Origin of the sequence: Arthrobacter sp. LjRoot78 (genome assembly GCF_964254335.1) — a bacterium.
Taxonomy (GTDB): Bacteria; Actinomycetota; Actinomycetes; order Actinomycetales; family Micrococcaceae; genus Arthrobacter.
On the sequence record NZ_CAXUTG020000001.1, the window covers coordinates 900,348 to 956,632 of the forward strand.

Consider the following 56,285-nt stretch of genomic DNA (forward strand, 5'->3'; position numbering starts at 1 on the left):
CGGCCGGCTGTCCGACCGGTTCGGCCGCCGCAAGACCATCATGGCGCTGGCGATCATCTTCGCGCTCTCCACCATCGCCTGTTCCCTGGCGCCCACCACCGAGCTGCTGGTGGCAGCGCGCACGGTTCTCGGCCTGGCGGTGGGCGGGGCCTCGGTGATCGTCCCCGTGTACCTGGCGGAAATGTCGCCCGCCGCCCAGCGCGGGCGGATCGTCACACAGAACGAACTCATGATCGTCACGGGCCAGTTCCTGGCGTTCACCTTCAATGCCGTCCTGGGCAACGCCTTCCCGGAAGCCTCCCATGTGTGGCGCTGGATGCTGGTCATCGCAACGCTGCCCGCCGTCGTCCTCTGGTTCGGCATGCTGCTCCTCCCGGAGAGCCCCCGTTGGCTGGCGTCCGCCGGCCGCTTCGGCGAGGTCCTTGACGTGCTGCGCAAGACCCGCGCCTCGGCCGACGTCTCCACGGAGTTTGATGAGGTGCGGCAGGCGGCCCGCGAGGACTACCAATCCAAGCTCGGAACGTTCAGGGACCTCACCGTGCCATGGATCCGCAGGATCTTCGTGGTGGGCCTGGGCATGGCGGTCATCAACCAGATCAGCGGCGTCAACGCCATCATGTACTACGGCACGTCGATCCTCTCCAGCTCCGGCTTCGGGGACCAGGGTGCGCTCCTTGCCAACGTGGTCAACGGCGTCACGTCCGTGGTCGCCGTCGTCATCGGCATGTCCCTGATGACAAAGGTGCGCCGGAAGTCCATGCTGGTCGTCGGCCTGGCGGGCACCGCATCCTCGCTGCTGGCCATCGGCCTGATCTCAATGCTGATCCCGGAAAGCACCCTGCGCGGCTACCTGGTGCTGCTGTTTATGGTGACATTCCTGGCGTCCATGCAGTCCTGCATCGGCACGGTGACGTGGCTGACGATGTCCGAAATCTTCCCGCTGCATGTCCGCGGCATCGGCATGGGCATCTGCGTGTTCGTGCTGTGGATGATCAACTTCCTGATCGGGTTCTTCTTCCCGCAGATGGTGGCTTCGATCAGCGTTTCGACGACCTTCTTCATCTTTGTTGCCATCCAGCTGGCGGCCATCGTCTGGGTGAAACGGGTGGTGCCGGAAACCAAGGACAAGAGCCTCGAGGACCTGGAGCACTACTTCAAGAACACCGCTGCCGAGAAAACGGCGGTCAGGGACGTGGCCGGAGTGAAGTGAGGCCACACAGCAAGAAAGCCCCGCGGGCGCGCTTCGGCGCGGCGCGGGGCTTTTGCGTTGTATGCCTACGCGTGCGCGTGGAGCCTGGGCAGGGCGTCCACCAGCGGGGCTAGCTCCGGGATCTCCTGGGCCTCGGCGAGGGCCCGTTCCAGTGTGGCGTCGTGGGCGGGGCGGGCCTCGTCCAGCAGCTTGATGCCGCTCTCGGTCAGTTCGGTGTAGATGCCGCGGCGGTCGTCCGCGCACAGGATGCGCGTGAGCAGGCCGCGGTCCTCGAGCCGGTTGACCAGCCGCGTGGTGGCGCTGGCGCTGAGGGCGGTGGCGCGGGCCAGCTGCTGCATGCGCATGTGCCAGCCGTCCTGCCGGCTCAGGGCGTCAAGCACCGTGTATTCGACGACGGACAGCTGGGCTTCGGCCTGCAGTGAGCGTTCCAGTTCCGACTCGATCAGTCCGTGCAGGGCCGCGAGGGTCCGCCACCCCTGCGCGCGGACTTCAACGGCGTCGTCCTTGATGCCCATGGTGTACTTCCCTTCGGTTCGTGTTCCCGCGGATGTGTGAAGCGGGGCACAACAAATAGTAGTTGCTTGCGCGCTGTATCTGCTTGTGCAACAATAAATAACGCGTCTGCAACTACTAGCTTACGCGCCCTACCCCATTCCGTACAGTTTTGAAGGAGCTTCGCCATGCCTATTGGCCTGTTAGCCCTCGCCCTCGGCGGGTTCGGGATCGGACTCACCGAGTTCGTGATCATGGGCCTGCTGCCCGAGGTTGCTGCCGACTTCGGCGTCAGCGAGGCCACGGCCGGCTGGCTGATCTCCGGCTACGCCCTCGCCGTCGTCGTTGGCGCACTGCTGCTCACGGCGGCAGTGACACGCTTCGAGCGCAAGCCCGTGCTGGCCGTCCTGATGGTTTTGTTCATCGCCGGTAACCTGGTCTCCGCCATCGCCCCCGGCTACTCCATGATGATGGTGGGCCGGATTGTTGCCGCGCTGGCCCACGGTGCGTTCTTCGGCATCGGGGCCGTGGTGGCCGCGGACATGGTGGCCCCCACCAAAAAAGCCGGTGCCATCGCCTTTATGTTCACCGGACTCACGGCTGCCAACGTCCTGGGCGTGCCGTTCGGCACCATGCTGGGGCAGGCGGCAGGCTGGCGCTCCACGTTCTGGGCCATCACGGGCATCGGCGTCCTTGCCCTGATCGGCATCCTGACCCTGGTGCCCAGGACCGGCCACGGCGACGCGGCTGCCCAGGCCTCCTCCGGCGGGCTCCGTAGTGAGCTGCGCGCCTTCCGCTCCGGCCAGGTCTGGCTGTCCATCCTCGTGACGATCCTTGGCTACGGCGGCATGTTCGGCGCCTTCACCTACATCGCCTTCACCCTCACCGAAGTCTCCGGATTCGCAGCCTCCACCGTGCCCTGGCTCCTCATTCTCTTCGGCGTCGGACTTTTCATCGGCAACACCGTGGGCGGCAAGGCCGCGGACCGCAACGTGGACCGCACCCTGCTCGTGGTCCTGGCAGTGCTCGTCGTGGTCCTCGTGGCCTTCGCCCTGACTGCCGGGAACCAGCCCCTCACCATTGCCTCCATCGTGCTGATGGGCGGCTTCGGCTTCGCCACCGTCCCCGGACTGCAGATGCGCGTCATGAAGTACGCCAGCAGCGCTCCCACCCTGGCGTCCGGCGCCAACATCGGCGCCTTCAACGTCGGTAACGCCCTCGGTGCCTGGCTCGGCGGCGTGACGATCACCGCGGGGCTCGGCTACACCTCGCCGATCTGGGCCGGTGCAGCGATCACCGTCCTCGGGCTCGGCGTGATGGCTTTCGCCGCCGCCAAGGCCGGCAGGGGCACCGACAGCAGTACGACGGCGGCGGTCTCCGCTCCCGCTGTTGGCGGCTCACCCGCCGTCGTGGACGCACCCGCGGGTGCCCGCTGACATGACGACCAAGGCGATCGAAGCCCCGGGGTGGGACGGCCGCACCGGTCCGCATCCAGCCAGCTTCAACGGCTAAGGAGCACGTCCCGGGCCCGATCAAGGGCTCACATCGCAACGCCGGGGATGGCGGCATCGCCGTCATCGCCGGCGTTTTTTGGTGCCCCAAACCACTGATTCACGTAAAAACATCCTAATGTCAGGACAAACTATTGACATTAGTGAGCTGAATCACCATGATCTAGGTAGACAGTGCTCCGGCGGCTGCAGAGTGGCAGCCCGGAACCTGAGATCAAAGGAGATTAACGTGGCAAAATTTTCTTGGCGCAAGGCGGCTCTCGTTGCGGCGGTGGTGCCGATGATGGCGCTGAGCGCTTGCTCAAGCAGCGGCGGAAAGCCTGCCGAAAGCGGTGGCGGCGCAGGCGGCGGCCAGGTGGCCACGACTGAGCGGATCAAGATCGCCCTCATCACCCACGCCGCAGCCGGAGACACCTTCTGGGACATCGTCCGCAAGGGCGCGGAGGAAGCCGCAGCGAAGGACAACGTGGAACTGCTGTACACCTCCGATCCGGAAGGCGGCCGCCAGGCCCAGCTGATCGAACAGGCCGTGGACCAGAAGGTGGACGGCATCGCGGTCACCCTGGCCAAGCCGGACGCCCTGAAGGATGCCCTGAAGAAGGCGACTGACGCCGGCATCCCCGTGGTCAGCCTCAACGCCGGTGAAGATGCCTCGAAGCAGCTCGGAGCCTTCACCCACTTCGGCTCAAACGAAAAGCTCGCCGGACAGGCAGTCGGAGAGAAGCTGGCTTCCCTGAACTTCAAGCACCCCATCTGCATCATCCAGGAGCAAGGCCACGTTGGCCTCGAAGCGCGCTGCGCCGGCGTGAAGGCGAAAGTAGCCGGCACCGAAATCCTGTATGTCAACGGCCGCGACATGACCGAAGTTTCATCCACCATCACGGCCAAGCTGCAGGCCACCAAGGACGCCGACGCGATCATCGGCCTCGGCGCCCCCATCACCCTGACGGCACTGAAGTCCATCACCGACGCCGGCAGCTCCGCTAAGGCGGCGTCGTTCGACATGAACGCCGACCTGGCGCAGAAGATCGTCGACGGCACCATCCTGTTCACGGTGGACCAGCAGCCATGGCTGCAGGGGTACGGCTCCATTGATGCGCTGTGGCAGTTCAATCGCGGTGGCTTCGAAGTGGGTGGCGGAATGCCTGTCCTGACCGGCCCCACAGTCGTGGACAAGGAATCCGCCGCCGACGTCCTCAAATTCGCCCAGCAGGGCGTCCGCTAACCAGCAGGCATCCCTGGCTGCGGGAGGGCCGGGTACCGGTCCTCCCGCAGCCAGATCAACAAGGAGTTTCCATGACACAGACGTTAGCCAAGCCGGCCCCGCTGGCACCGGATGAGCGGATCGGCCGCCGCAGCCCGTTCCAGAAGCTGCTCGGGCGCCCCGAAGTCGGCGCCCTGGTAGGCGCAATAGTCCTGTTCGTATTCTTCTCAGTGGTTTCGTCCACCTTCATCCAGCCGAGCTCGTTCGCGACTGTGCTGTACGGATCCTCCACCATCGGCATCATGGCCGTGGGCGTCTCACTGCTCATGATCGGCGGTGAGTTCGACCTCTCCACCGGTGTTGCAGTCATCAGCTCCGCCCTGACCGCCTCCATGTTCGCATGGTACTTCTCGCTCAACGTCTGGGTCGGTGTTGCCCTGGCCCTGGTGGTTTCACTCGGGATCGGTTTCATCAACGGCTGGATACTGGTGAAGACCAAGCTGCCCAGCTTCATCGTCACGCTGGCGACGTTCCTGATGCTGACCGGCCTGAACCTTGCCCTCACCCGCATGATCTCCAACGGTGTATCGTCCCCGTCGATCGCCCAGATGGATGGGTTTGCCTCGGCCCGGGCCGTCTTCGCCTCGTCGGTGAACATCGCAGGTGTCGAAGTGAAAATCACCGTGTTCTTCTGGATTGTCCTGGTGGCCGTTGCGTCCTGGGTGCTGTTGCGGACCAAGGTGGGCAACTGGATCTTCGCCTCCGGTGGCGACGCCAACGCCGCCCGCGCCGTGGGTGTGCCGGTCACCAAGACCAAGATCGGCCTGTTCATGGCTGTGGGCTTCTGCGGCTGGGTGCTGGGCATGCACAACCTGTTCGCCTTCGACTCCGTTCAGTCCGGTGAAGGCGTGGGCAACGAGTTCCTCTACATCATCGCCGCGGTGATCGGCGGCTGCCTGTTGACCGGCGGCTACGGCTCGGCGGTGGGCGGCGCGATCGGCGCGTTCATCTTCGGCATGGCTAACAAGGGCATCGTGTACGCGCAGTGGAACCCGGACTGGTTCAAGTTCTTCCTGGGCCTGATGCTGCTGCTGGCCACCATCGTCAACCTGATCGTCAAGCGCCGCGCGGAACTGAAGTAAAGGGGCCTCCGAGACCATGAATGCCAAAGAGATCGACCAGCAAACCCTGCTGCAGAACGAAACGGACCCGCTGACCCATACCCCGGTGCACTTGCTTGCGCTGGACAAGGTCGGCAAGAACTACGGCAACATCGTCGCGCTGAGCGACGTGACCATGGCCGTGGACAACGGCCGCGTCACCTGCGTCCTGGGCGACAACGGCGCCGGGAAGTCCACGCTCATCAAGATCATCGCCGGCCTGCACCAGCACGATCACGGCGTCCTGAAGGTGATGGGGGAAGAACGGAAGTTTACCTCGCCCCGTGACGCGCTCGACGTCGGCATCGCCACCGTGTACCAGGACCTCGCCGTCGTGCCGCTGATGCCGATTTGGCGGAACTTCTTCCTCGGCTCCGAGCTGACCAGCGGTTTTGGGCCGTTCAAGAGCCTGGACGTGCAGAAGATGAAGGACATCACCAAGCACGAACTCGCCGAGATGGGCATCGACCTCCGCGACGTGGAGCAGCCCATCGGCCAGCTCTCCGGCGGTGAACGCCAGTGTGTCGCGATCGCCCGTGCCGTGTACTTCGGCGCGAAGGTCCTGATCCTTGACGAACCGACCGCGGCCCTGGGCGTGAAGCAGTCCGGCGTGGTGCTCCGCTACATCCTGCAGGCCCGCGACCGCGGCCTGGGCGTCATCTTCATCACCCACAACCCGCACCACGCCTTCCCCGTCGGCGACCGGTTCCTGCTGCTCAAGCGCGGCAAGTCGATCGGCTATTACGACAAGAAGGACATCACGCTCGACGAGCTCACCGCCCAGATGGCCGGCGGCGCGGAACTGGCCGAACTCGCCCACGAACTCGAACAGCTCGGCGGCCACGGCGACGTGGTCAAGGAAGTCAAGAGCGAAGTGGCCGACGTGGCACAGACCACCGGGAAGGCCTACAGCTGACCAGCTGACCCAACGCCACGAGCAGGGCCCGCCCACCCGGGCCGGCCCTGCTCAGCCATGCAATGGCACCCGGAACCTGCCGGGCAGAAGCATCTTCGAACCAAACGAAAGGACAAGCCCCTTGGCCTACATCACTCAAAACTCCGCCGGAATCCCGGCGCCTGTGCGGATCGGACTCATCGGCTCAGGCTGGATGGGGGCATTCCACGCAGAGAGCATCGCCCGCCGCGTTCCGGGCGCAGTCCTGGCGGCAATCGCAGACCCCAATGTTGAATCCGCGGAAGCGCTGGCCCGCTCCCTGGGCACCGCCAAGGTCACTCCCAACGCCGAGGACATCCTGGCTGACCCCGAGATTGACGCAGTGATCATCGCTAGCCCTGCGCGGTTCCATTCCTCCCTCATCGCGCAGGCGGCCGCCGCGGGAAAGCACGTGTTTTGCGAGAAGCCCGCCGGCCAGGGGCTTGATGAGCTGGACGCCGCCCTCGCCGCGGTGGAAGCATCGGGGGTGCACTTCCAGGTCGGTTTCAACCGCCGCTACGCAGAGGATTTCCTGGCTGCCAAGAAGGACCTGGCCGCCGGCGTGGCCGGAACACCGCAGCTCCTGCGTTCGCTGACCCGGGACCCCGGAAAGGGAAGCATCCCGAACGCAGCGAGGGTCCCGGCGTGGACCATCTTCCTGGAAACCCTTATCCATGATTTCGACACCCTCAACTGGTTCAACGAAGGCGCCGAGCCTGTGGAGGTCTACGCAGTTGCCGATGCCCTTGTAGAGCCCGGGCTGCGGGACCAGGGCTTCCTGGACACGGCCGTTGTGACCATCCGCTATAGCAACGGCGCCATCGCGGTGGCTGAGGCAAACTTCAGCGCACTGTACGGGTACGACATCCGCGGCGAGGTCTTCGGTTCCAAGGGGATGGTGCAGGCCGGCCGTGCCACGGAAACGGCGGCCCGCCGCTTCACGGCAGACGGGATGTCCGCCGACACGCCGCGGCTCAATGTTGAACTGTTCCGGCAGGCCTACACGGATGAACTTGCCGACTTCGCTGCCGCGGTGCGTGCCAAGCGCGACAGCCTGCCGCCGTCGTCATCCGCCGTCACCCTCACGCCCGGTGCTGCTGACGCGAGGCGGGCGCTGGCGATGGCGCTGGCCTGCATAGAGTCAGTCAAGCAGGGCGCCCCGGCGCCCGTGCCGGCTCTGGCAGCATCAGCCGTCGAATATGCAGGGGAGAAATCGTGAAGGACGTCATTCTGGGTCTGGTCGGAGTAGGCCGGATCGGCATCATGCACGCCAACAACATCGCAGCCCTGAACGAAGTCCTCAAACCGGACGGCATCAACGTCAGGCTCCGGCTCACCGACGTGGCCGAAGACCACGCGCGGACCGTTGCGGCCGGGCTCGGCGCCGAGTTCCTTCCCTCGGTGGAAGCGCTCCTGTCCTCCGGCCTGGACGGCCTGGTCATTGCCACGGGTACGGCCACCCACCCGGAACTGATCAAGGCAGGCGTGGATGCCGGGATTCCGGTCTTCTGCGAGAAGCCGGTGGCATTGAACGTGGCGGATGCCGTGCCGGTGCTCGACTACATCCGCGACAACAACGGCGTGGTCCAGATCGGCCACCAGCGCCGCTTCGACGCCGGCTACCTGGAAGCGCGCCGCGCCTACCGGGCCGGCGAACTGGGCTGGATCCATTCGCTGCGCGCCGTCACGTGCGACATGGCGCCTCCGCCCGTGGAGTTCCTGGCCAGCTCCGGCGGCCTCTTCCGGGACTGCTCCGTCCACGACTTCGACATCCTCCGCTGGCTGACCGGCCGCGAAATCGTCGAGGTATATGCCAGGGGCTCCAACAACGGCGACCCCGCCATCGGGGAGGTGGGGGACGTGGACACCGCCCTCGCGCTGGTGACGTTCGACGACGGCACGGTGGGGACGGTCTCTGCCACCCGGTACAACGGGGCGGGCCACGACGTCCGCCTCGAAATCCAGGGTTCGCGCCGCTCGCTGATGGTGGGGCTGGACGACAAGACAGCGATGGCATCGGCCGAACCCGGCGTCGGTTTCCCCGCGGGCGAGCCGCACAAGACCTTCGCCGAACGCTTCGACCAGGCCTACCGCTCCGAGATGGAAGCCTTTGTGGAGCTGATCCTGGGCCGCAGGGAGAACCCGTGCACCCCGGAAGACGCCGTCGCGGCTTCCCGTGTGGCCGACGCCGCCCAGGAGTCTCTGGCAACGGGCGTCCCGGTCCGCGTGGCCCAGAAAGTGGCCAGCTGAGCCGGCCTGCCACCGCGGCGGAAAGACCTAGCCAAACAACTGATGCCCCCCACCGCGTGCGGTGAGGGGCATCAGTTGTCTTGCCGGAACCTAGGCGCCGAAGGGAAGCCGCGGGTCCACGTCCTGGCCTTCCCAGGTCTGGCGGATCCAGCCGTGGTGGGGGTCATCGCTGATGAGCCATTCGCGGACGGGGCCGGGGCCGGCCATCACGTTCAGGTAGTACAGGTCGTACCCCGGGGCAGCCATCGCGGGACCGTGCCAGCCGTAGGGGACCAGGACGACGTCGCCCGTGCGGACCTCCGCCGAGACGTCGATGGGCCGCTCGTCGGAGGCGTACACGCGCTGGTAGCCGATGGCGTCGCCCTGCTCGCCGGAGCCCGCGGCCGGGCCGTCCGGAGCCACACGGGTCTCGAAGTAGTAAATTTCCTCGAGGTTGGTTTCGCCGTCCTTTTCCTCGTCGTGCTTGTGCGGGGGATACGAGGACCAGTTCCCGGCCGGAGTGAGGACTTCGCACACGATGAAGCGGTCCGCTTCGAGCGCGGCCGGGGTGCCGAAGTTGTGGACCTGCCGGGAACAGTTGCCGGCACCCCGCAGCTCCACCGGGGTCTCGGCTGCCGTGACGAGGCGGGTGGGGTAGGAGGTCTTCGCCGGGGCCGTCGCTACGGCAACCCTGCCGCCGGCCTCCGAACTGATGGTGACGGCCTTGTCCGTGCCGGTGTACAGGACGTCGCTGGGGCCGTGGAAGACGCTGGCCCTGCCGGCCAGCCGATAGTCCTGGCCGTCGACGGTGGCGGTGAAGGATCCGCTGAGCGGAACCACGATGCGCTCCTCGCCTGCGGCTGGGAGTTCGACGGCGGCACCCGCAGCGAGCGTCGCCACCTTGAGCCCGGTGTGCGCCCAGCCGTCCACTTCCAGGGCGGAGTCGGAGGTTCCAAGGGAGACGTCCCACTTACCGTCGGCAGCGGAACCCAGCGGATATACCCAGTTGGCCATAGATTCTGTTCTTTCGTTTAAGTGCTTGCTGCCGCAGCGGTTAGCGCTGGCGCCTAACGCTGGACAAGGGTCATTTCAAAGCTGTAGGAGTCACCGCGGTAGACGTGGTGGCCGGTTTCCACCATGCGTCCCGTGTCGTCGACTGCGGTGCGTTCCATGGTCACCAAAGCCAAACCCGGCTCGGTGTCCAGCAGCGGCGCCTGGTAGTCGTTCGCCACCATGGCGCCGATGCGCTGTGAGGCCAGGCGGAAGTTGACGCCGCCGTTGCGCAGAATTGCGTACAGGCCCTGGCCGGCGAGCTGGGCTTCGTCGATCGTGGTGATGTCGTCGCGGACCCAGTTTTCCATCAGGGCCAGCGGTTTGCCGCCCACTTTGCGCAACCGGGTGAAGTGGTAGACCTTCGCGCCGGCCGGTAGCTGGAGGGCTTCGCGAGTGGCGGCGTCGGCCTCGATGTGGGAGAAGCTGAGCACCTCGGTGGTGGGCTTGCTCCCGTTATTGGTGAGGTCGTCGTAAAGGCTCGAGAGTTCCAGTGGCCGCCGGACCTGGCTGGAAACGACCTGTGTTCCCACCCCGCGCTTGCGCACCAGGAGCCCGGAACGCACCAGCTCGTCCATGGCCTTGCGCATGGTGGGCCGGGACAGGTTGAGCTGGGCGGCAAGGTCGATCTCGTTGTCCAGCCGGCTGCCCGGCGGCAGGAGTCCGGTGTGGATGGCGGACTCGATGCCCTGGACCACCTGATGGTAGAGGGGCACCGGCGAAGAGCGGTCGATGCTGAGATTAAGTTGATTCGCCACTGAGCGCTCCCTTGTGCTCCGCGGCCTCCGAGGGTGCCCGGGTGCCGCGTATGTCAGCCTATGTTCTCTTGATAGGACATACTGCCGTTTTGACGATAATAGCAGGCCTCCACGAATGCCCGGAAGGGGGCAACGCGCTCCTGGGCCGGGAGTTCCAGGACTTCCGGGTGCCACTGAACGGATGCCACCCAGCGGGCAGGATCCTCCAACGCTTCCACGGTGCCGTCGCCGGCGACCGCTGTCACGATCAGTCCGTCGGCCACCCGCGCCACGGCCTGGTGGTGGCCGGAAGCGATCCTGACCGTCAGGCCTTGCGCCGTGCCCCGCGATGCGTAGAGGCGTCCCACTTTGGACCCGGGAATAATGTCAACGTCGTGCCAGGCCCACGCTCCCGCGGCCCCGCCTTCACCGCCGCCAATCGCCGCACCACCCGCCGCCGGTTCGTGGTGCGTCACGGGGCCGTCCGCCATGTCCTGCACCAGGGTGCCGCCGTAGAGGACGTTGAGGAGCTGGTGTCCGCGGCAGATCCCGAGCAGCGGCAGGCCCGCTTCGATGGTTCCCCGCGCCACCGCCACATCCAGTGCGTCCTGCTCGACGTTGACGTCATAGCACTCGGCGCCCGGCTCTTCCCCGTAAAGCCGGGGGTCCAGGTCTCCGCCGCCGGGGAGTACGACGCCGTCCAGCCCCTTGAGCGTTTCGGCCAGCCCGCCGCCGTCGGAACCGCCGTCGGAATCCGGGGTGAGGAGCACCGGCTCCCCGCCTCCGTCGCGGACCAGGTCCACGATGTAATCGAACAGCTCATTGGCCTCCCCGACCCGCGGGTCGGCGTCCCGGGAGCTGCTGAGGCGGACCGGGATTCCGATCCGGGGGCGTCCGGGCGGGGGCGGGGGAGGAGTGCGCATGACTCATTCTGCAACAGCCTGAAACGGTTAGGCTTGCCGGATGAACAACAGATACCTTGTGTCCCGCCAGCGCTTCATTGCGGCCGGTCCCGAGGCCATTTTCGAAGTGCTGGCAACGCCCGCCCTGCACAGCGTGATCGACGGGTCGGACACGGTCAAGGCGGCGCAGCCTCGTGGTCCGGAGCGGCTGTCCGCCGGCGCCAGGTTCGGCATGGAGATGAACGTGATGGTGGACTACAAGATCCTCAACATCGTCTGTGAGTTCGAGGAAGGCAAACGCATTGCCTGGCGGCATTTCTTCGGGCATGTGTGGCGCTATGTGCTCGAACCCTCCGTCGATGCCGCGGGCACTCGGGGCACGCTGGTCACCGAGCAGTGGGACGCGCGGAGCGTCCGCGGGAAGTCGTTCCTCCGGCTGGCCGGCTACCTGCGCCGCCACCCCGCCAACCTGGAGGCCACCCTGGCGAAGCTGGACCAGTATGTCGCCGGTTCCGGCCACGATGCTGATCAGGACCGCATCCAACAGTAATGTTGAAGGGACCCGCGCTGCGGGGCAAGACCGAAGGCAGGAGCCAGGATGGGCCGCAGGACACTCGTTGACGACCTCGTCGACGGCCTGCTCGATGACATCCTCGACGGCAAGCTGAAGCCGCACGATGCCATCCCCCCGGAAGCCGACATCGCGAAGGCGTACGACGTCAGCAGGCTGACCGTCCGCGAAGCCCTCAAGGCCCTGCGGGCGCAGAACATCCTCTACGTCAAGGCCGGCCGCGGAACATTCGTCAATCCCTCGGACAACTGGACCGGGCTCGATGCGATCTTCAAGGCCGCCTCGCACGGAAACGGCGCGGACCAGGTTTCCGTCGGGCTGATCGAGATGCGGCGCATGGTGGAAACCGGCGCGGCCTCCCTGGCCGCCAAGCGGCATACCCCCGAGCATGCAGAGCAGATGCGCGGGTGCATCGCGGACATGAAGCGCTTCCATGAGGCCGGGGACCTGGACCGCTTTGTCGACGCTGACATCGCGTTCCATGACGTGGTGCTGAAGGCCTCGGGGAATCCCTTTGTCCGGGCGCTGTTTGCACAGCTGGGACAGCTGCTCTACATGACCAGGCGGGAAACGTCCGCTGTGCCCGAGATCCAGCTCCACGCCATCGAGTACCACCAGAAGGTCATGGACAGCATCCTCAGCGGCGACGCCGAACTGTCCCGGCGAACCATGGACGACCACATGGAGCAGACGTACCGCGACTACGAACGCTACGTCCACCACTCCCAGCCCTGACGCTGCAGCTCCCGGCGGGCTTGACGTAACCCAGATCACGCTTCTATGATCTTTTTCATGTTCTTCCGTCAGATGTCAGACATCAGACTTAGTTAGTCACCGGACGGATTCCCCCACATTTCCATCGGACCGCGCCGCCCGTGTTCAGGTGCCGCCTCCGTCAAACAGAAGGTCGATGATGACTTCACTCTCCATGCAGTCCGCAGGGCTCGGCGAGCTCGGTGAGCGCACCCTCCGCAAGGTTCGGCGCCGCGTTATGCCGCTGATCGTCCTGCTCTACTTCGTTGCCTACCTTGACCGCAACAACGTGGGCTTCGCCAAACTCACCATGAGCGAGGACATCGGCCTCAGCGCTGCTGCCTACGGGCTTGGTGCGGGCATCTTCTTCCTCGGCTACGCCTTGCTGGAGGTTCCGAGCAACGCCGGCATGTACCGCTTCGGTGCACGCAAGTGGCTCGCCCGGATCCTCATCACCTGGGGCATCTTCGCCACGGCCATGTGCCTGGTCAACGGTGAAAGCACTTACTACATCATCCGGTTCCTGCTGGGTGCGGCCGAGGCCGGGTTCTTCCCCGCCATCCTGTTCTACCTGACCCTGTGGTTCCCGGCCGCGCAGCGCGTCACGGTCTTGGGCATCTTCATCCTGGCCCAGCCCGTGTCCAACGCACTCGGCGCTCCGGTGTCCGGACTGCTGCTGCAGATGGACGGAATTCTTGGCCTGCACGGCTGGCAGTGGCTCTACATCATCGAAGGCATCCCCGCGATCCTGCTGGGCCTGCTGACACCGATCCTCATGACCGACCGCCCGCGCGACGCCAAGTGGCTCAACACGGACGAGCGCGAATGGCTCGCCACCACCATGGATGCCGAACTGGCCGCAAAATCCAAGGGCGGGAACCACAACTTCCTGGCCGGCCTGAAGGACAAGCGCACACTGGTGTACTCGGCCCTGTACTTCGGCCTGGTCTGTGGCATCTACGGCCTTGGCCTCTGGATGCCCACCATTGTTGCCGCCCTCGGCAAGTTCTCCACCGCCGAAGTGGGATTCATTGTCTTCATTCCCTACGCCATCGCCGCGGTCTTTGTGTATTTCTGGAGCAAGCGGGCGGACCGGACCGGCAAGCGCGCCTGGCACACCGCCGTCAGCATGGTTCTGGCCGGCATGGGCCTGCTGGCAGCCGGGTACCTGCTCCCGGTCAACCCCATCCTTGCCCTGATCGCACTGACCGCCTCGGCCATGGGGATCTACGGTGCCATCGCCCCGTTCCTGTCCATGCCGTCCGCGGCACTCACCGGCGCAGCGGCTGCATCCGGGCTGGCCCTGGTCAACTCGCTCGGCAACCTGGGCGGTTTCGTAGCCCCCTACGCGGTCGGCATGCTCAAGGACGCCACGGGCAACAACCAGAGCGGCCTGCTGTTCCTGTCCTTCTGCCTGTGCGTCACCGCGGTGGCCACCTACCTTTACGCCCGGAAGCGGCCTGAAGGTGATGCCGCCCTGGATCCCGCAGTGGCTGCTGCCGCTGCCGTGAATGCAGCAAAAGCCCGCTCCTGACCGACCGACCATCGACCTGACACCCGACGAAAGACACATCATGACAATCACCCCTTTTCCCGCCGAACGCACCGTCGTACTGACCGGGGCAGCCTCCGCCCGCGGCATCGGCCGGGCGGCAGCGGACCGGATGGCCAGCGAAGGCTGGTCCGTCGCGATCCTGGACATCAACGCGGAAGACGCCAAGGCTGCGGCCGCCGAAATCGGCTCCAACCGTGCCGTCAAGGCCATCGGCGTGGGCGCTGATGTTTCCGACGCCGCCTCAGTGGACCGTGCCATCAGCGAAATCGAAGATTCCCTGCCGCCGATCGTCGCCCTCGCGAACCTTGCGGGCATCAGCTCGCCGACGACGTTCATGGAGACGACCGTGGAGGAGTGGGACAAGGTTTTCGCCATCAACATGCGGGGAACCTTCATCGTCTCCCAGCGCGTGCTCAAGGGCATGATCGAGCGCAAGCTCGGGCGCATCGTGAGCATCTCCTCAATCTCCGCCCAGCGCGGCGGCGGTACGTACTCCAAGGTTGCGTACAGTGCGTCGAAGGCCGGAATCATCGGCTTCACCCGTGCGCTTGCCCGTGAAGTGGGAGAGTTCGGCGTCACCGTCAACGCGATTGCACCGGGTCCCATCGACACTGACATCATGGGTGGCACCCTGTCCGAGGAACGTAAGGCCCAGATGTCCGAGGGCATCATGATGGGGCGGGTGGGTAGCCGTGAAGAAGTCGCGGCTCTGATCTCCTTCCTGCTCGGCCAGGATTCCGGCTACATCACCGCTGCCACGTACGACATCAACGGCGGCCTCCAGGTCTCCTGATCCGCAGCTGAAAATGTCCCGGCAGGAGTGCCCCCGGTGAATTTCACCGGGGGCACTCCTGTGTGTTTGTTGCCGACTAGGCTGACAGCATGAACGCCGCCCGCAGCCTCAGTCCCAGCCCCAGAACGCTTGAGGTTGAAAGCCTGGACAGCTTCGACCGGCTGGTGAAGGCGGGGGTCCGCAGTATGCAGGGCTGGCACGCCCAGTCCCTGGACCTTCGCGGCCGCTCCGCGCCGCTGCAAGCGATGGACGCACAGGGCGCCATCTTCCTCGGCTGCACGTTCGACGACGGTGTGGAGGATACGCTTCGCGGGCGGGGTGCGCTCATCTTTCCCAAGCTGGTCAGCGTGCCCTTCAATCCTTACCGCGGGCAGCTCTACTCACCGCAGGAGCTCTACTCCGGGCCGGCCGGCGGGCGGTACGAATCAACACTGGACGCCCGGATCTACCAGTGGAGCATCCGGCCCGGCCAGCGCCACCGGCTGGATGCCACGCTCGCCGCAGCCCTGCATGACCACTCGATCGGTGACGCCCTGGATGAGCTGACTCGCTCGGAGTTAAGCCGCGGCCGCCCGATGGTGGGCGTGATGGGCGGTCACACCGCGATGCGAGGAACGCCGGCCTTCGAGGAGGCCGCCCTCGCCGGGAGGCTTCTTGCCCGAAGCGGCCGCGTGGTGGCCACCGGCGGCGGGCCGGGCGCCATGGAGGCAGCCAACATGGGTGCCTACCTTAGCGAACTGCCGGATGCGGACTTCCACGCCGCGCTGGCGCAGCTCGAAGCCGTACCGGGGTTCCGGCCCTCGGTGTCCGCATGGGCGCGGACGGCGGCCGCCGTCGTCGAACGCTATCCGGACGGGACGCCGTCGCTCGGGGTCCCCACCTGGTTCTACGGTCACGAGCCGCCCAACTATTTCGCCACCCACATCGCCAAGTATTTCGCCAACGCCATCCGGGAGGCGATCCTGCTGGAGCTGTGCGACGGCGGTGTGATCTTCCTGCCGGGGTCCGCCGGGACCCTGCAGGAAATCTTCCAGGACGCCTGCGAAAACTACTACGGTGCCTCGGAAACCATCACGCCCATGGTCCTCGTGGGAATCGAGCACTGGCAGCGCCGGTATCCCGCCTGGCCGCTGTTGCAAAGCCTGGCCGCGGGCAAGGCGATGGCGGACAGGATCTTCCTGGTGGAGACGGTGGAGGAAGCGCTCGACGTCGTGTCGGGTTAGCGGAGGCCGGCGAGCGGATCCGGGCCTACAGGTCCTTGCGGCAGGTGGTCTTGCCCAGCTGGTACAGGCCGTTGAGGTCGCCCGCGGCAAGGCCGTCCGGGGTGCCGATCTCCGGGTACATCAGCTGCCGGGGGTCATCGACGTGTTCGAGCCCCATGACGTGGGACAGCTCGTGCAGGATCACGGCGGTGGCGTAGGCGGAGCCTTGCGGCCGCTCGAGTTCCCCGGCGATCTGCGGGGCGTCGAGGTCCAGGCTGCCGGTGACGAAGGTCTTCGCGCCGCCGTCGAAACTGTAGTGGGTGCTGCCGCCGATGCCGATCACCTTGCCCTTTAGCTTGGGGGAGGCCTCCGGAGTGGTCCATGCGATGAGGAGCGGCGCCCATCGCTCCCCGTACCTCTCTGGCTGGTAGGGGTCCCGGTCCTCGGAGGGGGTTTCGGTGGAGGGCCCGTCGTTGATGAACCTGATTCCTGTGGCACGGGAAATCGTGCCGACGGCCTCTTCCACCAGGGTTTCCGCGCCACCAGGCGCCAGCCCGGCATTGACGACGTAGTGCAGCGGGCGGCACGGCGAGTAGCCCACGGGCGTGCCGTCGTCGTTCGTGGCCAGGAATTCAAAGGAATCACTTGGCGAGGCAGGCTCTTCAGCGGCGAGAAGCGGCGAGTCCGCTTCTTCCAAACCGGGGGGAGGCGCGTCCGAGCTGACTCCCTCGGCGGCGGTTCCGGGCTGCTGGGCGGCAGCCTGTCCGTTGGGGACGGTGCTGTTCCCGGGCTGGAAGAGCCCCACGAAGCGGGGGTCGCCGTAGAACAGCCCGGCTGCCGTGAAGGCGGCGGCGGCGATCACGGCGGTGAGTGCCGCTGTCCGGAGGATGCGGGCCAAGGTTCCCGGCCCGCCAGCATGCCGTGGCCGGCGTTGTTCCGGCCGCGGACCCTCCACTAGGCGACCACCGCGCCAAAGGCCATCCCGAGGAGGTAGGTGACAGCGGCCGCGCCAATGCCGATGGCGAGTTGCCGGAAGCCGCGGCTGGTCGGCGACGTCCCGGACAGGAGGCCGACGACGCCGCCCGTCACCAGGAGCGCGATGCCCACCATGACGGCGGAAACCACCAGCGCCACGACGCCGGTCATGCCGAGAAGGAAGGGGATGATGGGAATGATGGCGCCGGAGGCGAAGAAGCAGAAACTTGACGCAGCTGCACTCCATGCGGTGCCCACTGCTTCGTGCTGGTCGGGGGCTTCAGGGAGTTCGGGCTGGAGTGACAGGCTGGGATCGCAGTCGCAGCTCAGCAGGCCCATGCGTTCCGCGACGCGGTGTTCGGCGGCTTCCCGGGACATCCCACGGGCCAGGTACACCAGCAGCAGCTCGTTGTGCTCGATGTCCAGCCGCGGAGCCGCGGACAGGGTGATCTGGGTGGGCCGCGTTGCGGCCAGCAGCTCCCGCTGGGAACGGACGGAGATGAATTCGCCCGCACCCATGGACAGGGCGCCGGCAAGGAGACCCGCCACGCCGCTCAGGAGTACCACTTGGCTGCCGACGCCGGACGCGGCCATGCCCATCACCAGGGAAAGGTTGCTGACCAGGCCGTCGTTGGCTCCGAACACGGCGGCCCGGAAGGAACCGGCCAGCCGGTTCCGGCCGCGGGTGGCGAGACCGCGGACGACTTCCTCGTGGATCTGTTCGTCCGCCACCATGGCGGGCGTCGCGGTGGGGTCCGAGGCGTAGGGGGAGCGGCCCTCGGCGCGTTGGGCCAGCGCCAGGACGAACACCGAACCGAAGTGGCGGGCCAGGAATCCCAGCAGCTGGCTGCGCAGGGACGCCTGCCGCGGCTTCCCGGCGTGCTCGCCGAGGAGCCGGAGCCAGTGGGCTTCATGGCGACCCTCGGCCTCGGCGAGGGCTAGCAGGATGTCCCGTTCCTCGCCGCGGCGGTTCTGGGCGAGGTCACGGTAGACGCGGGCCTCGGCGCGTTCATCGGCGAGGTACTGGCGCCATCGTTTGACGTCGGCCGGGCTGGGGGCGGTCCCTGCGGGTCCGGCGACGGTGGTTTCTGCGGGTCCGGCGACGGTGGTTTCTGCGGGTCCGGCGCCTGCGCTGCCGGCTGTGGTTTCGGGGACGCTTGCTGCCGGCTTGTCGGCGCGAGGGGCATGACTGCGGTCAGATTTAGCGTGCTGAGACACGAACACTCCTGGGCTTGATAGGGCATGAATCGGCCCCATTGCAGCTCCAGCCTACCGCGGATTTCCGCGGATTTTCGGCCGGTGTTCCTCACCGGTAAGTTTAGGCGGGCCTCAAATCGGGCTGACGCCGGTGCCTTCGGCTGCGGGCATTGGAGGCGTGGAACAGACCGGCAACGGACCGCCTATTGACCGCGACGAAGGCCGGTGTTGTGATGATTGCCAGGGCAGGTGCTTCCGTAGCCCGGCACCTGGCCGCACAACCAGACACGGAGGTTTGCACCATGGACACCACCGGATCACACCCCACCCAGCCGGAACGGGACACCCTCGAATCCGATCCCGCCTACGACTTTGCCGAGGACGCTCCCGTCGACGACGCCGGGGAGAGCGAGGAAGAGGAGCTGTTCGAGGAGGCCGACCGGCTTGTTCCCCTGGGCGCGGAGGATTTCCTCGGCGACGAGAAGCCCGTGGTGCCGTTGGCGGAGGAAGAATTCCGTGAGCCCGGGGAAGCCGAATAGGTCGTTTCCGCCCTCAATGCACGACGGCGGTGCCTCCCCGCGCTGGGAGGCACCGCCGTCGTGCGTTCTTCCGCAGTACTAATTGACCGGAACCGGAACCTCTTCTTCTTCAGGGACAGTGCCGGCAACGCGGTCCTGCCAGTTCTTCATGACCTTGGGGTCGGTCGGCCTGGTCGCCAGGGACACCACGAGGTACACCAGCGCCGAGGCGATCAGGCCGTAATAGATCGGCTCGTTGGCGTAGATGCCGTCAAGTGGCGCCGCGGCGTTGATCTCAAGGTAGATCATGGTGCCGAGCGTGATGACCGAACCGACGGCCATCGAAGCTGCCGCGGCAACGCCCGTGCCCCGCTTCCAGACCAGGCCGCCGAGGATTGCCACCAGGAGCCCGCCCACCAGGATGTCGTAGGCGATGGTCAGGGCCGCCACGACGTCCTTGGTGACGATGGCGATGAGGATGGCCACGATGCCCAGGCCCAGGACCCACATGCGGTTGGCCTTGACGTCGTGCTCGGGGTTGTCGGTGTCGTCGGTGTTGATGTCCTTGCCGAACCAACTGGCCACGAAGGGCAGGACATCGGCGCGGGCCACTGTTGCTGCTGCGATAAGCGCACCTGAGGCGGTGGACATCATGGCCGCGACGGCCGCCGCGAGCACCAGGCCGCCGATGCCGATGGGCAGCAGGTTCTGGGCCACTTCTGCGTAGACAACGTCTTTGCCCGCAGCGGCCACGTCGATTTCCGGGAGCGCCACGCGTGCGCCCAGGCCGATCAGGGCGCCGGCTGCGCCGTACAGGATGCAATAAACGCCGGCTGTTGCGCCGCCCCAGCGTGCAACCGTGGGGGTCTTGGCGGTGAAAACGCGCTGCCAGATGTCCTGGCCGATCAGGAGACCCAGGGTGTAGACCACGAAGTAGGTGATGATGGTCTGGATCCCGATGCCGTCGATCTGGAAGAAACTGTCCTCCACGCGACTGCGGATCCCGTCCAGGCCGCCAGCGGCGTTGAGCGTGAATGGCAGCATCAGGAAGAAGATTCCCACCGTCTTGATCACGAACTGGACCTGGTCGGCGAGCGTGATGGACCACATGCCGCCGATGGTGGAGTACACCAGGACGATCGCGCCGCCGATGGCGATAGCCAGGGCACGGTCCCACCCGAACAGCACCACAAAAATGGTGGCGTAGGCGCCGGTTGAGGTGGCGCACAGCATAAGCGTGTAGGCCAGCATGACGATGCCGGATGTCTGGGTGGCCCGGCTGCCATACCGGAGCGTCAGCATCTGGGACACCGTATAGATCTTCAGCTTCTGGATGGTGCCTGCAAAGAGCAGGCTCAGCAGCAGCACGCCGGCGCCGATGGCTACCACGAGCCACATGCCGGAGATGCCGAACTTGTAGCCGAGGCCTACGCCGCCCACCGTTGAGGCTCCGCCGAGCACGACGGCCGCCATGGTCCCGGTGTAAAGGAAAGGGCCCAGCCTGCGGCCGGCCACCAGGAAGTCGCTGTTGTTCTTTGTGCGGGATTTGCCCCACCAGCCGAAGGCCAGCATGGCGATCAGGTACACCACCACAATGGCGATGTTGACGAAGTTTGCGTCCATTTAATGGGCTCCTTGGAGCGGGTCGGCAGCAGGGCGGGAATTCGCGGCAAGCACGTGGGTCACGCCGGAATTCCGCTGCTATAGAGCGGGGATGCAGGGGGAGATCCCTGATGATGACAGGCTGACTGTCCCAGTGTTTGCCTACGAATTGCCTAATAGACAACACTTGTTGCCCCAAAGGTTATGCTGTGATCCGCGTAACAGTCAAGGCGGATTGACACCATGGTCCGTTCGGGCGTCACAAGGTAGGTATCCCGCTAGTATGGCTCCAGCAATGGGGCCGTGCGGCCGGCTGCGAAAGGTTCGTAAATGAAGGCTCTACCAGTTGAACCGAGCAACATCCCGGTTGCCATCGGTTCGCGCATCCGCGCTGCCCGCCAGTCTCAGCGGCTCACCATTGAACAGGTCGCGGACGCGACGGGTCTCACCAAGGGATTCCTCAGCAGGGTGGAACGCGACCTGACGTCACCGTCGGTGGCTTCCCTGGTGACCCTGTGCCAGGTCCTGTCGATCTCCATCGGAGACCTGTTTGCCGCACCCGAAACGCACCTCACGAAGAAGGACGAGGGACCCCGGATTTCGCTGGGCGGCGAAGGCATCATCGAGCGCCTGCTGACCGCCCGCTCGGAACGCCGCGTCCAGATCATCCAGGCCGTGATCGAACCGCGCGGCCGCGGCGAATCCGAACTCTACGCCGTGGACTGCGACGTCGACGTCCTCCATGTGATCAAGGGCCGCATCCGGCTGATCCTGACCAACGAGGAATACGAACTCAGCACTGGCGACACCGTGACGTTCCCCGGCCGGGAACCGCACACGTGGATCAATCCCACGGACGACGCCGTCGAGGTGCTCTGGGTGCTGGTCCCCGCCGCCAGCCGCTGACGCAGAGTGTCGCCGGCGGGGCCGGGGCCGGCCTCAGCCCGGGCCTGCCGGGTCTCAACCCACGTGGACCCAGGGCCGGCGCGTGACGTCCGGCTCCGCCTCGCGCAGCACTTCCCGCGTGACGGGGGCGATCTCACCCTCGCCGAAAAGCAGGAACCGCGTCAGGTTGGTAAGCGGATTGCCCTCGGTCCAGCGGAAGTAGATGTGCGGCATCAGGCCCGTGACATCGCGGAGGTGCAGCAGGACGGCTGCCAGCGTGTTGGGCACGTTGTTGCTGTGGACTTCAAGGATGCGGAAGCCGTGCCGGATCTTCCCCGTGACCAGGAGCTCCTGTTCGAAGTCCGAGCTGTCGTCGACCAGGATTTCGATGAAGATGGCATCGCTGTCCACGGGCAGGTGGTTCGCGAGTTCGGCGTGCTCCAGCTTGGCCCGGTATCGGGCGGCGCTGAGGCGTTTGGGCTCATGCGCGATCAGCCGGATAGGCCCCTCTTCGCTGGCGGCCATGAATTCCAGGGCGCGTTCGTCCAGCCGGATGTGGGTGGCGCGCAGCTCGAAGGACCGCCGGACGCGCGACGCGAAGCTGACCATCACAATGCCCAGGATGAACAGGGCCGCGATCTTCAGGCCGTCGGGGCGTTCCACCACGTTCGCCACTGTGGTGTAAAGGAAGACGACGGCGATCGCGCCGAAAGCGACCGTGCGGCCGCGTTGCTGCTTGCGCCGGGCGGACAACGTGACGGCGATGGACGCGGACGTCATCAGCACCAGCACGCCGGTGGCGTAGGCACCGCCCTGGGCCTCGACGTCGGCCTCGAACACCACCGTGATGAGAAAGGCGACGGCGGTGAACACCAGTACCAGCGGCCGCACCGCCCGGGTCCATGCCGGCGCCATGCCAAAGCGCGGAAGGTAGCGCGGCACCAGGTTGAGCAGGCCAGCCATCGCGGAGGCCCCGGCGAACCAGAGGATGGCGATGGTGCTGAGGTCGTATACAGTCCCGAATCCGTCGCCCAGGTACTGGTGCGCCAGGAATGCCAAAGCCCGGCCGTTGGCCTTGCCTCCCGGCTGGAACTCGGCTGCCGGGATGAGGAACGTGGTGATGAAGCTGGACGCGATGAGGAACGCGCTCATGATCAGGGCGGCCGTGGTCAGGAGCTTGTGCGCGCCGCGGATCCGGCCGGTCGGCTTCGCCTCGGTGTCGTCGGGGCTGCCCTGGATCTGCGGCATGACGGCCACGCCCGTTTCGAAGCCGGAAAGTCCCAGTGCCAGTTTGGGGAACACCAGCAGGGCGATGCCGATCATCACGAGCGGGTTGCCGTGTTGCTGGTTGAGTGCGGCCCACCAGTCCGTCACCACGTGGGCTTCGCTGTACACATGCGCGAGGCCCACCAGCACCACCACCGCGTTGAGCAGCAGGAACACTGCCACCAGGACAACGGCCACGTTGATGGCTTCCTTGAAGCCGCGGAGGAACACGATGCCCAGGCCCGCAATCAACGCCAGCGTAATGGCCACTTCCTGGCCGTGCAGGAAGGCCGGGGCAAACGGGTTTTCGATGGCGTGCGCACTGGCATCCGCGGCAGAGAGCGTCATGGTGATCATGAAGTCAGTTGCCGCGAAACCCAGAAGCGCCAGGACAAACAGCTTGCCGCCCCAGCGCGGCAGGAGCCGTTCGAGCATGGCGATGGAGCCCTCACCGCGCGGACTCTCCGAAGCCACCCTGCGGTACACCGGTAGGGCGCCGAGGAGTGTAACTGCCACCAGGACCACGGTGGCCAGCGGCGAGACCATGCCTGCGGCGAGCGCGGCAATGGCCGGCTGGTATCCCAGCGTGGAAAAATAGTCGACGCCCGTCAGGCACATGACCTTCCACCAGGGCTGAGGCGTATGGTTCGCCTGCGGCTGGCCGTGCGGCCCCTGGCGTTTCCCGGATCCCTCGGGCATGCCCTCCAGCAGCCAGCTCCTGAGCTTGTGGGGCTTGCGGTTGTACCTGTCCGAAGGGTCGGCGGGCGGCCTGGTCAGCGTGGTCACGGTATCCTTTCGCGCAGCGTTCCTTCGGCCGTGGGGGCCTGGTGTGCTGCTCCTGTTGGGAGCGTAGGCCCGGGGAAGCATGCGGGATGGCTCCTTTAACGAAACCTTTACGGCGCGTGTGACCGCCGTCACCGCCTGGTGAGATGTACGTCACATTTTGGAAACCTGCCGGAAACCCGGAATTCATCCCCGGCGCCGCTGTTTAACACGCCGGAAAAACATCTCGGCCCTGGCGGAAACACCGCCGTTGTAGCGTCGGATAACGAGCGGTTGTGGAGCCCCAATAAGCTGTCGATGCTCAGTGGCTGTCTCGTTGTTTTGAATGGTCTCGTTTTGAATGGTCTCGCCGTAGTTGGCGCCCAGGAGCGCCACTTCCAGAGGAAGGCTCCCAAAATGAACATCTCTCTACTCAACGTGGGCATGGCAGTGGACCCCACGGCGCTGGACCCCGGCGCCACGGCATGGATGCTGGCGGCGTCCGCACTGGTCCTGCTGATGACTCCCGGCCTGGCGTTCTTCTACGGGGGCCTCGTGCGGATGAAATCCGTCCTGAACATCATGATGATGAGCTTTGGCGCCATGGGTGTTGTTGCCGTGGTCTGGGCGCTGTGGGGCTACGGGCTGGCCTTCGGCCCCGACACGATGGCCGGACTCGTCGGGGATCCGTTTGCCAACCCCGGGCTGAGCGGACTGACCAGCAGCATCGGCGGCAAAGCGCCGGGCCTCCCGGACATGGTGTTCATCGGGTTCCAGGCCACGTTCGCCATCATCACCGTCGCGCTGATCAGCGGCGCTGTGGCCGAGCGTGTCAGGTTCGGACCCTGGCTGCTGTTTGCTGCCTTGTGGGTGACGCTCGTCTACGCCCCGATCGCGCACTGGGTCTGGGGCGGCGGCCTCTTCGGCGCCACCGGCATCGTGGGCAGCAAGATCTCGGCGCTCGACTTCGCCGGCGGAACCGTCGTGCACATGAACGCCGGCATCGCCGGTCTGATGCTCGCTGTCGTGCTCGGAAAACGCCTTGGATTCATGAAAGATCCCAACATCCGTCCGCACAACCTGCCGTTCGTGATGCTCGGCGCCGGTCTCCTGTGGTTTGGCTGGTTTGGCTTCAACGCGGGCTCTGAACTCGCTGCCGATGCCACTGCGGGCCTGGCCTGGACTAACACCCTGCTGGCCACAAGTGCGGCGCTCCTGGGCTGGCTGCTCGTCGAGCGCCTCCGGGACGGCCATGCCACCTCCCTCGGTGCCGCCTCGGGAGCTGTGGCAGGCCTGGTTGCCGTGACTCCGGCGTGCGGCTTCGTCGACCCTGTCGGTGCCATCCTGATCGGGGCGGTGGCCGGAGTGCTCTGTGCCCTCGCGGTGGGCCTCAAGTTCCGGATCGGCCTCGACGACTCCCTTGACGTGGTGGCCGTCCACTTTGTTGGCGGGCTATGGGGGACGCTCTCGCTGGGATTCTTCGCCGTGCCGTCGGCCAAGACCGACGGCGGGCTCTTCTATGGCGGGGGCCTGGCACAGTTCTGGCCCCAGTTCCTCACTGCGGTGATTGTCACGGCCTGGAGCGCCATCATGACCACACTGATCGGATACGCCATCCATAAGACGATGGGCATGCGCGTGACCGAAGCCAGCGAGCGGTCCGGCATCGACGTCACCGAGCACGCCGAAACCGCCTACGAGCTGCTGATGGTGGGGGGAACCTTCCACCCCGGCGAACACCACGCCAAGGCCGCACCTGGCGGTGTGGACCCCGCAACGGAGATTCCGGCCGAAGTCCCGGCGGGTGTCCCGGTGGCCAACCAGGCCGAGCGGGGCCGGGTGCGGACGTGAAACTCATTACGGCCATCGTCAGGCCGGAAAAGGTCGAGACGGTCCGTGCTGCCCTGGAAGGGTTCGGCGTCAGTGGCCTGACCGTCAGCCAGGCCAGCGGCTACGGGCAGCAGCGCGGCCATGTGGAGGTCTACCGCGGAACCGAATACAACTCGGACCTGCTGCCAAAGGTCCGGGTGGAAGTCCTGGTGACCGAGGACGCCATGGACGGTGTCATGGCGGCGATCGAGGCGGGCGCCAGTACCGGCCGGTTCGGTGACGGCAAGATCTGGACAGTCTCCGTTTCCGACGCCGTCCGGGTGCGGACGGGGGAGCGGGGCGCGTCCGCCATCGACTGATGCGCCCGTTGGATTGGTAAACACTTGATGCACAATAGGAAACTGGCGTGTATGATGGGTGTCACACTACCGATCCATCCTCGAAGGAGAGGCGTTCCTTTGGAAGAGCTGCGCATCGAGGCCAACGGCAACCTTGGCCCCATCGATTCATCCCGCATCCCCCGCTATGCAGGGGCCGCAACCTACGCCCGCCTGCCGCGGCTGGACCAGGTGGCCAAGGCGGACATCACGGTGGTGGGAGTGCCCTTCGATTCCGGCGTCTCCTACCGCCCCGGTGCCCGCTTCGGCGCCAACCATGTCCGCGAGGCCAGCCGCCTGCTGCGCCCTTACAACCCCGCTTGGGACGTCAGCCCCTTCGAGAACGTCCAGGTGGCGGACGCGGGCGACATGGCCGTCAACCCGTTCAACATCAACGAGGCGATCGAAACCATCCAGCAGAACGCCCTCGACCTGACGGCCGGCGGCAGCAAGCTTGTGACCCTTGGTGGGGACCACACCATTGCGCTGCCGCTGCTGCGGGCCGCTGCCGAGCGCGCCGGCGAGCCTGTGGCGATGCTGCACTTCGATGCCCACTTGGACACCTGGGACACCTACTTTGGCGCAGAATACACCCACGGCACGCCGTTCCGCCGCGCGGTCGAGGAAGGCATCCTGGACACCGAGGCGATCAGCCACATCGGAACCCGCGGCCCGCTGTACGGCAAGAAGGACCTCGACGATGACCACCGCTTCGGCTTCGGCATCGTGACGTCCGCGGATGTTTACTATCAGGGCGTCCTGGAGACGGTGGCCAAGGTCCGGGACCGGATCGGCAACCGTCCGCTGTACATCTCCGTTGACATCGACGTCCTGGACCCCGCGCACGCACCGGGCACGGGCACACCGGAGGCCGGCGGCATCACCAGCCGGGAACTGCTGGAGATCATCCGCGGCTTCCGCGGCATGAACCTCGTGGGTGCGGACATTGTTGAAGTGGCTCCGGCCTACGACCACGCAGAAATCACCGGGGTGGCTGCCAGCCATGTCGCCTACGAACTGGTCACCCTCATGGCGGATTCCGCCGTCGAAGGCAACAGGTTCGGCGCGGCCAACGGCTATGCCGCCCAGGCCCTCGGGCGGGAAGCCCGTCGCCAGGCTGGCTTCGCCGCGAGTGTTCCCCAGCGCGTCGAAACCGGCGTCTCCCCGTGACCGGCGTCCGCAACGGCGGCGATCTCGTCGTCGAAACCCTTGAAGCGCTGGGCGCGAAGACGGTTTTCGGCATCCCGGGCCAGCACGCGCTGGGCCTTTTTGATGCGATGGGCCGGGGAAACCTGCACTTCGTCTCCTCCCGGGTGGAAAACAATTCCGCGTTCGCGGCCGACGGCTACTCCCGCGCCACGGGTGAGGTGGGCGTGCTGTTCCTGTCCACCGGCCCCGGCGCCTTGACGTCCTTGGCCGGGCTGCAGGAAGCCTACGCCACGGGTGTGCCCATGGTGGTGGTGGCCAGCCAGATTCCGCTGGACGGCCTGGGCGCGCGCCGCAAGGGCATGCTGCACCAGCTCGATGACCAGAAGGCCTCGGCCGCGAATGTCACCAAGAGCCAGCGGCTGATCCAACACGCCTCCGGCATCCCCTCAGCCATCCAGGACGCCTGGACCGAGGCGATTTCCTCCCCGCAGGGACCTGTCTGGCTGGAGATCCCGCAGAACGTCCTGCTGGATCCCATCATGGTCCCGCCGGTTGAAGATGCCCTCGCCGAAGCGGCGGACAACCCGCCGCGTGTGGAGCTGGTTCGTGAGGCGGTGAAATGGCTGTCGACGGCGGAACGTCCGGCGATCATCGCCGGCGGCGGCACGCGCCGTGGCCGGGCCGAGAAGTCGCTGCTGTCCATCGCGGAAAAGCTGCGAGCACCGGTGATCTGCACCCCCGGCGGCAACGGCGCCTTCCCGTGGAACCACGAGCTGTCGCTTCAGTCCTGGATCGAGGACCGGTACATGACGGACCTGCTCGAGGACGCGGACGTGCTGATCGTCATCGGCTCCTCCCTCGGCGAAGTGACGTCCAACTACTTCACCTTCGAGCCGCGCGGCCGGATCATCCAGATCGACGCCGAACCCCGGGTCCTGGAGTCCAACCGGCCCGGCCTGGGCATCCGTGCCGACGCCGGCCAGGCCCTGGCTGCGCTGGATGCCGCGCTCACCGAGCCGCACGGGGAACGGGCCGACTGGCACGGCACCCCACCGGAGGCGCTGGTCAAGGAATCGCTGGCCAAGGTTAAGGCGAGGCTGGAGTCCCAGGACCTCGGCAAGGAACTGAAATTCATGGCGGACATCCGCGAGGCCGTCCCCGCAGACATGCAGACCTTCTGGGACATGACCATCTCCGCGTACTGGGCCTGGAGCTGCTGGGACGCCCGCGAGGGGCAGTTCCACTCCGCCCAGGGCGCCGGCGGGCTGGGCTTCGGCTTCCCTTCGGCCATCGGCGGGGCCGTGGGGCTGGAAACCACGGGAAAGCCCGGACGTGTCCTGGCCGTCTCCGGTGACGGTTCGGCCATGTACTCCATTTCCGAACTGGCCACGGCCAAGCAGCACAACGTCCCGGTCACCTGGCTCATCGTGGACGACGGCGGTTACGGCATCCTGCGCGAATACATGGTGGGCGCCTTCGGCAAGGCCACCGCAACGGAACTGGCCCGGCCCGACTTCGTCAAACTCGCCGAAGCGTTCGGCGTCCCGGCCGTCCGGGTGGCGCCGGAGAACGTGGGGGACGCACTGAAGGCGGGTTTCGCCGCGGACGGCCCCAACGTCGTCGTCGTCGAAACCCTGCTCAAGATGTTCGGCCCCACTCACTTGGGCGTCTAACAGCCGCCCTCAACAACTGAATACCCGCCCCGTCCCGACAACGCGCGAGCGGACAGTTGAGGCCCCCTTTCCACCAGGATCGGGGGCCTCAACTGTCCGCTCGCGCTAGTGGTTTAAGGCGCCCATCACGCCGGGCCGCACGCCGCCTCCGCTGGTTAGTTTCCCAAAGCAACCATTTTCATATATAGTTGCCTAGGGCAAGCAAAGGGGTTATTCGCCATGGCAGTCGCACCAGAAACCGCAGCTGATCTCGTGTACCAGATCTTCGACCTCCAGCGGGCTGTCCGCTGCGTCGCGATCTCAAGCACGCGCGGGCAGGACACCGGGGTGGCGCTCCAGGGCGTCCTGCGGTTCGTGGGGGAGGGGGAGTCCCGGGCCACGAAGCTTGCCGCGAGGCTCGGCGTCAGCGCTCCCGTCCTGAGCAGGCATATCGCCGATCTGGAAGAACAGGGCCTGGTGGTCCGCCGTCCGGATCCGGAGGACGGCCGTGCCCAACTGGTGGCGCTCTCAGAGGCGGGGGAGGGCAAGCTGCACGAGATAGAACAGCAACGCACAGCAACACTTCAGGGCTATCTGCAGGACTGGAGCCAGTTCGACGCCGAGGAGACCGCGAAAATCCTGAAAAAACTTGCTGAATCCCTCAGGGACTCAGCCCGGGCAAAGACGGCCGGACCCACCGAAACCATTCCCACCGTTTAAGGAGCTGCACATGGCCAGCCACGCTACAGCCACCGGTCCGTCCCGGGCCCAGTCAACGACACCACCGCAGCCATCCGCACCTGCGCCCCAGGCGGCGATGACCCACCGCCAGATCATGGAGGCCCTCACCGGGCTGCTGGCCGCATTCTTCACCGCCATCATCAGCAGCACCATCGTGGCCAACGCGCTGCCCACCATCATGTCCGAGCTCAAGGGCACCCAGACGGACTTCGCCTGGGTCATCACGGCGGCACTGCTGGCCAACGCGGCCACCACACCGATCTGGGGAAAGCTCGCCGACCTCTTCGACAAGAAACTGCTCGTCCAGCTGAGCATTGTGATCTTCGTGGCCGGTTCCGTCATGGCGGGCCTGTCGGAAACGATCCCGCTCCTGCTGACCGCCCGAGTCATCCAGGGTGTCGCCATGGGCGGCCTGACTGCCCTGGCGCAGGCCATTATCGGCTCCATCATCCCGCCCCGTGACCGCGGTAAGTACTCCGGTTACATGGGCGGTGTGATGGCAGTGGGTACCGCCGGCGGCCCGCTGCTCGGCGGATTCATCGTGGACAGCCCGCTCGGCTGGCGCTGGACCTTCTTCGTCTGCGTTCCTTTGGCCGTCATCGCCCTGATCCTGCTGCAGATCACGCTGAAACTTCCCCACGTCAAACGCCACGCCAAGATCGACTGGCTTGGTTCCATCCTGCTCACTTCCGGCGTCAGCCTCCTGCTGATCTGGGTGTCCTTCGCCGGCAACCCGGACTACTACGACTGGTGGTCCTGGCAGACAGCGGCCATGGTGGGCGGCGGCGTGCTGCTCCTGGCCCTCCTCGTCGTCGTGGAATCCAGGGTGGAGCAGCCCATCATCCCGCTCAAGATCATCAGCGAACGCACCACGGCCCTGGCCATCCTGGCCTCCGTCGCTGTGGGCGTCGGCATGTTCGGATCCTCCGCCTTCCTGGGCCAGTACTTCCAGGTGGCCCGCGGGGCCACCCCCACCGAAGCCGGGCTGCTGACACTTCCCATGATCGCCGGCAACCTTATCGGCTCGGTCCTGTCGGGCCAGCTGATCAGCCGGACCGGCAAATGGAAGCGCTACCTGATTGCCGGTTCCATCCTGTTGATCGGCGGCCTGGGACTGGCCGGCACCATCGACCACACCACCGAACTCTGGCAGACCGGCCTCTACACCGCTGTCCTGGGCCTCGGCCTCGGCCTGCTGATGCAGAACCTCGTGCTGGCAGTGCAGAACACCGTCCGCGCCACGGACATCGGGACCGCCAGCGCCTCCGTGGCGTTCTTCCGCTCGGTGGGCGGCGCGATCGGCGTGTCCGTGCTGGGCGCCGTCCTGGCCAACCGGGTCAAGGAACTGGCTGCCGAAGGCCTCGCAGCAGCCGGGATTCCGGTTACGGGCGGATCAGCCGGTGCCAGCATGGACCTTCAGGACATGCCCGCCCCGATCCGAGACATCATGCGGGCAGCCTACGGCGACGCGACGGCCGAGATCTTCCTGATCTCCGCAGCCATCGGCATCATTGCCCTGGTAGCCATCCTGTTCATCAAGGAACAACCGCTGCGCCGCACCGTGGACATCGTGCCAGCAACCGCGGACGGCGCCGCGGGGACCAATGCCCCCGCGGCCACCGCCGAGCCGGTCACAGCAGGCAGGTCCGGCATCGTGGACCTGGACCGGGAGTTCATCGAGGTCCTGGGCAGGCAGCGCGCCCACGAATCACGGTTCCCCGAAGCCGCACGAATGGACCAGGACTTTACCGGCGATGAGCGCGGCACCCGCGGCGGCGACATCCCCGCTGCGGGCAGGGAAGGCTCCCGGGCCCGTTCCCGGACCATGGTGGCGGACCGGTGGCCGGAAGCTGCCGACGTCGTCCCGCTCCTCCTGCAGACCCAGCAGTTGCTGGCGGAGCAGCAGCTCCAGCTGGCAGAGGCATTGCGGGCCGTTCACGAACAGTCGGCGGAGCAGCGTGAGATTGCGGCCGAACAGTCACGCATCAGCGAGCAACTCACCACCCTGCGGCGGCAGCTTGCCAAGGAACGGAAGCTGCAACGGGCGGCGGCGGACTACATCGCAACGCACGGGCGGCACCGGACCGAGTAACAGGACCCAATAACGTACGACGGCGACGGCGGCTGAGTGCCGCCGTCGCCGCTGCGATGTAGTCCTCAGGGCTCCGGTACCGGGGAGGCGACCACCACTACGTTCTTTCCCCAGGGGTCTTCGGTGTAGCAGCTGATGAGGACGAGGCGGTTGGGGAAGCCGGTCCAGATGGGGCTGTCCTTCAGGCTCGACTTCACGTAGGTATCCACCGAATCCACCCGGTATCGCATGGTTCCCGTTGCTGTGGTGACTTCCAGGATGTCCCCCGGGGTGCTCGAAGCGCTGAGCCGGTTGAACGGAGCGTCGCGGCCCTCCCAGCTGTGTCCGAGGATGTAGGTGCTGTTGGTGGACCCGGCGCCGGGCATGCCGAAGTTTGTCACCCAGTATCCGTCCACGGTGATCGGCGGCACGATCGCCTGGGATTCCAGTTCCGCCGGCGCCGGCGTGAGCGGATGGATGGTGACGTCCAGCCCGGCAGCGGGATACACGATCCGCGTGGGCGCAGCGGCCGGTGGATAGTTGGGAACGCTCGGCGTGGGCTGCTGTGCTGCGGGCGCAACCGCCGGGGATTTCTTGCCCGCGACGGCCGCCGAGCCCTTGCCGCTCCAGGCGAACGTATCCGGCGGGACGGCATCACTCGGGGTGGCGGACCGTGAATACGGAGCAGCTTCCAGGTGGAGTCCGGTCCCGCTCCCGCCGGAGGAGTTACCGGCGCTTACGATGCCCGGCAGGAACGTCAGGGCGAAGAAGGCCACAACGCCGGCGAGCAGCAGCAGCCGGTCGCCACGGTTGAGTGAAAGGCGCTTCAGGAAAGGCAGCTTGCGGGCCAGGCGGCTGAGCCGCCAGCCTTCGAAGGAACGGCGCTCGCCGGCCTCCGGGGGAGGGGTCCGGCTCTCGCCCGACTCCTGGGCAGCGGTCCGGCTACCCAGGGGCGGGCTGTCTGCGGGCTTGTGGCCGGGGAAGGACATCTGGACTCCTCCAGGGAGAGTGGCGTGGACGGGCATCGCACCGTGATGGCGGATGCCCGTCCTCACCGCAGGATCGGACCTACTTGGATCCGGGCACGTCCTGCAGGCGTCCCCGCTGCCGCAGGGCAATCAGCCCCGTTGCCCCAAGGAGTGCAGCCAGGCCGCCGAACCAGGCCGGCATTCCGGCGTCGGGCTGGCTTCCGGCCGCGGTCTGGGCGTTGAAACCGCGGTTGACTACGGGTACTACTGCCGCTGCCGCCCCGACCGGTGCCGCTGCAGCTCCCGTGGGAGTCTGCGCCGGCGGAGTTACAGCAGGTGGTGTCACTCCCGGCGGTGTCACTTCCGGTGGTGTCACGACCGGCGGGACGACAACGGGCGGGACAACCACCGGCGGAGTCTCTGGCTTTTCTTCCTCTTCCTCTTCCTCTGCGACGCAACCACCGGCCGGGACCGGGTAGATGTCGGCGCGGCCGTTGTGTCCGTCCTTGTGGCCGTTCCACCAGGCCTTTTCCGGAATCGTGATGACGACGTACGGGTTCTTTTCGGATCCCGTGGCGTGGCAAATGGTGACCTTGTCCGGGCCATGGCCCGAGTCGTCGTCATCATCATCCTTGCCTCCGCCCGGGCAACCGTACGCCGGTGCAGGAATCAGGTCGCCTTCATGCGAAGCATGGCCACCATTTCCGTTGAGCGCGTTTTCGCTGACGGTGATGTGAACGTAAGGGTTCGTTTCGGAGCCCGTTGCGTGGCAAATGCTGACTTTTTTGTCGTTGTCATCGCCCTTGTCGCCGGCATTTGCCGGAGCCGTGACGCCTATTAACGCAATGCCTGCAATTCCGGCAGTTGCGAGGATTCTCTTCATGGGATTCTCCATCTGGATCATTTTGGACTGACCAGACTGCGGGAGCGGGAGGCCCATGGAGGAGCCGACCGTTGTTCGTAGATGCCCAGTCCACCTGCGACTCTCCAGCAGAGTTGTCAACTATCTGACCACTTCACGCTAAGCCTCAGGCACTGCGTAGTCGCGAGTGGCCGGTACTTGACTGGGCACTCGTTTTTCACAGCGATTCCCCTTTGAACCGAGGGGTGACACCCGTTTCTCCCGTAACAAGAGGCACGTGCGCACGCTGCAGTGGCACTGCCCACGCCGGCAAGACGGCCCGCCACAACGCCCCCTCGGCCGATACGCCATTCGGATGATATTTCCCCGGCGTTGTTTCGCCGAGGCAACGAATTTCGTAGAGTGGGAAGGCTGAGAGTGTCAGCCCCCGCTGCTATTACTTTCCTCCATACACTTCGCGCACTTTCCAAAGGACTCCCGGGCATGCTTGTCACCCTCATACGGCGCTACTCCAAGCCGTATTTGCCGTATATCGCGGCAGTCATTCTTTTCCAGCTGGCATCCACCATCGCGGCCCTCTACCTACCAAGCCTGAACGCACAGATCATCGACGAGGGAGTCTCCCGCGGCGACACCGACTACATCTGGAGGACGGGCGGGCTGATGCTCGGCGTTGCACTGGTCCAGGTGGCCACCGCCATCACCGGCGTCTACTTCGGTTCCAAGGCGGCCATGGCATTCGGCCGGGACCTCCGGCGCGGCGTCTTCCGCAAAGTGACCAGCTTTTCAGCCAAGGACGTCAACGTTTTCGGCGCGCCCACCCTGATCACGCGCGGCACGAACGATGTCCAGCAGGTGCAAATGCTCGTGCTGATGGGGCTGAACTTCATGGTGGCCACGCCCATCATGTGCATCGGCGGCATTGTCATGGCCTTGCGCGAGGACCTGAGCCTGTCCTGGCTGGTCTGGGTGTCCGTCCCTGTCCTAATTGCCGTCGTGGGCTACCTCGTGGTCCGCCTGATGCCGCTGTTCCGCTCAATGCAGACGAAAATCGACCGCATCAACGGCATCCTCCGCGAGCAGATCATCGGCATCCGTGTGGTCCGGGCCTTCGTCCGCGAACCGCACGAGACGGAGCGTTTCGGCGAAGCCAACCGCGATCTCACCGACGTCTCGCTGAAGATTGGCTCCCTGTTTGTCCTCATGTTCCCGGCCATCGGCATGATCCTGCACGTCTCCACAGCAGCCGTGCTGTGGTTCGGCGGGCAGCGCGTGGATGCGGGGGACATGCAGGTGGGCTCGCTGACGGCCTTCCTGCAGTACCTGCTGCAGATCCTCATGGCCGTCATGATGGGCACGTTCATGGCCATGATGATTCCGCGTGCCTCGGTCTGCGCGGACCGCATTGGTGAAGTGCTCGACGTCGAGCCCTCCATCCATGAACCGGCCGCGCCGGTGGCGCCCGCCCAGCGGACGGGACGCGTGGAGTACCGCAATGTCTCCTTCGCCTACCCCGGCGCCGAAGAGCCTGTCCTGAGCAACATCAGCTTCACGGCCGAGCCCGGCCAGACCGTGGCCATCGTCGGGTCAACCGGTGCGGGCAAGTCCAGCCTGTTGTCGCTGCTGCCGCGGCTCTACGACGTCGAGTCCGGCGAAGTACTGCTCGACGGCGTCCCCATCACCAACCTGGAACGCTCCGAAATCACCGGCCGTGTGGCCATGGTGCCGCAGCGGCCGTACCTCTTTTCCGGGACCATCGAGCACAACCTGCGGTTCGGCAAGACGGAGGCCACGGATCAGGAGCTGTGGGACGCGCTCACCGTGGCCCAGGCTGCTGACTTCGTCCGGGACAAGAAAAACGGGCTGGGGTCCCGGATCGCCCAGGGCGGCACCAACGTCTCTGGCGGCCAGCGCCAGCGCCTGTGCATCGCCAGGGCGTTGGTGACCCAGCCCAAGGTGTACTTGTTCGACGACTCCTTCTCGGCGCTCGACGTCGCCACGGACGCCCGGCTGCGCCGTGCGCTCAAGGCAAAGACGGCGGACGCCACCGTCATCATTGTGGGCCAGCGCGTGTCCACCATTGCCGATGCCGACCAGATCCTGGTGCTGGACAACGGCCGGATCGTGGACCGGGGAACCCACGATGAACTGCTGCTGAGTTCCACCACCTACCAGGAAATCGTCGAGTCCCAGCTGACCGCGGAGGAAGTGGCATGAGCACCAACGAAAAACTGGCGGCAGGCCGGGACACGGTTCCCGCGGAGGACGACGACTTCTACGAAGAGGAATACAAGCCCACGGAGGCCGACGGAGACATGTTCGGCGGGACGCCGGCGAAGAAGGCAGAGCACTTCTGGCCGTCCGCCAAGCGCTTGATGGGGTTGCTTAAGCCAGAGGCCGCCGGCATCGCCGTGGTCCTCGCAATGGTGACAGTCGCCGTCGTCCTGAACGTCGTTGCCCCCAAGATCCTGGGGCAGGCCATGGATGTCATCTTCGGGGGAGTAGTGGGCAAGCAGCTGCCCGCCGGAGTCAGCAAGGACCAGTTCGTCGACGGGCTGCGCGCCCAGGGCGACAACAACTTCGCGGACATGATCGCCAAGATGGAACTCGTTCCGGGTGTGGGAATCGACTTCCAGAAGCTGTCGTTCCTGATCAGCGTGGTTCTGGTGATGTACTTCGTGGCGAACATCTTCACCTGGCTGCAGGGCTATGTCTTGAACGTGCTCGTGATGCGGGTGGTGCGCCAACTGCGTGACGACACCGAGAAAAAGCTCAACCGGCTGCCGTTGAACTACTTCGACACCCGCCAGCGGGGCGACACCCTGTCCCGCGTCACCAACGACGTCGACAACATCCAGCAGGCGCTGCAGCAGGCCTTCGCGCAACTACTCAGTTCCGCGCTGACGGTGCTCGGCATCGTCATCATGATGTTCGTGGTGTCGTGGCAGCTGGCCCTCATCGCACTGGTTGCCCTCCCGCTGTCCGGCGTGGCCGCGGGCATCATCGGCTCGCGCAGCCAGAAGCTGTTCGCAGCGCAATGGAAAAACACCGGCCAGCTCAACGGCCAGATCGAGGAATCGTTCTCCGGTCACGACCTCGTGCGGGTCTTCGGCCGCGACGCGGACATCCTGGCAAGCTTCGATGAACGGAACGAAGCCCTCTACAAGGCCAGCTTCGGAGCCCAGTTCGTCTCCGGCATGATCATGCCGGTCATGCAGTTCGTCTCCTACCTCAGCTACGTTGGCATCGCGGTGGTCGGCGGATTGCGGGTGGCTTCCGGCGGCATGAGCCTGGGCGACGCCACCGCTTTCATCCAGTACTCCCGGGAGTTCACACAGCCGCTGGGCCAGATGGCAGGCATGGCCAACATGCTGCAGTCCGGCGTTGCCTCGGCAGAGCGCGTATTCGAATTCCTGGATGCCGAGGAACAGGATGCCGAGACCGCCACCGAGCACCTGCCCGCCAAGACCGACGGCCACGTCGAGTTCAGGCACGTGACGTTCAGCTACTCCGCGGACAAGCCTTTGATCGAGGACCTTTCGTTCACCGCCGAGCCGGGTCATACCGTTGCAATCGTCGGGCCCACCGGCGCTGGCAAGACCACCCTGGTCAACCTGGTGATGCGGTTCTACGAGCTCAGTTCGGGAAGCATCACGTTGGACGGCGTGGATATCACCCACCTGAGCCGCTCCGAGCTGCGGGCCAAAGTGGGCATGGTGCTGCAGGATGCCTGGCTGTTCGGCGGCAGCATCTACGACAACATCAAATACGGAAACCTCAACGCCACCGAGGACCAAGTCATGGAGGCGGCCCGTGCAACGTTCGTTGACCGGTTCGTCCGGGCACTGCCGGACGGCTACGACACGGTCATCGATGAGGAAGGCAACAACGTCAGCGCAGGTGAGAAGCAGCTCATCACCATCGCACGGGCTTTTGTGGCCAACCCGTCCCTGCTCATCCTGGACGAGGCAACCAGTTCGGTGGACACCCGCACGGAAGTCCTGGTCCAGAAAGCCATGGCGGCCCTGCGGACGGACCGCACCAGCTTTGTGATTGCGCACCGGCTGTCCACCATCCGCGACGCCGACACCATCCTGGTCATGGAAGCCGGGCGGATCGTGGAACAGGGCAACCACCACGACCTGCTGGAACTCAAGGGCGCCTACCACCGGCTTTACATGTCCCAGTTCGCCGGCGAGGACGCGGACGCCGCCTTGGCGGATTCCACGGACAACACGACGGCGGCCCGGAGTTGAGCGCCGCCGCCCGGACCGTGACAAGCGGCCGGCGCATCGAGGTCCAGGTGCCCATGCGCTGGGGAGACATGGATGCTTATGGTCACGTCAACAATGTGCAGATCGTGCGGATCCTGGAGGAAGCCCGCATCGCGGCCTTCGGACCGCCCCGCGGCGCCGGCCTGCCCGGCGTCGAGCCGCAGGTGTCCCTGTTCAACGACGTGGCAGAGGGCACCATGGCTTTGGTGGTGGAGCACAAGATCCGGTATGTCAGGACGCTCGACTACCGGAACGTTCCGGCGGTGGTCCAGCTGTGGATCGGCGCCGTTAAAGGTGCCAGCTTCGACATCCACTACCTGCTGCAGGACCCGGTGACCAGGGAGGACTGCGTCAAGGCCACCACACATCTGGCCTTCGTGGATGAGGCTACAGGCAGGGTGCTGCGGCTGACTCCGGAACAGAAGGAGCGGCTGGCCCCGTTCACGGCCTGAGCCCAAAGCCCCTACCTTGGAGCGGGGCGGCGTCCCTATGATCGTCACACAGGGGCGCCAGAAAACGCACCAACGGAACAAGTCCACAAACGGAACAAGTCCACAAACGAGGGAGCATCGGCCATGGCCATTAAGAAAAAGAAGAAGTCCTGGAAGGAAATGCCGCCGCTCGCACGGTTCGGGACCCTGGTGGCAGCTGCCGTGCAGCTCTCCCTCCTGATCGCGGCCCAGCGGGACATTTCCCGGCGGCCCGCGGAGCAGATCCGCGGCAGCAAGGCGTTGTGGCGTGCTGTCACGCTGATCAACTTCGTCGGTCCGGGAAGCTACTTCGCGTTCGGTCGCAAGAACCTGCCCGCCAGCGCCAAGCGCTGACTCCCCGCATCAGCCTCCAACCCGCATCAGCCTCCAACACATGGCAGCGCCCCCGCGGCATCAGGCCGTCCCGCGTCGCAGCGCGGCTTAGGTCACTGAGCCGTTGCTCAGCCACGACTCGAGGTAGATGCGGTTCGTGGTGCTGTCCGGGAGGAGGATCCAGGCCCAGATGTAGAACGTGACGGCAGGGCCCGGTATCAGGGACAGCACCAGGAAGACGATCCTGGCTGCGTTGGGGTCCACACCCAGCTTGGCTGCGATTCCGCCGCAGACGCCGCCGATCCACCTGTCCGGTCCGCGGCTAAGCCCGGTTGCCCGGATAGCAGCGAATGTTTTTTGGGTCAGGTCGTTCAAAGTCATGGCACGCTCCTCGTTGTGCGGCCAGACTATGGCCGTCCCTGCCACACTTCCTAGGGCCGAAAGCCACGGATGCCGGCGGGCAATTGAAGCGGCACAGGAACCGGCAATTAAATCCGGGGCCATGTAAACATACATAATGACCAAAGCCTTACCGGTCAGTAACTTATGGCGCCCCGTGGTGCTGCCGTTCAGGTTAAGCCTGTAAATTTGAAGGCATGACCCCAACCGCGAAGCCTGCCATGACCCGCGCCCCCGGAATCTCCAAGGAGATCGAGGACGCGGCGTGGTTTGTCCTCGGGGCAGGCCTGCAGGGAAAGCCGTCAGCGCTGGACGGACGGACCCAGACGTGGACCACCGCAGCTGCCGCCGAACTGCTGGAACGGCTGGAGCGGGGCGTCGCGGATTCCAAGGCGCCCATGATGACCAACCTGCGGCAAAACCTCTCGGATGCCTCCCGCGCAGCCAAGCAGCTGGCGGTCGAGCTGCTGTTCCTCCAGTCGCTGCCGCTGGCGCACGAGGTCAAGTCGCTGAAGGTCAAACGTGCCCGCGTGGCCGAGGCGGCCTCCTGGCTGGAGCCGCCTCTGGAACTTCCGGACGAACTCTACGAGGGCATGACGGACCACGGCGTCATCCGCGACCGCACCGCCGAATTTAACTGGACCATCTGGGACCACCTGAAGTGGTTGTGCCGGTTTGTGCAGCATGTTGACCAGCAGTCCACGAATGCCGTGACCAAGGCGTTGAAGGACCCCCTCGCGTTCCATCAGCTCGCGTCGGGAACCCCGGATGACCAGCCGGCCATCCGCCGGAGCATCGAGTACCTGGCCTGGCCAAGCTACTTCGAGCCGGTGGTGGCGGACGTGGAGCGGCAGGAAATCCGGGACGCGTTCGCCTCCCTGGTGGGCGGCGCCAAGGGTGATAGCGAAGCCGAAATTACCGCAGACATCCACCGTATCCGCCTCTACCTCGACAAGCAGGCAGGCCAGCGCATCGACTGGTACGCCCGCCAGCTGGTGAGCCAGTGGCGCAAGGTGGGGGACCCGGGCCGCCGTGCCTGGCTCCTGCGCACGCACCATGACGTGAAGGACCTCCTGGCGGCGTGGCACGGGGAGGAGAAAGTGACGCTCGACGTCGAGCATCTGCGCCTCCTGGATGCCGGGGTCACCGCGGGCGTCGTGCAGCACGCCGTGGATGAGGACTACAAGCACCTGGGGTACGTGGAGCGCGAGGACAACAAGACCGCCGTATTTGCCTTCCTCACCGTCATGAAACCGGGCGACCTGGTCCTGTACCAGCACGCCGGCGCCGTCCGGCTGGGCGGGGTGCTGGGCGAGCCCGAACATAACGAGGACAACCGCCGGATGCGCCGCAAGGTCCGCTGGTTCGACGACGCGCACAGCACGGCGGACCTTCCGCGCCACGTCCAGCGCCAGCTGGCCACGCCCGGAGTCATCGTCGATGTCACCCGGGTAGTGCAGGCGCTGCAGGCGCTGCTGCCCGCCGAAGCGGAAGCGGAGGCCGACGACGCCGCTGAGCCGGCCGCCGTCGTCGAGCCCGTTCCGGAAGGGTTCCGCCCGCTGACGGAACAATTTGCCGCGTCCTTGCACATGGACCTGGAGCCGCTGCAGGAAATCGCCGAACTCCTGGAGGAGAACCGGCAGCTGGTTCTCTACGGCCCGCCCGGAACAGGCAAGACGTACCTTGCCAAGCACCTCGCGGCCGAACTTGCCGGGGACAGCACCGACGAGCGCGTCAAACTGGTGCAGTTCCACCCGTCGTATGCCTATGAGGACTTCTTTGAAGGCTTCCGCCCGGACAAAACGGACGAGGGGCAGGTGTCCTTCAAGTTGGTGGCCGGCCCACTGCGCCGCCTTGCGGAAGAGGCTGCCAAGCCCGGCAACGAGAACAAGCCCTACTTCCTGATCATCGATGAAATGAACCGTGCCAACCTGGCCAAGGTGTTCGGCGAGCTGTACTTCCTGCTTGAATACCGGGATGACCGGATATACCTGCAGTACAGCCCCAACGAGCCGTTCACGCTGCCGGACAACCTGTACATCATCGGGACCATGAACACCGCGGACCGGTCCATCGCCATGATGGACGCGGCCATCCGCCGGCGCTTCTCCTTCATCGAGCTGCATCCCAAGACCGAACCGGTGAAGGGGTCCTTGCTCCGCTTCCTGCAGGCCCGGAACCTGGACACCACCCCGGCACTCCTCCTCGACGCCCTCAACGACGCGATTGACGAGTGGGACCGCGACCTCATGATCGGGCCGTCGTACTTCATGAAGAAGGCCGCCCAGACTCCCTCCGGCCTGCGCCGGATCTGGAAATACGAGCTCATGCCGCTCCTTGAAGAGCACTACCATGGCCAGCTGAACCGGGCACAGCTGCAGGAGCGCTTCGGACTGGAGCAGCTGCTGGGCCGCCTTGCGTCCCGCTAACGAATTGCTGCCGGCAAAGGGCTTGAGGCCCGCCGTCACCGTTCCGCCGCCGCCGGCGAGGCCGCCTTCCAGTGCCGGCAAGGCCGTGCGCCACATTGTCCTGGACGAGTTGTCCGGCGGTGTGGTGGACAAGCTTGACGCCGCCAGTGCGGCGTTCCTGAACGCCAGCGGCTTGGCCAAGGCGTCCCCCATGGGCATGGGCCTGTTCAGGATCGAGCCGGTAGGCATGGTGGGCTCCGTGCGGACACCCACGGTGCAGCTGGAAGTGCGGCCCAAGGACCGGCTGGGCCTCAGCCGGTTGCTGTTCCTTCTCAGCTATGCCGGGAACCAGGGCTTCCGCGACGACCCCGTGGCCGCCGTCGAAGACTCGGACCTGTGGAGCGCGCTGGCCGAATCGCTGGCACAGCTGGCGGACAGGGCCTTGAGCCGCGGCGTCCTGCAGGGCTACCTCACCGTGGACGAATCGCTGCGGACCGTGAAAGGCAGGATCCGGATCTCGGACCAGATCTCGCGCCGCCCCGGAATGCTGGTGCCGCTGGAAGTCTCCTATGACGAATTCACCGAAGACATCGCCGAGAACCGCATCCTGCGGGCCGCCCTGGAGCGCATGGCCCAGGTTCCGCGCGTGCGGCCTGACGTCCAGAGCCGCCTGCGGCAGCTGAAAGGTAAGCTCGACGCTGTCACGCGGCTTCAGTCCGGAGCGCCGCTGCCGCCGTGGCAGGCCACGAGAATGAACGCCCGGTACCATGCGGTGCTCCGCCTCTCCGAAGTGATCCTGCGCAACGCCTCAGCCGAAGCCGGCGACGGAAAGCAACAGACGGCGTCGTTTGTCGTGGACATGGGCCAGGTCTTCGAAGACTTTGTGGGCACTGCCCTTCGCGAAGCCATGGCCGCATATCCCGGCGAGATGCGGCTGCAGTACAACGCACTGCTGAACGAGGCAGTGCGCGACTCCGACCGGCTCACGGTGAATCCGGACGCCGTCCACCTCCTGGGCGGCCGCCCCGTGGTGGTCTACGACACAAAGTATCGGGCGGCTACGGACCAGGGCGCGTCATTGTCCGCGGACCACTTTCAGATGCTGGCCTACTGCACGGCCCTACGCGTCCCCACTGCCTGGCTTGTGTACGCAGGCTCGGGGGAAATGAAACTCCGCCGCATCCTTCACACGGACATCGACGTGGTGGAGTACCCGCTTGATCTGTCCCTGCCGCCGTCGGACATCCTGGCAGCTGTTGCTGACCTGGCACAGCAGTCCTGGGGCGAAGTGGTGCGGCAGGCAGGACTTAATCAATGATTACGGGCGCGGATCGGCCCGGCATTGACATGAGGTGCATGAGCAAGGCCCTCTCAGGGTTGCCTCGGTTTTTGTTGAGGCAACGGCGCAGCTGATTGCGGATTTCCGACCCTTCGGGATCATTGTCCATCAGGATTGCATTAATGATTTCCCACGACTGGTGGCGAATCGGCTCAAGATTCACGCGCCCGCGGACGGGCCCCCCAACGGCATGGATCCCGGACCGCGCCTGCCACGGATTCCCCTGATGGGACTCTGCGGCTGACAGCAATTTCTTCGGCATCTCTTACCCTCCTGTGGCACAAGCGCTCTGGCTCAAACGCTGGGAATTCGACCGACCGGAATGTAGAGAATTTTATCTCAGACAGACAAGTCTGTCTCCCCTTTGAGCTAGACTATTTGTAATGAACCCCACGCCAGACCCCGCAGTGATTCAGCCTGCACCGGTACAGCCTGCCCCGGTGGGCGAGGTTGCGATTGGTGCTGCCGACGCGAGGCAACGGATCGTTGATACGGCGTACCAGCTGTTCGCGCGCCGGGGTATCCGCGATGTGGGCGTCAACGAGCTAATCAGCAGCGCCGGCGTGGCCAAGGCAACCTTCTACCGGCACTTTGCCTCCAAGGATGAGCTGGTGCTTGCCTTCCTGGAGCAGCGCGACCGCGTCTGGACCGTGGACATGATCGTCGCCGACGCGCGCCGCCGCGGCAGCACGCCCGCCGAGCAGCTGCTTGCCATCTTCGACGTCTTCGGCGACTGGTTCCGGCGCGACGATTTCGAGGCGTGCTCCTTCATTAACATCCTGCTGGAAATGGGCGCGAACCATCCGCTGGGGCGGGCAAGCATTGACTACCTCGCCAGGATCCGAGGCCACGTCCAGCAGCTCGCCGAGGAGGCGGGACTCCGCGACACCGAGGATTTCTCCCGCTCGTGGCACATCCTCATGAAGGGGTCCATCATCTCCGCCACGGAAGGCGATACCGGCGCCGCCAAACGTGCGCAGGCGATGGCCCGGACGTTGATTGAGCAGTACCGGCCACAAGCCTGACCGCGGCCCGCAGGCTGACCGTGGGCGTGCCTCTGCCGGCGTGCCGGACGCTAAACCGGCACCCTAACTGTGAACGTGGTTCCTTCTCCCAGTGCGCTGCGAAGCTGGATGGTCCCGCCGTGCGCTTCAACAATCGCTTTGCTGATGGGCAGGCCCAGCCCCACTCCCGGGATCGAAGTGTTCCGCACGTTGCTGGTCCGGAAGAATTTCGTAAACACCTCCGCCTGATCCTTGTCGCTCATGCCCATGCCCGTATCGGTTACCTCGCACACCAGTTCCGGTCCCTCTGAGTCCAGCGACACCACAACGTCGCCGCCGTTTGGCGAGTACTTGATTGCGTTGGACACGAGGTTATCCAGTACCTGCGACATGCGCCCGGAATCCACGTGGGCCTCGAGTCGTTCAGGAGCGGCGGCACGGAGCCGCACCTTCGCTGCGGCGGCGCGGGGGAGCGCAGCACTAATGCTCGCCCGTACGAGTTCCGCCACGTTTACCGCCTGCGGGCTGACGATGAGCTGCCCGCTCCGGCTGGCTAGCAGGTCCGACACCAGCCCGAGCAGCCGCTCGGAGTTCCGCCGGATGATCATGAGCGCGTCACGGTGTGTAGCGCCCACGCCGTCATGATCGTCCAGCAGCAGTTCCACGTAGCCCAGGATCGAGGTTAGCGGAGTGCGGAATTCGTGGGAAACATTGGCCACGAAGTCGTCCTTGGCGGCCAGGGCGTTGACCAGGTCGGTGACGTCGCTGAACACAACCACCGAGCCGGCGAAGGCGCCGTCCTGGTCCCGCATGGCGCGGGCGCTGGTGGTGATGGCACGCTGGTCACTGCCGCTGCCAAGCCACACCAGATTGTCCGTGAAACTTTCGCCCATCACCGCGCGGCGGACCGGCCGTTGTTCGACCGGGACGGTGGTGGTCCGGTCCGCTTGGAACACCAGGAGCTGGGATTCGTTGGGGTCGCTGTTTCCCGCCGGCGTAGCGAGCCGGTGGTTTTCCCGTTGTTTGCGGTTCATCAGGATGTCGTGCCCGGCGGCATCGACGGCCAGGACGCCCATATGCACGGTTTCCAGCACAGAATTCAGCAGTTCCTCCTGCCGTTTGCTCTCCTTGAGCGTGACCCGCAGCTGAGCGTCCTTCTCTTCCAGGTCCCGTTGCTGCCGGACCATGCTGAGCGTCAAAACGCTCACTGATACGCCGATCCCCAACATCATCACCGGCAGCAGCAGCGTCCGGGCCAGGTCCTGCCCGGTGACGTCGCCGCGAAGGAACAACGGCACCCAGATAATGCCCAGGGGGCCGAGGAAAGAAACCAGGAGGGAAGTCCTGGGGTACAGCCCTGAGGCACACAGCCAGATGACGGGAAAGACGGCCAGCAGGCTGATACCCGTCAGGCTCTCCTGCCCGCCCTCCCTGCCCAGCGCGATCGAGATGAAGTCAAGGATGGGAATGATCAGGAAGCTGGTGAACGGCAACCTCTCCCAAGGCGTGAAGTAGCACAGTGCCAGGATCAGGACCTGCGTGGCCAGGAACGCGAGGAACAAGGGATTACCCAGCGTGACCGGAAAAAACAACATCATCAGAACGGCCGTAAGCGCTGCCGTGATGGACAGCGGCATCTGGCTCAAGGTGACCCGTCCCCGCAGCGAGTACTCGTGAAACGGCCGGCGGAAGAAGAGAATCCGGCCCGACTTGATGTCCCAGGTGAGGTTGCCGCTCATGGCCGGCTGAATTTCGACGTGCGGTTTACTGGACGCATACCCCCACGATATCCGGCGAGCGCTATACTTCTGACGGTATCGAGCGGACTGAGGGGGCTGCGATGAGTGAATCACGTGTGGGTCTGGTAATCGAGGACGATCACGACATCCGTGAACTGGTGCGGGTTGTGCTTGTCCAGGCCGGGTTCGATGTCCAAGTGGCCAGTAGCGGGGCTGCCGGCGTGGTTGCTGCCAAGGAACTTAATCCGGCAGTCATCACCTTGGACCTGGGCCTCCCTGATATCGACGGCTTTGAAGTCGCGCGCCAGATCAGGGAGTTTTCCGACGCGTATATTGTGATGCTGACCGCCCGCGCCGAGGAATTGGACACCCTCATCGGGCTGGAATCGGGGGCGGACGACTACTTGACGAAGCCCTTCCGTCCCCGCGAACTGCGCGCGCGAGTCGCCGCCATGATGCGCCGTCCGCGTTCGACGTCGGACTCCTCCTCCGGGGGCAACGCACCTGCCGTCGTCGCCGGCAACGGCCGGACGCTGACGCACAACGGGCTCGAGTTCAGCTACGAAGCACGGACCGTGAGCGTGGACGGACGCGAATTGCACCTGACACGCACCGAGTTCGACCTGCTGCACGCCCTCCTCGAGGCGGGCCGCATGGTGCGCACCAAATCCGAACTGGTGAAGCGGCTGCGCGACGAACCGTACGATGTCGGGGGCTACATCTCCGAGGCGGACGAGCGGTCCGTGGAAGTGCACATGGGCAACCTACGCAAGAAGCTGGGCGATAGCCCGCAGAACCCCCGCTGGCTGCAGACTGTGCGCGGTGTGGGTTACCGGCTGGCTCCTGCCGAACGCTGAAACCCGGAGCTGAATCCGGGGGGCCTGGCTTGGTGGCGCCGCGGAGGGCTATTGGGCTGGGGCTAGGCCGCTGCGGCCGCCGAGAGGCCGGCCACGGTCTGGTCGGTGCACGCGTCCATGCTTTCCAGGAGCGCGAGCTGAATCCGTGGCGGCTGCGCTGGCACGGCTTCCGGATGGGATTCCAAATGCTTCAGGATGGTTTCGAGCTCATCCGCGAGCCTGCTCAGGTACGCCGCCCCCACCATCATGCTGGAGGTCTTCACGCTCAGCACCGCATCCATGGCTGCGTCGACGTCCATGGCCTCCACAGCGTGGCGGAGCCGGTCTAGCCGTCGGGGTAATTGCTGGATGTAGCTATTCACGAACACTGTGCAGTACTCGGCGTCGGGCTCAAGCTCACAGCGGAGTGTTTGCAGCACGGAGGGGTCCACGTACGGCTGGCCGGCGCCATCCCGTCCATCCATTGGACACCCCTTCCCTTGGGCCTGCACAACCGGGATAACGGGTGCGGACACATCCTTGCCTCTTTTACAGTAGGGCTCCCACGGAGGTGGAATGCGCTTTCCGGAAAAATTTGCGCCAATCTTGATCGGGGAAGGCCGGTTGAGCTTTAGGATCGGGAGAAGTGTCTGCCGGCACTGAACTGACCTGTGGCTTCTCAGGCCACCAGCTGATTGCGGGGACCGCTGTGTTCAGGATCGTGAAAATGCTTGTTTCGGGGCTGGTGATGGGACTGGGCCTCAGCCTTGTGGCCATCCAGCCCGTCCAGGCAGCGCCGGCTGCGGCCCAGGTGTACCTGAATCCGAATACCGGGCCCGTCGGCTCGGCGGTGACAGTCAGCGGAACCGGGTTCAAGGCGTCCACCACGGGAACCGTGATAGTCGGCTCCACCACGTTTTCGTTCAAGACTGCGGCATCCGGTACCTTCAGCGCCTCAATCACCATCCCCGCGGCGGTTGCCGGACCGTTGACCATCACCGCGAAAACCTCCTCCATTAAGTCCTCTTCCGTGTTTACCGTGACTTCTTCCGCCCCCGCGATCCCTCCGATCAGCACGGCGGCGCTCCGCTTTGGGGCGGCCACGCCGGGCGGCCCTCTGGCTGGTGCCGAACTGGATGAAGTGGCGCGGATTTCGGGGGAGAGTCCGTCCACCGTGCTGTTCTACGAGGACTTCCAGCAGCCCCCGCCCCTCGCGGAGATGAATGCAGTGCGGGCACGCGGAGCCGTCCCCTTGATCACGTGGGAACCCTGGGCGTGGGGCGGCGGCCTGACGCAGCCTGCGTACGCCCTGGACAGGATCGCCGCGGGCGACTTTGATGCCTACATAACGCAGTGGGGGCAGGCGCTGGCGTCCTGGGGCCAGCCGGTCCAGCTCCGGTTCGCCCACGAGATGAACGGCAACTGGTACCCGTGGGCGGAGGGTGTGAACGGCAACCAGCCCGGCGACTACGTACAGGCGTGGCGGCATGTGCACGACGTCGTTGCAGCAACCGGCGCCAGCAATGTGGCCTGGGTTTGGAGCCCGAACGTTCCGTATTTTGGTTCCACTGACCTTGCCGGGCTGTTCCCGGGCGCCGCCTACTTGAACGTTGTTGCCCTCGACGGATATAACTGGGGAACCTCGGCGTCGTGGAGCAGTTGGATGTCGCCGCAGGATTTATTTGCGCCCGGCATAGCCCAATTGCGGACACTTGCGCCCGGGCTCCCGATTCTGATCGCCGAGACCGCGTCTGCCGAGGCCGGCGGTTCCAAAGCGCAGTGGAATACGGATCTGGTGAGCTACCTTGCAGCCCAGCCGGACGTGGTGGGCTTCGTCTGGTTCCATCTGCAGAAGGAAACGGACTGGCGCATCAACAGCAGTGACACGTCGGCGGCAGCGTTCAACGCTGCATTGGCGGCCCGCCGCGCATCGTAGTCCGGTTGCTGGGGCGGAGTACGGCCCGCGTCAGGCGAGGAACTGCTCCAGCTGTTCTTCCAAGGCAGAGGCGTCCTTGAGCTCGCACTCCCAAACAGTGAGTACTTTCCAGCCGGAAGCTTCCAGGAGCCGGCGCTGTTCGGCGTCGCGGTTCCTGGTGCGGGTTCGTTTCGCCTCCCAGAACTCCGCGTTTGCCTTGGGAGCGTGCTGTCCGGCCTTGCAGTCGTGGAAATGCCAGAAGCAGCCGTTGACGAAGATGACCTTGTGCCGTCCCGCGAACACCAGATCAGGATTGCCCGGGAGTTTGCCGCCGCGGGCGCTGCCGTGCAACCGGTAGCGGTAGCCCTTGGCATGCAGCAGGCTCCGCACGAGCAGCTCCGGCTTGGTGTTCTTGCCCCGGATCCTGGACATGTTCCAGCTGCGCCGTTCGGGAGTCAGCTGGTCAGCCATGAATTAAGTCTAGGCGGCCGCAGTCCCTAGATTTCGCGCTCCGGATGTTCCCCGAACTGGAAGTGCCGTCCGCTGACGGAAACCGGTTCGATCTCGACGTAGAAGTCCTTCAGCGTGGGCACCCAGGGCTTCAAACCGAGCGATTCCGCCACCGCGATGTCGGCTGACTGGTCGAGGACCCGCGCTGTTCCGCGAAGCACCACGGACCAGGCCTCATCTGACATGATGCCGTCTGTCTCAAAGAGGACTTTAGCGTTGATGGTCAGCTCTGCAAGCTTGTTTCCCGGAGCTGTCCGGAGATACAGCTTGCGGTTGCCCACGGCGTAGTTGACCGGGAAGATATCCGGTTCGCCGCTCACAGTCACGACCAGCCGGCCGTGTTTGGTGCCCTCCAGGAGCTTCCACGACTGGTCATCGTCAAGGTTCAGAATGGGTTTGCCGTCTTCGTGTGTGAACATCATGAGCCTTATTGTTCAGCCGGCGGCGGGCAAAGGCCAGTGTCTTAAGGACGCATTCTCGTTTCGGTGACACCGTGGCGGGAGCATTCGGCGCTCCAGCCGAGCGGTGTCACCTGGACCTTCATGCGGCGCCGGCAGGCGGCGCAGTAGCGCGGCGGCTCCAGCGTGAGTTGCTCGCCGCAGCGGAGGTGAACGCCCGACGGCGGACCGTCACCGCCGTCGGACGGCTCGCCGCAGTGGCCGCAAAACTTAGCGGTGGCTGCGTCTGCCGGGTTGCCGGCGGTTGAGCGGCCGGCGGATGAAACCCTGTTCATAGTGTCTTCTGGAGTTCCTTGATGGGCATGTTCAGCTCGACCAGCAGGTTGAGGTCGGCGGTGGCGGGGCGGCCCAGGGTGGTGAGGTAGTTGCCGACGATGACGGCGTTGATACCGCCCAGGAGGCCTTCGCGGGTGCCGAGGTCGCCGAGGGTGAGTTCCCGGCCGCCGGCGTAGCGCAGCACGGTGCGGGGCATGGCGAGGCGGAACGCCGCGATGGCCCGCAGGGCGTCCTTGCCGTCCATGATGCCCTGGTTTTCGAGCGGGGTGCCGGGGCGCGGGTTGAGGAAGTTCAGGGGGACTTCGTGGGGTTCGAGGGCGGCGAGCTGGGCGGCGAGTTCGGCGCGCTGTTCCAGGGTTTCGCCCATGCCGATGAGGGCACCGCAGCACAGTTCCATGCCGGCGGCCTTGACCATGGTGCAGGTCTCCAGGCGTTCTTCGTAACTGTGGGTGGTGACGACTTCGGGGAAGTAGCTGCGGGCTGTTTCGAGGTTGTGGTTGTAGCGGTGCACGCCCCACTCAGCGAGCTGGTCCACCTGGCGCTGGGTGAGCATGCCCAGGGAACAGGCGATGTTGATGTCCACGGCTTCGTTGATGCGGTCGATCGCGAACTTGATCTGGTTCATGAGCTTGATGTCGGGGCCGCGGACGGCGGCGACGATGCAGAACTCGGTGGCTCCGGTGGCGGCCGTTTCCTTGGCGGCCTTGACGAGTTCCGGGATGTCGAGCCAGACGCCTCTTACCGGGCTGTCAAAGAGGCCGGACTGGCTGCAGAAGTGGCAGTCCTCGGGGCAGCCGCCGGTCTTGATCGAGATGATGCCCTCGACTTCGACATCCTCGCCGCAGTGCTTCAGGCGCACCTCGTGGGCCAGTTGAAGGGCGGCGGGAAGCGCTGCGTCCGGGAGGCGGAGGACTTCCTCGAGCTGCGCCTGGGTCAGGCCGATGCCGTCTTCGAGGACCTGCTCGCGGGCGGTTTCCAGGATGTTGTCGCCTGTTGCGTCGCTGGTAGGAACGGCTGCCTGAATCGTCATTGATGGGTCCTTCTCGCTGGGCGGCTGGTCGCCTCTGACGCTAGTTTGGCTTTTTGTTGGCTTTTTTGTGGGAATTCAACAAAGAGTAGGCGCCGAACTTGGGCAGCAGTTTTTGGCGTTGACCGGACGGTGCGACTTTCTACCAGACTTCCTACCTGAATCCGTGAGTGATACAGCCGGAGGCTGTGGATAACTTTGGGCATCAAAGTGTGACCTCAGTTACCCTTTAACCATCGTCCGGATTTATTGCGGGCGGCTCGGACGTCTTGAAACTATCGGGGGAATAGCTGCCCATGACATCTCGTACTTTGCCTTTCGCACGGTTGCGCTATTCCGCAGCTGCAGTTTTCGTCGCTTCTGTCCTGGTGCTTACCGCATGCAATGGCGGCAGCAATACGCCGGGGAATGGCGGACCTTCGGAGTCTGCGTCTGCCTCGGCTTCTGCCACGTCCACGCCAAGCCCGACGCCGACAGCGTCCGCCGCGTACAAACCGGCCGACGCCAAGGGAAAAGCCCAGAATGTTCCCGTTCCGGTGCTGCCTGAGGCCGCGAAGGCGGAGACGAAGGAGGGGCTGGAGGCATTTGCAGCCTATTGGTACTCAACACTTAGCTACGCCTACGAAACCGGCGACACGTCCCTTGTGAAGAGTGCCAGCGGGCCCGAATGTGTTTTCTGCAATGGTCTTGCGGGTGGAGTTGAGAGCGCATGGCGAGATGGTAGGTGGGTTGAAGGCGGAACCATTGAAACTCCGTCGATAACGGTTCAGTTCTCTCCAGGTCCCGCATCCCAGGCAACAATTCAGGTGCTTCAGAAGCAAATTGGTATTCGCAAGCCGGATGGCAGTCTTTATCAGGAACCTACGAAGGCCACGAACACCGCAAGCCAGGCGACGGCGGCGTACGGTGCAAAAGGGTGGATCATCAGCGACCTCGGGCTGATTCGGTAAATCATGGGCTGGGCCAACAAGCTGTCGGTTGCCGTTGCGCTTTCCATGGTCGTCATCGCTGTAACTTCATCGCCATCGCGCGCAGACGACCCACCAATTGATATTGGCTATGAAGAAACTGCAATCGCTGTTGGTGCCGATGATTGGACCGTTGATCCGTCAACAGGCAAGGTTGTCGCCCGGGAGCCTGGCGCTCCCAGTACTGACCCCAATCAGTACAAGTACGAACTCCAATGCCACTTAGGCGGTGCAGATTTCGATACACCTTGTTTGGCGCGACAGCTGGAGTGCAAGAACGGCCCGGACGGTAAAGACGGAATCCCGGTCGTGTGGTTGAAAGCGCCGATTGGAATTCCTAACCCTGTCTGGACCTTCCATTCCGGTCCCACCTGTCTTTTCGATCCGCGACCCGAAGATCTGCTTCCCCGCATCGCGGCCCTGATTCAGAGCGAGTTCCAGAAGCTGCCAGTGGCCGCAGGAACGGTCACGGCCCAGCCGAGCCCACACACCCTTCGCGGAGCCGAGACGAATTTCTTCACGGACTCGGCAGAGCAGACGTTCGACATCACCATCCTGGCCCAAAAAGTGCATGTCGTGGCGACCCCGGTCCAATACACCTGGAACTACGGCGATGGGACAACATTTGGGCCCCAGCAGTCGGCAGGCGGGCCACTCCCGCAGGACCGGTGGGGTGAAAAGACCCGCACCAGCCACGTCTACACGCAGACCGGCGACTTCCAGGTGGTGCTCACGACGCACTTCCAAGGAACGTACTCCGTCAATAACGGCCCGCCGCTGCCGATCCCTGGTCAAGGCCAGTTCAGTTCGCCACCGCAAACCATCAGTGTGTGGCGCTCCATCACCCGTAACTACGCCGACGACTGCATCAGGAACCCGCAAGGCCAAGGCTGCCCGGGAGCTACACCGCCAACCCTAGCCAGACCAACCCCCTAGCCACGCCAGCCCCCACCCCGGCTAGGACTGCAGTTCCCGGTCCACCCGCTCCATCCGCGCCCGGACCAATTGAAAGCGCGGATCGCCCGGCCCGATCAGGCGGGCCATGGCTGCGGCGCCTTCGGTATCTGAAGCACCCATGTCGCTGGCGCACCACTGCATGATGAGTTGAGCGTCGCCACTGGCGCGGACCGACGCGCCCACGGCTTCATTCAGCTCGTCCCGCATCAACTCAATCGACAGGTTCACCGAACGGTTGAGCAGCTTCGCAGGGTAAGCGGCCAGCGCCTGCGCCACCCGACCGTCCCGCAAGTGATCGGCGACCACAGATGCGTCCGTGACCACCCGGACGGCCGACGAGAAGCGGTACGGGTTCGGTTCCACCACGTTGCCGAGGATGCCGCGGATCCGATGCATCTCGGTCCTGACGGCCGTGGCCGCGCCGTCCTCGCCATGCAGCCGATACGCCAGCTCATCGGCACTCCACCCCTGAGTCCGGGAGGCTAGCAAAGCCAGGATCTCCGCACGGCGCAGCGTCAGCGGAAGACGGGCACCGCCGTCGAGCCCGGCACTCGGCTTGTCACCCAACAACGTCAGCGTCAGCGCCGACCGAACCGCGCCACCCGTTTGCTGCCTGGCCGCCGGAGCGCCGGCAGACCTCAGCAACTCCTCCGCCAGCCGCACCCCGCAGCGCACCATGCGCAGGCTGTCCGGTGTGACCGATTCGAAGGGGCCGGAGACATCAAGCACTCCCGCCACTTCACCCGTGTACGGATCGCGGATGGGCGCCGCGGTGCATGCCCAGTCGTGATGCGTGCGCACCAGGTGTTCGGCAGAGAACAGCTGTGCCGGCGCACCCGTTACGAGCGCCTCGCTGATGGCGTTGGTCCCGACGCCGGATTCGGACCAGTCGGCGCCCTCCACAAACTCCAATGAGTCAGCCAGCCTGAGTGCCTGCCGGCTGCCCACCCGCCACAGCACCTCACCTTGTTGGTCCGTGACGATCAGCAGGTGGCGGCCCGCCGAGGACTCGTCAGCCAGCAGCTGGGACAACGCCGGCATCACGGTGGCCAAGCGGTGGTCGGCACTGAGTGAGCGTGCCTCGGAAACATCATGCCGGTGGACCGGCCGGTGTTGATCGGGGTCGATACCAAGCGCCAGCGAACGCTGCCAGGACTTGATAAGGGCTGGCGAAATTGAAGGATCGGGGTTGCCCGAAATGGTAGCTTCGTGGGCTTTCCGCAGCGTACGCGCGTACTCCGCCGGGGCGGTAAACCGCAGGTCGCGAAGATGGGTGATCGCGCCGGTGCCCGTCCGCATCCGCAATCTCCCAACTCGTCATCGAATCGTGCTCGGACCACTCGATGTAATCGGGGAGGGGGCCGTGTCACTCGATTGTAACCCTCTGGGGCTTTTACTTGTGATGCGGGTCACGGGACGGTCATCGCAAGGCGGACCGGGAGCGGCCCACTGAAAGCAACGAAAAGAGGAATCATGCCTGAGACACCAAACGGCATCGTGGAGGCCTGGCTGGCGCAGTTCGATGAGGCGCTGCGCAGCAGGGACACCGATGCCGCACTGCAGCTGTTTGAAGACGAATCCTACTGGCGGGACTTCGTGTCCTTCACCTGGAACCTCAAGACGCTCGAGGGCAAGGCTGAGATCAAGCGCATGCTGGATGCCACCCTTGAGGACGTGCAGCCAAGCAACTGGGCGCTCGCCGAGGATGCCACCGGGGACGCGGCGAACACCGAGGCCTGGGTGGATTTCGAAACCGCCCAGGCGTGGGGCCACGCCCACCTGCGGCTCCGCGACGGCAAATGCTGGACGCTGCTCACCACCATGAAAGAACTGAAGGGATTTGAGGAGAAAAAGGGCCCCAACCGTGAGAAGGGTGTGGCGCACCAGATCAGCAAGGGCCGTAAATCGTGGCTGGAACTCAGGGAAGAGGAGGAAGCCCGCCTGGGATACGAAGACCAGCCTTACACCGTGATCATTGGCGGCGGCCAGGGCGGCATCGGACTCGGTGCACGGCTGCGCCGGCTGGGTGTGCCCACGATCATCATCGAGAAAAACGAGACCCCCGGCGACTCCTGGCGGAACCGCTACAAGTCACTCCACCTGCACGATCCCGTCTGGTACGACCACCTGCCGTACATGAAGTTCCCGGATGACTGGCCCGTTTTCGCGGCCAAGGACAAAATCGGCGACTGGCTCGAGCACTACACCCGGATCATGGAGCTCAATTACTGGTCCAAGACCGAATGCACCAACGCCCGCTTCGATGAAGCGTCCCAGGAGTGGATCGTGCAGGTAATGCGCGACGGCGAACCGGTCACCTTGAGGCCCAAGCAGCTCGTCTTCGCCCTGGGCGTCTCCGGCTATCCGAATGTTCCAACGTTCGACGGCGCCGAGTCCTTCCTGGGGCAGCAGTACCACTCGTCCAAGCACCCCGGCGGCGGGGACTGGACGGGCAAGAAGGCCGTGGTGATCGGGTCCAACAACTCGGCGCACGACATCTGCGCCGACCTGTGGGAACACGGCGCGGAGGTCACCATGGTCCAGCGGTCTTCCACCCACATCGCCCGCAGCGAGTCGCTCATGGACCTGGCCCTTGGCGACTTGTACTCGGAGAAGGCGCTCGCCAACGGCGTCACCACGGAGAAAGCCGATCTCCTGTTCGCGTCCTTGCCTTACCGGATCCTGCCTGAAGCCCAAATCCCTGTTTACGAGGAAATGGCCAGACGCGACGCAGGGTTCTACTCGCAGCTTGAGGCCGCCGGCTTCGACCTGGACTTCGGGGTGGACGGTTCGGGCCTGTTCCTCAAGTACCTGAGGCGCGGCTCGGGCTACTACATCGACGTCGGCGCCTCCCAGCTGATCATTGACGGCCGGGTCAAGCTCGCCAACGGACAGGTCACCAAAATCACCGGGAACGCCGTGGTCATGGACAGCGGAGCGGAGCTCGAAGCCGACGTCATCATCTATGCAACCGGCTACGGGTCCATGAACGGCTGGCTTGCCGACTTGGTCTCACCCGAGGTGGCGGACGCCGTCGGCAAGTGCTGGGGCTTCGGCTCGGACACGCCCAAGGATCCGGGGCCGTGGGAGGGGGAGCTGCGCAACATGTGGAAGCCCACCAACGTTGAGAATCTCTGGATTCACGGCGGCAACCTGCACCAGAGCCGCCACTATTCCAACTACCTGGCCCTGCAGCTCAAGGCGCGGATGGAGGGACTGCCCACGCCCGTCTACGAGCTCCAGCCCACCCACCACACGCGCTGACCAAACTGACCCAAGGGGCCGTGACAACCGCCTTCCCTCGGGACCACACTGGGGGTGACGGCCTCCTGCTGTGACACTCCAACGACATGCCGTGGATGCGCCTGACCGGCTGCATCCACGGCCACGTAAACGAAGGAAAACACCATGAAAGCAGCACGTTTCCACGCCCGCGAGGATCTCCGGATCGAAGACGTTCCGGAGCCGGAGTTGCGGCCCGGCGCCGTGAAGATCGCCGTCGCCTGGTGCGGGATCTGCGGCACGGACCTCCATGAATTCCTGGAAGGCCCCATCTTCACCCCGCCGCCCGGACACCCGCACGGGCTCTCACACGAGGAGGCCCCGGTCACCCTGGGTCACGAGTTCTCCGGCACTGTCGAGGAACTGGGCGAAGGCGTTACCGGGCTGTCCGTCGGCGACAGCGTGGTGGTGGAGCCCTACTTCGTCTGTGACGAGTGCGGGCCGTGCCGGGCAGGCAACTACAACCTGTGCACCAAGCTGGGCTTCATCGGGCTTGCCGGCGGCGGCGGGGGACTCAGCGAAAAGATCGTGGTTGATTCGCGCTGGGTCCACCCGGTCGGCGACATTCCGCTCGACGAAGCCGCACTCATCGAACCCCTCGCCGTTGCCTATCACGCAGTGGGCCGAAGCGACGTCAAAGCCGGGGACGTCGCCGTCGTCGGCGGTGCGGGTCCCATCGGCCTGCTCACGGCCGCCGTCCTGAAAGGGCTGGGCGTCACCACCGTAGTGACCGAACTGTCTGCCGCGCGCAAAGAGAAAGCCACATCATCCGGCGTCGCGGATCATGTACTCGACCCCAGCGCAGTCGACGTCAGGGCGCGGGTGCTGGAACTTACCGGGGGAGCAGGTGCGGACGCAGCGTTCGAATGTGCCGGCGTGAACGCGGTGCTGGACACCATGCTCGACGTCGTCAAGCCCGCCGGAGTGGTGGT

The 56,285-nt window shown here is 65.3% G+C and carries 51 protein-coding genes (2 of these 51 cut by a window edge); 33 read left to right on the forward strand and 18 right to left on the reverse strand.

The features are described from left to right. Nucleotides 1-1,210, forward strand: the 3' portion of a protein-coding gene (locus ACSQ1X_RS04285; protein WP_436056763.1) for a sugar porter family MFS transporter. Its footprint begins 173 nt before the window's first position; the window shows 1,210 of its 1,383 coding nt (coding positions 174-1,383); its start codon lies off the left edge, out of view; it ends in the stop codon at nucleotides 1,208-1,210. Nucleotides 1,211-1,275: 65 nt separating this feature from the next. On the opposite strand, the gene ACSQ1X_RS04290 is transcribed toward ACSQ1X_RS04285, so the two are convergent. Beyond that, entirely contained in the window at nucleotides 1,276-1,725 is a 450-nt protein-coding gene (locus tag ACSQ1X_RS04290; protein ID WP_028271276.1) for a MarR family winged helix-turn-helix transcriptional regulator, read from the reverse strand. A 165-nt stretch (nucleotides 1,726-1,890) separates the two neighbouring features. Between ACSQ1X_RS04290 and ACSQ1X_RS04295 the strand changes: the two genes are divergently transcribed. The 6 genes from ACSQ1X_RS04295 (at nucleotide 1,891) to ACSQ1X_RS04320 (ending at nucleotide 8,761) form a co-directional block, all read left to right on the forward strand. Next, entirely contained in the window at nucleotides 1,891-3,138 is a 1,248-nt protein-coding gene (locus ACSQ1X_RS04295; protein ID WP_436056764.1) for an MFS transporter, read from the forward strand. A gap of 304 nt (nucleotides 3,139-3,442) precedes the next feature. Continuing rightward, nucleotides 3,443-4,438: a substrate-binding domain-containing protein gene (locus tag ACSQ1X_RS04300; protein WP_200939294.1), complete on the forward strand. Its 996-nt coding sequence runs from the start codon at nucleotides 3,443-3,445 to the stop codon at nucleotides 4,436-4,438. A gap of 71 nt (nucleotides 4,439-4,509) precedes the next feature. Further along, a complete protein-coding gene (locus tag ACSQ1X_RS04305) occupies nucleotides 4,510-5,559 on the forward strand; it encodes an ABC transporter permease (RefSeq protein WP_055797709.1) in 1,050 nt (349 codons plus the stop codon). Nucleotides 5,560-5,575: 16 nt separating this feature from the next. Further along, complete coding sequence (locus tag ACSQ1X_RS04310; RefSeq protein ID WP_055797712.1) at nucleotides 5,576-6,493, forward strand: ATP-binding cassette domain-containing protein; 918 nt, start codon at nucleotides 5,576-5,578, stop codon at nucleotides 6,491-6,493. 121 nt (nucleotides 6,494-6,614) lie between these two features. Further along, nucleotides 6,615-7,730: a Gfo/Idh/MocA family oxidoreductase gene (locus ACSQ1X_RS04315; protein WP_436056765.1), complete on the forward strand. Its 1,116-nt coding sequence runs from the start codon at nucleotides 6,615-6,617 to the stop codon at nucleotides 7,728-7,730. Next, nucleotides 7,727-8,761 carry a Gfo/Idh/MocA family oxidoreductase gene (locus ACSQ1X_RS04320; protein ID WP_436056766.1) on the forward strand — a complete coding sequence of 345 codons (1,035 nt, stop codon included), beginning with the start codon at nucleotides 7,727-7,729 and terminating at the stop codon, nucleotides 8,759-8,761. The genes ACSQ1X_RS04315 and ACSQ1X_RS04320 overlap by 4 nt, the downstream gene beginning before the upstream one ends. A gap of 90 nt (nucleotides 8,762-8,851) precedes the next feature. On the opposite strand, the gene iolB is transcribed toward ACSQ1X_RS04320, so the two are convergent. The 3 genes from iolB to ACSQ1X_RS04335 are packed head-to-tail and all read right to left on the reverse strand — an operon-like array spanning nucleotide 8,852 to nucleotide 11,450. Then, nucleotides 8,852-9,754: a 5-deoxy-glucuronate isomerase gene (gene iolB / locus ACSQ1X_RS04325; RefSeq protein ID WP_436056767.1), complete on the reverse strand. Its 903-nt coding sequence runs from the start codon at nucleotides 9,752-9,754 to the stop codon at nucleotides 8,852-8,854. A 53-nt stretch (nucleotides 9,755-9,807) separates the two neighbouring features. Further along, complete coding sequence (locus ACSQ1X_RS04330) at nucleotides 9,808-10,548, reverse strand: GntR family transcriptional regulator (protein ID WP_436056768.1); 741 nt, start codon at nucleotides 10,546-10,548, stop codon at nucleotides 9,808-9,810. Nucleotides 10,549-10,601: 53 nt separating this feature from the next. Continuing rightward, a complete protein-coding gene (locus tag ACSQ1X_RS04335) occupies nucleotides 10,602-11,450 on the reverse strand; it encodes a gamma-glutamyl-gamma-aminobutyrate hydrolase family protein (RefSeq protein ID WP_055797725.1) in 849 nt (282 codons plus the stop codon). Between the two features lie 40 nt (nucleotides 11,451-11,490). Between ACSQ1X_RS04335 and ACSQ1X_RS04340 the strand changes: the two genes are divergently transcribed. The 5 genes from ACSQ1X_RS04340 (at nucleotide 11,491) to ACSQ1X_RS04360 (ending at nucleotide 16,324) form a co-directional block, all read left to right on the forward strand. Next, nucleotides 11,491-11,979, forward strand: a complete 489-nt coding sequence (locus tag ACSQ1X_RS04340) for a polyketide cyclase / dehydrase and lipid transport (protein WP_436056769.1) — start codon at nucleotides 11,491-11,493, stop codon at nucleotides 11,977-11,979. A 48-nt stretch (nucleotides 11,980-12,027) separates the two neighbouring features. Then, on the forward strand, nucleotides 12,028-12,735 hold the full coding sequence (locus ACSQ1X_RS04345; RefSeq protein WP_436056770.1) for a FadR/GntR family transcriptional regulator: 708 nt from the start codon (nucleotides 12,028-12,030) through the stop codon (nucleotides 12,733-12,735). A 175-nt stretch (nucleotides 12,736-12,910) separates the two neighbouring features. Then, nucleotides 12,911-14,287 (forward strand): MFS transporter, encoded by a 1,377-nt coding sequence (locus ACSQ1X_RS04350; protein ID WP_436056771.1) that lies wholly within the window; start codon nucleotides 12,911-12,913, stop codon nucleotides 14,285-14,287. Between the two features lie 40 nt (nucleotides 14,288-14,327). Further along, nucleotides 14,328-15,101, forward strand: a complete 774-nt coding sequence (locus ACSQ1X_RS04355) for an SDR family NAD(P)-dependent oxidoreductase (protein WP_436056772.1) — start codon at nucleotides 14,328-14,330, stop codon at nucleotides 15,099-15,101. An 89-nt stretch (nucleotides 15,102-15,190) separates the two neighbouring features. Next, nucleotides 15,191-16,324: an LOG family protein gene (locus ACSQ1X_RS04360; RefSeq protein ID WP_436056773.1), complete on the forward strand. Its 1,134-nt coding sequence runs from the start codon at nucleotides 15,191-15,193 to the stop codon at nucleotides 16,322-16,324. 25 nt (nucleotides 16,325-16,349) lie between these two features. Here the strand turns inward: ACSQ1X_RS04360 and ACSQ1X_RS04365 are convergent, their stop codons facing one another. Both ACSQ1X_RS04365 and ACSQ1X_RS04370 read right to left on the reverse strand, forming a co-directional pair. Continuing rightward, the gene (locus ACSQ1X_RS04365) at nucleotides 16,350-17,201 is read right to left on the reverse strand and encodes a matrixin family metalloprotease (protein ID WP_436056774.1); all 852 of its coding nucleotides are present in this window, start codon (nucleotides 17,199-17,201) and stop codon (nucleotides 16,350-16,352) included. 56 nt (nucleotides 17,202-17,257) lie between these two features. Then, nucleotides 17,258-18,496 (reverse strand): VIT1/CCC1 transporter family protein, encoded by a 1,239-nt coding sequence (locus ACSQ1X_RS04370; RefSeq protein WP_436056775.1) that lies wholly within the window; start codon nucleotides 18,494-18,496, stop codon nucleotides 17,258-17,260. Between the two features lie 281 nt (nucleotides 18,497-18,777). Between ACSQ1X_RS04370 and ACSQ1X_RS04375 the strand changes: the two genes are divergently transcribed. Continuing rightward, complete coding sequence (locus tag ACSQ1X_RS04375) at nucleotides 18,778-19,014, forward strand: hypothetical protein (protein WP_028272062.1); 237 nt, start codon at nucleotides 18,778-18,780, stop codon at nucleotides 19,012-19,014. Nucleotides 19,015-19,092: 78 nt separating this feature from the next. On the opposite strand, the gene ACSQ1X_RS04380 is transcribed toward ACSQ1X_RS04375, so the two are convergent. Then, the gene (locus ACSQ1X_RS04380; RefSeq protein WP_436056776.1) at nucleotides 19,093-20,616 is read right to left on the reverse strand and encodes a sodium:solute symporter; all 1,524 of its coding nucleotides are present in this window, start codon (nucleotides 20,614-20,616) and stop codon (nucleotides 19,093-19,095) included. A 309-nt stretch (nucleotides 20,617-20,925) separates the two neighbouring features. Between ACSQ1X_RS04380 and ACSQ1X_RS04385 the strand changes: the two genes are divergently transcribed. Further along, nucleotides 20,926-21,501, forward strand: coding sequence for a helix-turn-helix domain-containing protein (locus ACSQ1X_RS04385; protein WP_028272064.1), 576 nt, complete (start codon nucleotides 20,926-20,928; stop codon nucleotides 21,499-21,501). Nucleotides 21,502-21,555: 54 nt separating this feature from the next. On the opposite strand, the gene ACSQ1X_RS04390 is transcribed toward ACSQ1X_RS04385, so the two are convergent. Then, on the reverse strand, nucleotides 21,556-23,532 hold the full coding sequence (locus ACSQ1X_RS04390) for an amino acid transporter (RefSeq protein WP_436056777.1): 1,977 nt from the start codon (nucleotides 23,530-23,532) through the stop codon (nucleotides 21,556-21,558). A 393-nt stretch (nucleotides 23,533-23,925) separates the two neighbouring features. Between ACSQ1X_RS04390 and ACSQ1X_RS04395 the strand changes: the two genes are divergently transcribed. The 6 genes from ACSQ1X_RS04395 to ACSQ1X_RS04420 all read left to right on the forward strand — a co-directional run bounded on the left by ACSQ1X_RS04395 (nucleotide 23,926) and on the right by ACSQ1X_RS04420 (nucleotide 31,349). Next, on the forward strand, nucleotides 23,926-25,359 hold the full coding sequence (locus ACSQ1X_RS04395; RefSeq protein ID WP_436056778.1) for an ammonium transporter: 1,434 nt from the start codon (nucleotides 23,926-23,928) through the stop codon (nucleotides 25,357-25,359). Next, nucleotides 25,356-25,697, forward strand: a complete 342-nt coding sequence (locus ACSQ1X_RS04400) for a P-II family nitrogen regulator (protein ID WP_055797761.1) — start codon at nucleotides 25,356-25,358, stop codon at nucleotides 25,695-25,697. Before ACSQ1X_RS04395 ends, ACSQ1X_RS04400 begins: the two co-directional genes overlap by 4 nt. Before the next feature lie 99 nt (nucleotides 25,698-25,796). Continuing rightward, nucleotides 25,797-26,885, forward strand: coding sequence for an agmatinase (gene speB, locus ACSQ1X_RS04405; protein WP_436056779.1), 1,089 nt, complete (start codon nucleotides 25,797-25,799; stop codon nucleotides 26,883-26,885). Continuing rightward, entirely contained in the window at nucleotides 26,882-28,537 is a 1,656-nt protein-coding gene (locus tag ACSQ1X_RS04410) for a thiamine pyrophosphate-binding protein (protein WP_436056780.1), read from the forward strand. Before speB ends, ACSQ1X_RS04410 begins: the two co-directional genes overlap by 4 nt. A 219-nt stretch (nucleotides 28,538-28,756) precedes the next feature. Next, complete coding sequence (locus ACSQ1X_RS04415; protein WP_436056781.1) at nucleotides 28,757-29,236, forward strand: MarR family winged helix-turn-helix transcriptional regulator; 480 nt, start codon at nucleotides 28,757-28,759, stop codon at nucleotides 29,234-29,236. 97 nt (nucleotides 29,237-29,333) lie between these two features. Beyond that, the gene (locus ACSQ1X_RS04420) at nucleotides 29,334-31,349 is read left to right on the forward strand and encodes an MFS transporter (protein ID WP_436059257.1); all 2,016 of its coding nucleotides are present in this window, start codon (nucleotides 29,334-29,336) and stop codon (nucleotides 31,347-31,349) included. 65 nt (nucleotides 31,350-31,414) lie between these two features. Here the strand turns inward: ACSQ1X_RS04420 and ACSQ1X_RS04425 are convergent, their stop codons facing one another. Further along, on the reverse strand, nucleotides 31,415-32,317 hold the full coding sequence (locus ACSQ1X_RS04425) for a sortase domain-containing protein (RefSeq protein ID WP_436056782.1): 903 nt from the start codon (nucleotides 32,315-32,317) through the stop codon (nucleotides 31,415-31,417). 79 nt (nucleotides 32,318-32,396) lie between these two features. Further along, on the reverse strand, nucleotides 32,397-33,179 hold the full coding sequence (locus ACSQ1X_RS04430; protein ID WP_436056783.1) for a hypothetical protein: 783 nt from the start codon (nucleotides 33,177-33,179) through the stop codon (nucleotides 32,397-32,399). 462 nt (nucleotides 33,180-33,641) lie between these two features. On the opposite strand from ACSQ1X_RS04430, the gene ACSQ1X_RS04435 reads away from it, so the two are divergent. The 4 genes from ACSQ1X_RS04435 to ACSQ1X_RS04450 all read left to right on the forward strand — a co-directional run bounded on the left by ACSQ1X_RS04435 (nucleotide 33,642) and on the right by ACSQ1X_RS04450 (nucleotide 38,256). Then, nucleotides 33,642-35,375, forward strand: coding sequence for an ABC transporter ATP-binding protein (locus ACSQ1X_RS04435; RefSeq protein ID WP_436056784.1), 1,734 nt, complete (start codon nucleotides 33,642-33,644; stop codon nucleotides 35,373-35,375). Next, nucleotides 35,372-37,414 (forward strand): ABC transporter ATP-binding protein, encoded by a 2,043-nt coding sequence (locus tag ACSQ1X_RS04440; protein WP_436056785.1) that lies wholly within the window; start codon nucleotides 35,372-35,374, stop codon nucleotides 37,412-37,414. Before ACSQ1X_RS04435 ends, ACSQ1X_RS04440 begins: the two co-directional genes overlap by 4 nt. A gap of 53 nt (nucleotides 37,415-37,467) precedes the next feature. Continuing rightward, nucleotides 37,468-37,884 carry an acyl-CoA thioesterase gene (locus ACSQ1X_RS04445; RefSeq protein WP_055797889.1) on the forward strand — a complete coding sequence of 139 codons (417 nt, stop codon included), beginning with the start codon at nucleotides 37,468-37,470 and terminating at the stop codon, nucleotides 37,882-37,884. Between the two features lie 123 nt (nucleotides 37,885-38,007). Then, on the forward strand, nucleotides 38,008-38,256 hold the full coding sequence (locus ACSQ1X_RS04450; protein WP_436056786.1) for a hypothetical protein: 249 nt from the start codon (nucleotides 38,008-38,010) through the stop codon (nucleotides 38,254-38,256). 87 nt (nucleotides 38,257-38,343) lie between these two features. Here the strand turns inward: ACSQ1X_RS04450 and ACSQ1X_RS04455 are convergent, their stop codons facing one another. After that, entirely contained in the window at nucleotides 38,344-38,616 is a 273-nt protein-coding gene (locus ACSQ1X_RS04455; RefSeq protein ID WP_436056787.1) for a PspC domain-containing protein, read from the reverse strand. A gap of 215 nt (nucleotides 38,617-38,831) precedes the next feature. Here ACSQ1X_RS04455 and ACSQ1X_RS04460 point away from each other — a divergent pair, with 215 nt between their 5' ends. The 3 genes from ACSQ1X_RS04460 to ACSQ1X_RS04470 all read left to right on the forward strand — a co-directional run bounded on the left by ACSQ1X_RS04460 (nucleotide 38,832) and on the right by ACSQ1X_RS04470 (nucleotide 43,406). Further along, nucleotides 38,832-41,063, forward strand: a complete 2,232-nt coding sequence (locus ACSQ1X_RS04460; protein ID WP_436056788.1) for an McrB family protein — start codon at nucleotides 38,832-38,834, stop codon at nucleotides 41,061-41,063. Nucleotides 41,064-41,148: 85 nt separating this feature from the next. Beyond that, nucleotides 41,149-42,360, forward strand: a complete 1,212-nt coding sequence (locus ACSQ1X_RS04465) for an McrC family protein (RefSeq protein ID WP_436056789.1) — start codon at nucleotides 41,149-41,151, stop codon at nucleotides 42,358-42,360. A 404-nt stretch (nucleotides 42,361-42,764) separates the two neighbouring features. Beyond that, complete coding sequence (locus ACSQ1X_RS04470; RefSeq protein WP_436056790.1) at nucleotides 42,765-43,406, forward strand: TetR/AcrR family transcriptional regulator; 642 nt, start codon at nucleotides 42,765-42,767, stop codon at nucleotides 43,404-43,406. Nucleotides 43,407-43,456: 50 nt separating this feature from the next. On the opposite strand, the gene ACSQ1X_RS04475 is transcribed toward ACSQ1X_RS04470, so the two are convergent. Next, nucleotides 43,457-45,124, reverse strand: coding sequence for a sensor histidine kinase (locus ACSQ1X_RS04475; RefSeq protein WP_436056791.1), 1,668 nt, complete (start codon nucleotides 45,122-45,124; stop codon nucleotides 43,457-43,459). 101 nt (nucleotides 45,125-45,225) lie between these two features. On the opposite strand from ACSQ1X_RS04475, the gene ACSQ1X_RS04480 reads away from it, so the two are divergent. Beyond that, entirely contained in the window at nucleotides 45,226-45,981 is a 756-nt protein-coding gene (locus tag ACSQ1X_RS04480; protein WP_436056792.1) for a response regulator transcription factor, read from the forward strand. Between the two features lie 62 nt (nucleotides 45,982-46,043). Here ACSQ1X_RS04480 and ACSQ1X_RS04485 read toward each other — a convergent pair whose 3' ends face one another. Continuing rightward, the gene (locus ACSQ1X_RS04485; RefSeq protein WP_436056793.1) at nucleotides 46,044-46,445 is read right to left on the reverse strand and encodes an Hpt domain-containing protein; all 402 of its coding nucleotides are present in this window, start codon (nucleotides 46,443-46,445) and stop codon (nucleotides 46,044-46,046) included. A gap of 242 nt (nucleotides 46,446-46,687) precedes the next feature. On the opposite strand from ACSQ1X_RS04485, the gene ACSQ1X_RS04490 reads away from it, so the two are divergent. Then, nucleotides 46,688-47,896, forward strand: coding sequence for a glycoside hydrolase family 26 protein (locus tag ACSQ1X_RS04490; protein ID WP_436059258.1), 1,209 nt, complete (start codon nucleotides 46,688-46,690; stop codon nucleotides 47,894-47,896). Between the two features lie 30 nt (nucleotides 47,897-47,926). On the opposite strand, the gene ACSQ1X_RS04495 is transcribed toward ACSQ1X_RS04490, so the two are convergent. From ACSQ1X_RS04495 to bioB, 4 genes are read right to left on the reverse strand one after another with little or no spacing between them, the layout of a single operon-like run. Continuing rightward, on the reverse strand, nucleotides 47,927-48,346 hold the full coding sequence (locus tag ACSQ1X_RS04495) for a very short patch repair endonuclease (RefSeq protein WP_055797805.1): 420 nt from the start codon (nucleotides 48,344-48,346) through the stop codon (nucleotides 47,927-47,929). 26 nt (nucleotides 48,347-48,372) lie between these two features. After that, nucleotides 48,373-48,807, reverse strand: a complete 435-nt coding sequence (locus ACSQ1X_RS04500; protein ID WP_055797808.1) for a pyridoxamine 5'-phosphate oxidase family protein — start codon at nucleotides 48,805-48,807, stop codon at nucleotides 48,373-48,375. Nucleotides 48,808-48,848: 41 nt separating this feature from the next. Beyond that, nucleotides 48,849-49,118, reverse strand: coding sequence for a hypothetical protein (gene bsaP / locus ACSQ1X_RS04505; RefSeq protein ID WP_436056794.1), 270 nt, complete (start codon nucleotides 49,116-49,118; stop codon nucleotides 48,849-48,851). Further along, nucleotides 49,115-50,149: a biotin synthase BioB gene (gene bioB / locus ACSQ1X_RS04510; RefSeq protein WP_436056795.1), complete on the reverse strand. Its 1,035-nt coding sequence runs from the start codon at nucleotides 50,147-50,149 to the stop codon at nucleotides 49,115-49,117. The genes bsaP and bioB overlap by 4 nt, the downstream gene beginning before the upstream one ends. A 293-nt stretch (nucleotides 50,150-50,442) precedes the next feature. Between bioB and ACSQ1X_RS04515 the strand changes: the two genes are divergently transcribed. Together ACSQ1X_RS04515 and ACSQ1X_RS04520 are read left to right on the forward strand one after the other, a co-directional pair. Next, nucleotides 50,443-51,096 (forward strand): DUF6318 family protein, encoded by a 654-nt coding sequence (locus ACSQ1X_RS04515; protein ID WP_436056796.1) that lies wholly within the window; start codon nucleotides 50,443-50,445, stop codon nucleotides 51,094-51,096. Nucleotides 51,097-51,099: 3 nt separating this feature from the next. Beyond that, on the forward strand, nucleotides 51,100-52,050 hold the full coding sequence (locus ACSQ1X_RS04520) for a PKD domain-containing protein (RefSeq protein ID WP_436056797.1): 951 nt from the start codon (nucleotides 51,100-51,102) through the stop codon (nucleotides 52,048-52,050). A gap of 21 nt (nucleotides 52,051-52,071) precedes the next feature. On the opposite strand, the gene ACSQ1X_RS04525 is transcribed toward ACSQ1X_RS04520, so the two are convergent. After that, nucleotides 52,072-53,370, reverse strand: coding sequence for a GAF domain-containing protein (locus ACSQ1X_RS04525; protein ID WP_436056798.1), 1,299 nt, complete (start codon nucleotides 53,368-53,370; stop codon nucleotides 52,072-52,074). A 174-nt stretch (nucleotides 53,371-53,544) separates the two neighbouring features. Between ACSQ1X_RS04525 and ACSQ1X_RS04530 the strand changes: the two genes are divergently transcribed. Further along, nucleotides 53,545-55,335 carry an NAD(P)/FAD-dependent oxidoreductase gene (locus ACSQ1X_RS04530; protein ID WP_436056799.1) on the forward strand — a complete coding sequence of 597 codons (1,791 nt, stop codon included), beginning with the start codon at nucleotides 53,545-53,547 and terminating at the stop codon, nucleotides 55,333-55,335. Nucleotides 55,336-55,479: 144 nt separating this feature from the next. Further along, nucleotides 55,480-56,285, forward strand: the 5' portion of a protein-coding gene (locus tag ACSQ1X_RS04535) for a 2,3-butanediol dehydrogenase (RefSeq protein WP_436056800.1). It continues 250 nt past the right edge of the window; 806 of the gene's 1,056 nt are visible here — the first part of the coding sequence; its start codon is at nucleotides 55,480-55,482; its stop codon lies beyond the right edge, outside the window.

Excerpts from the sequence above, each read along its gene's own strand:
- ACSQ1X_RS04525 (WP_436056798.1), bottom strand. The coding sequence starts at position 53,370 with ATGCGGACGGGCACCGGCGCGATCACCCATCTTCGCGACCTGCGGTTT.
- ACSQ1X_RS04310 (WP_055797712.1), top strand. The coding sequence starts at position 5,576 with ATGAATGCCAAAGAGATCGACCAGCAAACCCTGCTGCAGAACGAAACG.
- ACSQ1X_RS04340 (WP_436056769.1), top strand. The coding sequence starts at position 11,491 with ATGAACAACAGATACCTTGTGTCCCGCCAGCGCTTCATTGCGGCCGGT.
- bioB (WP_436056795.1), bottom strand. The coding sequence starts at position 50,149 with ATGACGATTCAGGCAGCCGTTCCTACCAGCGACGCAACAGGCGACAAC.
- ACSQ1X_RS04345 (WP_436056770.1), top strand. The coding sequence starts at position 12,028 with ATGGGCCGCAGGACACTCGTTGACGACCTCGTCGACGGCCTGCTCGAT.
- ACSQ1X_RS04420 (WP_436059257.1), top strand. The coding sequence starts at position 29,334 with ATGACCCACCGCCAGATCATGGAGGCCCTCACCGGGCTGCTGGCCGCA.
- ACSQ1X_RS04415 (WP_436056781.1), top strand. The coding sequence starts at position 28,757 with ATGGCAGTCGCACCAGAAACCGCAGCTGATCTCGTGTACCAGATCTTC.
- ACSQ1X_RS04305 (WP_055797709.1), top strand. The coding sequence starts at position 4,510 with ATGACACAGACGTTAGCCAAGCCGGCCCCGCTGGCACCGGATGAGCGG.
- ACSQ1X_RS04425 (WP_436056782.1), bottom strand. The coding sequence starts at position 32,317 with ATGTCCTTCCCCGGCCACAAGCCCGCAGACAGCCCGCCCCTGGGTAGC.
- ACSQ1X_RS04375 (WP_028272062.1), top strand. The coding sequence starts at position 18,778 with ATGGACACCACCGGATCACACCCCACCCAGCCGGAACGGGACACCCTC.
- ACSQ1X_RS04485 (WP_436056793.1), bottom strand. The coding sequence starts at position 46,445 with ATGGATGGACGGGATGGCGCCGGCCAGCCGTACGTGGACCCCTCCGTG.
- iolB (WP_436056767.1), bottom strand. The coding sequence starts at position 9,754 with ATGGCCAACTGGGTATATCCGCTGGGTTCCGCTGCCGACGGTAAGTGG.
- ACSQ1X_RS04295 (WP_436056764.1), top strand. The coding sequence starts at position 1,891 with ATGCCTATTGGCCTGTTAGCCCTCGCCCTCGGCGGGTTCGGGATCGGA.
- ACSQ1X_RS04455 (WP_436056787.1), bottom strand. The coding sequence starts at position 38,616 with ATGACTTTGAACGACCTGACCCAAAAAACATTCGCTGCTATCCGGGCA.
- ACSQ1X_RS04290 (WP_028271276.1), bottom strand. The coding sequence starts at position 1,725 with ATGGGCATCAAGGACGACGCCGTTGAAGTCCGCGCGCAGGGGTGGCGG.
- ACSQ1X_RS04480 (WP_436056792.1), top strand. The coding sequence starts at position 45,226 with ATGAGTGAATCACGTGTGGGTCTGGTAATCGAGGACGATCACGACATC.
- ACSQ1X_RS04360 (WP_436056773.1), top strand. The coding sequence starts at position 15,191 with ATGAACGCCGCCCGCAGCCTCAGTCCCAGCCCCAGAACGCTTGAGGTT.
- ACSQ1X_RS04395 (WP_436056778.1), top strand. The coding sequence starts at position 23,926 with ATGAACATCTCTCTACTCAACGTGGGCATGGCAGTGGACCCCACGGCG.
- ACSQ1X_RS04530 (WP_436056799.1), top strand. The coding sequence starts at position 53,545 with ATGCCTGAGACACCAAACGGCATCGTGGAGGCCTGGCTGGCGCAGTTC.
- ACSQ1X_RS04470 (WP_436056790.1), top strand. The coding sequence starts at position 42,765 with ATGAACCCCACGCCAGACCCCGCAGTGATTCAGCCTGCACCGGTACAG.
- ACSQ1X_RS04350 (WP_436056771.1), top strand. The coding sequence starts at position 12,911 with ATGATGACTTCACTCTCCATGCAGTCCGCAGGGCTCGGCGAGCTCGGT.
- ACSQ1X_RS04355 (WP_436056772.1), top strand. The coding sequence starts at position 14,328 with ATGACAATCACCCCTTTTCCCGCCGAACGCACCGTCGTACTGACCGGG.
- ACSQ1X_RS04520 (WP_436056797.1), top strand. The coding sequence starts at position 51,100 with ATGGGCTGGGCCAACAAGCTGTCGGTTGCCGTTGCGCTTTCCATGGTC.
- ACSQ1X_RS04460 (WP_436056788.1), top strand. The coding sequence starts at position 38,832 with ATGACCCCAACCGCGAAGCCTGCCATGACCCGCGCCCCCGGAATCTCC.
- ACSQ1X_RS04385 (WP_028272064.1), top strand. The coding sequence starts at position 20,926 with ATGAAGGCTCTACCAGTTGAACCGAGCAACATCCCGGTTGCCATCGGT.
- ACSQ1X_RS04495 (WP_055797805.1), bottom strand. The coding sequence starts at position 48,346 with ATGGCTGACCAGCTGACTCCCGAACGGCGCAGCTGGAACATGTCCAGG.
- ACSQ1X_RS04500 (WP_055797808.1), bottom strand. The coding sequence starts at position 48,807 with ATGATGTTCACACACGAAGACGGCAAACCCATTCTGAACCTTGACGAT.
- ACSQ1X_RS04490 (WP_436059258.1), top strand. The coding sequence starts at position 46,688 with ATGCTTGTTTCGGGGCTGGTGATGGGACTGGGCCTCAGCCTTGTGGCC.
- ACSQ1X_RS04335 (WP_055797725.1), bottom strand. The coding sequence starts at position 11,450 with ATGCGCACTCCTCCCCCGCCCCCGCCCGGACGCCCCCGGATCGGAATC.
- ACSQ1X_RS04515 (WP_436056796.1), top strand. The coding sequence starts at position 50,443 with ATGACATCTCGTACTTTGCCTTTCGCACGGTTGCGCTATTCCGCAGCT.
- ACSQ1X_RS04440 (WP_436056785.1), top strand. The coding sequence starts at position 35,372 with ATGAGCACCAACGAAAAACTGGCGGCAGGCCGGGACACGGTTCCCGCG.
- ACSQ1X_RS04430 (WP_436056783.1), bottom strand. The coding sequence starts at position 33,179 with ATGAAGAGAATCCTCGCAACTGCCGGAATTGCAGGCATTGCGTTAATA.
- bsaP (WP_436056794.1), bottom strand. The coding sequence starts at position 49,118 with ATGAACAGGGTTTCATCCGCCGGCCGCTCAACCGCCGGCAACCCGGCA.
- ACSQ1X_RS04380 (WP_436056776.1), bottom strand. The coding sequence starts at position 20,616 with ATGGACGCAAACTTCGTCAACATCGCCATTGTGGTGGTGTACCTGATC.
- ACSQ1X_RS04450 (WP_436056786.1), top strand. The coding sequence starts at position 38,008 with ATGGCCATTAAGAAAAAGAAGAAGTCCTGGAAGGAAATGCCGCCGCTC.
- ACSQ1X_RS04435 (WP_436056784.1), top strand. The coding sequence starts at position 33,642 with ATGCTTGTCACCCTCATACGGCGCTACTCCAAGCCGTATTTGCCGTAT.
- ACSQ1X_RS04475 (WP_436056791.1), bottom strand. The coding sequence starts at position 45,124 with ATGAGCGGCAACCTCACCTGGGACATCAAGTCGGGCCGGATTCTCTTC.
- ACSQ1X_RS04445 (WP_055797889.1), top strand. The coding sequence starts at position 37,468 with ATGCGCTGGGGAGACATGGATGCTTATGGTCACGTCAACAATGTGCAG.